Source organism: Paenibacillus etheri, assembly GCF_001012825.1.
GTDB classification, from domain to species: Bacteria; Bacillota; Bacilli; order Paenibacillales; family Paenibacillaceae; genus Paenibacillus_AQ; species Paenibacillus_AQ etheri.
Map to the genome: position 1 here is coordinate 115343 of NZ_LCZJ02000023.1, position 46958 is coordinate 162300.

Here is a 46958-nt window from a genome sequence, read left to right on the forward strand (position 1 = left end):
ATCGATATGGTTAATCAAATAATTGCGTGCATGTGCAAGTGATGCCGGCTTCTGTACATATTGTTGAAATAACTTATATACACTTGTGGATTCTTTCGATGTTGCGGCAGCTACAGTGTTTGTATGTATGCTCCCAAAACCACCCACAGAACCTAGTACTATAGCAGCGCTTAATAATCCAACTTTTTTCCAGTTCATTGTAAGATCTCCTTACGTCATTTTTTTATGTAATTGTACTAAATAATTCGAAATTACGAGTATCAATAGTGTAACTTAATCGACATCTACCCTTCACATAAATTAAACCCACAAGCAAAATAAAAATCCCCTCCGATCAACAGTGTTAAGTCCATAAGCTCATGAACTTTAACCACTGTCTACCGTAAGGGGATAATACAAAATGTTACCTTATAGTAATCTTTTTTTGTACGATAATCTTATTTATTAGTGCATTGGTGTATTCATTTTATGATTAACAACTACTCTTTTCACGAAGAAAGCAAGGATTAGACCCACTATCGCCATACTCATTCCGAAAATAAATGCATTTTGTACACCTTGCGTGAACGCAGGCAACATATTAGCTGGATCGGCAGGATCGGCCACAGTCTTCATATAACTCTTAGAGCCTGCGGACATAATGCTGACAGCTAATGCAGTACCGATCGCACCAGCAACCTGCTGCAATGTATTCATGATCGCTGTACCATCTGGATATAATTCTAGCGGCAGCTGGTTAATTCCGTTGGTTTGTGCAGGCATAAATACCATCGACACACCAATCATAAGCGTACTGTGAAGTACGATTACGAATACGACCGTAGAAGCTACAGTAATACTGGAGAAGAACCATAAAGCAGTAGCTGCAATAATCAGACCCGGAATAACGAGCCATTTTGGACCATATTTATCGAACAGACGACCCATGATTGGGGACATCAATCCGTTAATAATCCCCCCTGGAAGTAGCAGCAAGCCTGCCTTAAACGCTGTATATCCTTGACCCTGTTGAAGATACATTGGAAGAATCAACATGGAGGATAGGATAACCATCATACAAATAAATACCATCGCCACACCAATGGAGAACATTGGATATTTAAAAGCACGCAGATTAATCATAGGCTGCTTCATCTTCATTTGGCGCAAACCGAACAACAAGAGTGATACCACACCTACTACTATAGCTATGATTACTTTTGGACTTCCCCAACCAGCTTCTTCACCGGCGCTACTGAAACCAAACACGATACCACCAAACCCGATTGATGATAACACTATGGAGAGGATGTCGATCTTCGGCTTCGTAACCTTCGTTACATTTTGCATGAAGAGGATCCCGAATATCAATGCGATCACCAAGAATGGAAGTGACAGCCAGAAGATCCAGTGCCAGCTAAGGCTTTCAATTAGAAGACCAGCAACAGTAGGACCGATCGCTGGCGCTACCATGATAACCAAACCGATCATCCCCATCGCAGCCCCACGTTTTTCAGGAGCAATGATGATAAGGATGGTATTGAACATTAGTGGTAATAGGAGCGCAGTACCCATTGCTTGTACCACACGAGCTGTTAATAGGAACTCAAAACTAGGTGATACTGCAGCTAGAAACGTTCCAAGTATTGAAAAACATAATGCAGCAACAAACAACTGTCTAGTCGAGAACCACTGAAGCAACATACCCGAAATCGGTACTAGAATTCCCAGTGTAAGCAGATAAGCCGTCGTCAACCATTGTGCTGTCGCTGGAGTAATTTGAAGGACATTCATAAGATCACTTAAAGCTACATTTAGTGCGGTTTCACTGAACATTCCGATAAATCCTGCAAGTAGTAAAGAGACTAGAATCGGAATGGTTTTAAACTTCTTTACTTCCTTTTGTTGCTTTCCTTGCATAGTCGCTTCCACTCTTAATCCCCCTGATGTTCTTATCTATTTCTATCTCTAACCAAGTATTGCTGGGATAATCTTCGCCGCCGCGAGAAGCGGCTGTTCATCCCGTAAAGTCAGCGTCTGAAGAAGCGCTCCTTCAAATAATGAGACTATTACTGAAGCCTTATCGGCTGCAGTGTTGCTCTCCACACCTTCTTCCAGAAGGCGTTTCTTAATCACATCCTGCAAGTCCACAAACACAGATTTACATGCAGTCCGCAGCTCCTCACTAATACAAGAGGTCTCCGCCGCTAACCAAAAACTAAATGGAACAATCCCCTCAAATGAAGATTCTACTGCATCCATAGCCATGCCGAGAATGAAATCCTCCATTGCTTCAGCCGCACTATTGCTGCTCTCCATATGACAGTTCAGCTTCTGTGCGACTGTTAGACTAGTCCGGTTAATGCATGTTAAAGCCAGCTCTTCTTTACCGTGGGGGAAGTAATAATAAAGAGATCCCTTCGGTGAATCGCTATCTTTAATAATCTGATTCAGTCCTGTTGCATGATATCCCTGAGAAAAAAATAATTTCGAAGCGGTGTCCAGAATCGCCTCACGCGTATTCGGCTTGTTCGACAAGCTGACACTTCCTTTGCATTATAACAATTGGTCTACATAATAAAACCATATTTTAAAGAGATATGTCAACATATAAATTACTTAAATTCAAAGTAATCTACTTCCCATTCCCTCAACCTCAGCGTATACTATAATTATTCCAATGAGAAAGGTGTGAATAATATGCAGAATATGTCCAAAGGAATTCCTCGGCCACTAGTAAAGACTAATCAGGCGTTCATCATCATTTCAGTTATATTAACATGGCTAACAGGACAGCACTGGATACTTGCGCTGCCCTTGATCGCCGGATTACTCGGACTCTTATTCGGTTATAATCCCATAATTAAGCTAGCAGCTAATTTTCTTACAAAAGAACGTTCGCACTATGTACTCGAAGACTGGTCACAACAACAGTTTAACCAATCGATTGCTGTCTTCTGCCTAGCAGGTGGTCTGATCAGCTTCATCGCTGGCTGGACGATTGCTGCCTATATTTTCACTACACTCGTTGCAGTAGCGGCCACTGTTGCGATTCTTGGTTTTTGCATCGGATGTTTTATCCATTATCAGTGGAGAATGTACAATTACAAACGTAAACAGAGCACAAATTAAATCGGCAATCCCTTACCTTTAATCCCGTTCTTCTCCAACAACATCCCAGCGATGGCGAAATTTTAGTAGCCTTGGATGGAGTGATGAAGGGGCAGATGGCAACAATAACCGAATCTTTACAATCCACTCTTCAAAAGAAGAATATGACGCAAACTGATTCGCCACCTCAGGCGTTATATACAAAAAAATCGGCGAAGGATAGATTTCTGCAAGATGCCGAAGCGCAGAATCAAGCGGAGTATACTTCTTTCGCTTCCCCTCCAAACTCTCTACCGTGACAAAGCTACGTCCTTGCTCTCTTTTCCATTCATGCAGCCGGTCCTCACGCTTGTAATAAGCGCTCACCGGCTCTTTGGTCATCCGTCTCACCGTTTCTTCATGTAGTGGATATAGCACCAGCTTAGTGAAACGCCGATCTGATGCCGTCTTTGCCGCGACTTCAAGCTCCTGATCTGTTATATGTTCAAAAGAATCGTAAAACACTAACGTTCCTTTACGTTGTTCAACCGGTGGCTCATAGCCGTAGGGAACATGTTGAATGTCTCTTTTCAATAAAATCCCTCCTGCTTGTTCTATTTATTAATCATATCATGTGACAATAGCAGGGCTATCATTCTTATCTTGCATCTAAAGACAAACTGTTGATGAAATCCTGAACTTTTGAAATCAGAGTTGGATAAATCAAGGGATAAGTCAACTCTGTTGGTATCTCGGTATATCCTTTGATTTCTGCCATCTCATATGGAGGGAGCTCAGCAAATCGTTCCACATTAGCGAAATACAGCTTTCCAAAACTCCCGGGTGCATCATCAATAATGACCGTATATACAGCTATAGGAACGATAGAGAATTGCTCAGCTCCAGTTTCTTCATATAATTCTCTAGCAGCAGCCTGCTCCGGTGTTTCGCCAACCTCTATATGTCCTCCGGCAAACTCCCACGTCGAACGGTTCTGATGTCTAACCAAGATCCATTCTTCACCATGCTTAACCATAATAACAACGTACTCTAGATCAACTTCGTTTTCTTTTTCCAGATTAAACAAGTTTACCTGCAATTCTATCCCTCACTTCCCACATCCCTCAAACAATTCCTGCTCTATCCCAAGCTAATTTAAAATCGGCTACACTCTGATACCGATGCTTCCGATCCACGCTAACCGCTCGTAAAGCAACCTCGTAGTGTGCTTGGCTGGCTTCCCATTTTGCAAACGATCGGTCGGAAGCGCCCCCTAAAAGAACAAATGCTGTTGCGCCCATGTTGAATACATTTGTAACTTCATCAATTGGTGCACCCAGCGCAAACTCTTCCGGTGACTTGAATCTGGATGAGCCCCAGAAGTTCTCTCCCAGATCATTTACAGTAGGCTTAGGTCTATAATAATCAATATCACAAATCCTTGTTTCATCGTTCTCAAAATTATAAAGAATACTTCCATCATAAAAATCAACAGCTACATAACCTTGCAACTCTACATGTTCATGGAACGAAAAGATTACGTCTAAGGACGCTAAACGTTGTTCAACAGTTAATTGCTTATAGCGGTAAAAAGGCGATTCCGGATGGCTCAGCTTAGCTTCACCCGCAAACAGCCAATGCGAATGCAAACATTCACCAGCAAACCATTCAAACACCGCTGCATATCCCGCTCCAACTTCAAAGTGTGAGACCAGATTTATCAGCGATTTAGATTCAAGTTCGTTATACAACGGGATAGCTTCAATTAAACAGCTAACAGCATCCAAGGGATTGCCATCGTAAGTTAAAGGCTTTGCCCCAGCAAATTTCACAAAATACTTTTGACCCTCCTTCTCCACACCAAAAGAAAGGTTTCCGGAGTCCTGCTGATCGAATACTTTGAACACCTTACCAAGTTTAGATAACCAAGCAAAATCACAAGGCGCTTGCAATTGAAAAGTAACAGCATCGATTTCATATGTAAAATATTTTCCGCTCAAATGTACCTCCACAATTCACTAACCTAAGTTAGCTCTATTTTTATAAAGATTCTTAACTTCATTCATGATCTTATTCGATATTTAATCACCAGAATAATAACCAGTAACACTACACATAAGGACATCGTATTCGTAATTAAAAAAGCTAAACCTACTCCCGTAACCGCTAAACTGATCGCGTAAGCTTCCATTAGACTAATTCCGAGCAGCATAAGAAAATACGACTTCAAATTTAAATCGGCTACGGATTTTGATTTAAGGATTTGAATAATTTGAGGAATCCATCCCAAAGACAGGATCACCCCACCTATTAATTGCATGATTGCAAACATATGAGCACCTCCACGGATTTTATTACTGTTGTATTCCGGGCGGCTCCGTCTGGTTCCAATCTATATTAAAATAACATAAGAACCTCCAGAATTAGAAATAACTTCACCTTTCATTATGAATGCCTGAAGGCCGAAACTATAGAGGGATCCTGCAAGTTATATGATAAAGTTCCAACTTTACTATTACAAATGACTTCTACTAACTGTCGCTTCTGTTTCGGCTAACATCAGTCTGTTCACACCCATCTTAATCTGATTCTCAGAGAGATTAGAATAGCCGAGTAGAAACACTGGCCCCTTAGGTTTACTCCCCAGAAAATAAGAAGATGCAGGATAAACGCGAACTCCGTAACGGAGCGCCACTTCAGCAATACGATTCTCTTCGGCATCCGACTCCAGCTCAATCAATAAATGTAGTCCCGCTTCCTCGCCATAATATCGCACACGACTCCCAAATTCAGTATTCAAGCTGTTTACAAGACAGGCTCTACGAGAGGCATACAGCTTTCCCATTTGTGTAACATGCCTTGCATAGTGACCATTCTGAATAAATTCTGCTAACGCTTCCTGATCCAAAGCAGAAGACATGCGATCTGTGATCCATTTAACAGCCAAAAAAGGTTGAAGCAAAGCCGGAGGCAACACAACATAACCTATCCGCAGAGAAGGAAATAATACTTTACTAAAGCTACCCACATATATCACTCTGCCTTCTACATCTAGACCAGCAAGCGCGGATATTTTCGGACCCTCATACCTATATTCACTGTCATAATCGTCCTCAATAATAAAAGCTTGATTAGCTTTGGTCCAATCCAACAGCTGAACCCTTCGTTTCAAGGACAGTGTCGTCCCAAAAGGGAACTGATGAGAGGGCGTAACATAGACTAGCTTTGGAGATTTTATAAGATTGGCTTCTTTATCGTTATCACTGTTGGTTTGGAGTTCTTCCACACAGATGCCATCTTGATCTACCTTAACAGGGATGACCTCTGCCCCAGCAAAAGAAAAAATTTCACGTACAACGCTATGTGATGGATCTTCGACAATGACATGATCACCTTTAAATAAGAAAATCCTCGATAAAATATCGAGTGCTTGCGTAGCTCCAGAAGTAATCACGATTTGTTCCGGAACAACGGGCATAGATCGTGTGGAACGTAGTAACCGTGCAATCTCACGGCGCAGTCCCAATGAACCTTCCGCGGGACCATAACCTAAAGTATCCGGTGAGGCGCGGCGGCAAGCATTCATTAGAGCTTTTTGCCACTGATCCATAGGAAACGCGTCCCAAGCAGGCACACCATGCCGAAAATCACAGAATACCGGGTTCAAATGATCAACTTCACTAGTCAGAGGAGGATTAAGCGTAAGGAAATCAGGTCCCTTTGTTATAAAATTGTAAGGGCTCTCATAATCTTTTGTAACTTTCTCTTCCAACGTCAACTCCGCAATAAACGTTCCCGCCCCTTTTCTCATCTCTAGATACCCTTCTGCCTGTAGTAGCTCATAGGATTGAAGGATCACACTTCTGGATACTCCAAGCTGATTGGCCAAAGTTCTAGACGGAGGCAGGGGGTCACCCCCAGTTAAAGCTCCAGAATGGATAGCATATCGAACTTGCTCGTAAATTTGACGGCTAAACGGGATCTGTCGTTCTTTATCGAGTGTGATCAGCAAATCATGCTTCATATGAGGTCCTCCCCTTCTGTTCCGACTTTTGATTTAAAAATAAAGGGTTAGCATTTTTACGAGTATTGCTGCGGAAACAGAGCCTAGAATCACGAGGAGCAGCGGAATTTTTCTAATTAATACCAGTATAACAGCGACAGTCCCTGCTGCGATACCCACAAGATTAACATCTGGGTCTACCTGAATGATTCCAGGTACCGTAAACGCACTAAGAACCGCTATAGGCAAATACTCCAGCAACGCTTCGACTTTGGAAGAACCATTCGTATGATTCGTAAGCAGCAAAGGCACAAAACGAAATAAAAATGTAATAACAGCCATACCTATGATGATTAATATAGTCATACGGATACCCCCTTCTCCGCTTTGACTTGCCCTTTAATTAAGGAACCCACTGCCATGCCGATCAACATAGCTATAAGGATCGAAGAGTTTCCCAGCAATGGGTTCAGTAGCCAAGATGATCCTGCAGCTGATAAACAAATAGCCATATTCCGTAAGCTGCCTTTCAATTGAGGTACAACAAGTGCAATCAGCAAGGCATATAATGAAGTGTTTAGTGCCGGTAAATATAAAGCTGGGATATAGGAAGCAAGAGTTATCCCCGAAGCCGTTGCTATCAGGTTAGCGACATATGGAGGGATTTGTAGGCCCAACAGATAAGGAAGTCCTAAGAGCTGGTTCATTTTTTCATTCTCCGTTTTACGATTTGCTTCTTCTCGAGGGATCATACTAACTGCATACACCTCTTCTGTTAGACTGAAGCCAATCCAAGTTCTCGCTAGTACACTGATATTACGATTTAGCTGCCCTCCAAAGGATAAGCTGATAAACAGATATCTTAAGTTAATGATCAGGGTAAGCAGTAAAATCACTGGAGCGGCTGCTCCTGCGGCAAGCATTTTCACACCGATAAATTGACTAGCCCCCGCAAATACGAGCGCTGACAATAAGAATACTTCCAGACTTCCTAGACCTAACCCCTTACCGACCAATCCAAACGTAAAGCAAGCTGGGATAAATCCTGCAACAATTGCGACAGAATCTTTAAGCCCTGTTCTAAACATCTCTTTCTGATCATTCATAAGTTTCTCTCTCCCTTATCGTTGTTACTAGAGAGAGCATACTTGGATACAGATCCAGTGGAAATAACCGCATTGGTGCGTATGTACCATACCAATTTCTTTTCTCGCAAAAAAGGCCGCCCTCTAGAGAGCGATCTTAAATGAAGGATTAAACCTCCAGTGGACTTTCAACAATCTCGTTGATTTCGTCTAAAATCTGCGATTTAATCTGGTCTACACGATCAAAATCCACGGTTGAAGTATAGATTTGCTTTAACGCGACTAGGAATACTTTTGCGTCTGTCAGATGTTGTGTGGATTGTTTCATGGTGCTCGAATACCGCTCTTTAATGCCGGCTATAGCTTCGGAATATTCTTCATCTGTACCGGGCTGTATACAGCGGGAATACATATCGACGATCTCGTCGGTGTCTCGATCTGGATAGTATTCATGTGGAGCCGTGCTATCAAAAATAGCAAATCGAAGCTCACGCACTATAATCATATCAAGGCTATTTGGATCGAAGCCACAGTGGTAAATTTCAACATCGAAACCACGCTTGATGCCTTCAGCCGCTATTTTCTTCAACAGTGTAGATTTTCCGGAGCCCGCACGTCCTTTAACCAGATATCTTTTTAGTCCTGAGGTTAGATTAGGAACAAAATCCACTGCCCCCTTAGGCGTCGCCGCACCTAAAAAACGATGATCTACCCGGCTGGATTTTTCAGATGTCTGATCATCATACAGATGCTGAATATACTCCTGTGTCAGCTCATCGGCTGCTTGAAAATTCATTTTCGCGATATAAATCGCTTCCCATTCGTCATGAATGCGAAGAGCTTCAGCAAAGCCAGCATAAGCCAATTCATGTTCTTGTTTAATGGCTCCGACTAAATTATCGATTTCCAACTTCTGCTGGCTCAACTGGAACTGATCAGCGACCTGCTCCAAATCTACGAATACGATGGACTCTTCAGGCAGTTCAGGGTTTATTACACGCGGAGCTGTTCCATCCACAATTCCTATATTTAATTTGGGAATAATCACACCGTCGAATGAATCGTTATCTGATGCAGTGTGGATGAACCAGATCTCATAGCCTTGTTGATTCAGCTGCTCTCCGATTTCTCTAATCAGTTTGGTCTGCTCCGTACCTGGGCCTCCTTTTAAAACATACAGACGAGTTAAACTTTGCAATGACGACTCATAGAGGCTGTAAAAGCCGTGAGCCGTATTGCCGCCAGCAAAGAAATTGAGGATTGTTCCGTTCATAATCGCACACCTTTCCGGGCTAATGTCATGGTTCATATTTCATCGTATTATGGTTCGCTGGGAAAGGTGACACTTTAAGTAAGATGTGGTCTTACTTCACAAAACGATCCATAAATCTCTTAATGACTGGAACATCAGGAGGTGATAACTCACTAGGCAATTCTCCATAATTAAAAAAACGGACTTCTTGCACTTCAATCCCATCTTCTTTAAGCACACCGTCAAATTCTGTACATAGGTAAGCGGCTACAACATTATATACTTCATCACCGTTTGGATATTTGTAATAAAGTTCTTGTCCAGAGAACATGTCGAACAATTCAAGTCCTCTGGCTTGTAAACCTGTCTCCTCAAAAAGCTCCCTTCTAGCAACCTCTTCCAAAGTCTCTCCAAGCTCCATCGATCCACCTGGCAACCCCCAGCAACCGTTGTCCGTTCTACGTTGTAATAGTAATTGTTGCTCGCTACACAACAAAACACAGGCTCCTGCCATAATAAGCGGCCTCGAACCTACTAGTTTTCTTAGCCCCATGATATAGTCGCTCAATTGAAACAACACCCTTCTACTTTTAACTATTCTCTTTAAAAAAGATATGCATGTTTACTATATTCCACTATATAGAAATGATACTGTATACTATACCATTTTATCTCAAGGTAAAAAGATGTGGAGTCATCTACAATGAAAAATCAAAACACAATAACCAGCAACCAGAATGGGTGAGTTTGATATATAAATTAATTAGCTAATTAAAATAACTAGTCAGTATAATCATGAGGCACATTTCTACAATTGTACTATATCCTCATCGTCAGATGAGTAACAAAAAACACAAGTTCGCACATGTTAATAATGAGTTTTTTATTAGTGTTCAATCGTGATACTGCCTCCGATAGGTACATTCAATTCTTCAAGTTGATTAATAATAGTAATTCTGTTTACCTTATTGCCAAAACAGTCCTTAACTATAACATTGTAATTAGTGGGAACTGTATTATTAATAATAATAGTATCACGGTAACTACCATTGAATACTACGACGTCATTTCCTACAATATCTACAATATTAATAGGCGGGAGAAGAAAAACAAATCTCTTATCAGTTCCTTCAACAAGCATTGAGGTGTTGGCGGGATTTAACGGAATACGAAAATTTTTGAATGTCTCCAGATTTTCTTTGTAAAAAGAATTATAGTACTTTATCACTTTTTTGATTTCTTCAGACAACTTAGAGAAATTCACTCCATACGCAGGAACACCGGCCGCAAGCATCTTTATAATTGTACAAGCAACGTCTTCTTTTGTGTCATTAACTGTAAAAGATTGATAATCATTTAATGCAAAGGGGGTGTATGACTGGATATGAAGGGTTCTTTGATAATTAGTTTCTAAATCAAATGGCGCATCCCCAGCTCTCATAAGATTGCCATACCTCATATTAAAAAGAGTTCCGTAATTTTGTTTTAACTCAACAATATAGTCTAGTTTTTTTGATTTGGTTTTTTCTTCAATGCGCGCAAAAGTTTTTTCAAGTCCTTGAATCATGGAATGAGTATCATGATTGTGATTAGGGTTTTGACATTCAATATCGGGTACCCAATTAAATAAATCATACTTCGCACCATCAAAACCCCATTTATCCATCAGCTTTAAACAAATTTCAGCCATAATTTCACGGCCTTCAGGGCTTTGAAAGCAATAGGAATAATATTGCGGATCATTAAGATAAGGCTCTCCATTAGCATCGGCAATAAGATAATTTTTGTTTTCCAGGTATGCTTTTGATTTAAGAGCTACCGCGTGAGGTGCACACCAAATAATAAGTCTGGCTCCAATGTCATGGGCTCTAGCAACTAATAGATTCATATCTGGTATTTTTTGCGGATCGGGCTCCCAATCGCCAATGTTCATATCAATAGAATAGTCACTATCCAACCCATTACCGTACCATCCGTCATCAATAATAAAATTATTTATACCTAGTTCTATGCCTGATTTTATGTTTGATAAGAGCATTTCCGTATTAATATCCTTGCTGTCCCAATCGACCCATGAACACCACATAGGTTCCAGTGCCTTCTCCAGATATTGCTCTTTAATCGTATACTTTTGACGTTGCTGATCGGAAAAGTCGCGTTGAACAAGTAACCAAGGTCTGCTTTCTCCAACATTTGAAGTATAATGAAACACCTTTTCGCTATAAACAGAGGATTTAATAGGATATTTATCATTTCCTCTTACAATGTCAAGTATAATATTCCCTGTATGCACATTGAGCGCCCGGTTAGATTCGGGTTCTATGATTATAAATTGGGTTTCAATATTATTTCCGATCACGCCTACTGCATTTCCCACGCTTCCATCATTTTTCAAAAACATAAAAAGCGGAATTTTTATGTCTCCTATATTTGAAGTGAACTGGCGGCTATTTCTCCAAAAATCGATTAAGCTCATATAACGAAGGAACCATCGACCACTGTCAGGTGCTATAACCTTGGAATAATTACGCATCTCAAGGGTAAAACGATAGCGTATTTTCTTTATCCAATCAAAATTATCTTTAGTTGAAACCACAATATCATTCTCTTCATTTTTTCCTATGCTCATATTCAAGTATTCATTGTCAAAATCGTATGTTTCACCAAATGATAAATTATCAAATTTAATTTCCTTACCGGATCCTAATGAAACTGTGATAGCATAGCTTTCTTTCATGATTTAAACCTCCTTATTATACTTGCTTTGGTCACTAATATTGAATATGGATTCAACTTGGTTAATAATTGATGAATAGTTACCATCTGACTTAACACTATTTTGGATGATATTAAATTTAAGAGGTTGATCATAAAAAATAAAAATATTGTCGCCTAATGTGATCGCTTCAAGCATGTCATGAGTTACAACCAATGCAGTGAATTTACGTTCCTTATGCAGCTCTAAAAATAAATTTTGCATTTCAAGTCTATTTTGGTAGTCTAAAGCTCCGAATGCTTCATCCAATATAATCAAATCAGGGCTAGTTAATAGTATCCTTAACAAGGCGATACGCTGGTTCATCCCGCCAGATAATTCATTTGGATAACAGTTTTCCACCTCACTAAGTCCTACTTTTGCAAGGTATTCCCGAATTACAGCTTTTGGATCATCAAAATAATTCCTACAGGCAAATAATATATTTTGCATGATTGTTTTCCATGGGAACAGAACATTATTCTGAAACAAAATACCAATTTTACAATTGGGGGCTAGATAGATTTCTCCATCATCATAATTTTCAAAACCAGCAATCATATTTAGCAGCGTGGTTTTCCCACAACCAGAGCTACCAATAATACTGCTAATTTTCCCCTTCTCAATGTACAAATTTAAATTCTCGCAAATATTGACCTTTTCTCCATTAGGACGTATAAACGTTTTTGATAAGTTTTTTATTTCTACGCAGTTTTTACTATCATTAAACATTTTCATTTTCTGTCACATCCGGATTGAAAAGTAATTAATTTTTCTGAGTAGCCACGTAGAGAATGCTCCCAACCCTCCGATTATAAACATACACATCACCACACCGGACATATTTAAAAGTGTATAATTCACCCATGTAAGATACCCGATGCCGGATTGCCCGCTGATCATCTCTGCTACAACTACACCTAACCAAGAACCACTCATCCCAAGTAATAACCCTGTAAAGATATTAGGAAAGGTGGCAGGGATCATAACTTCAGTAATATAGACCCATCTGGTAACATGAAATGATTTTGCAATCTTTTTGTAGTTTTCGTTTATATTCCCTAATCCTTCAACGGAATTAATAAGTATCGGAAAGAAAGCTCCAATAAATGTGATAAAAAGCATACTGGAATTGATAGACTGGAAAAGCACAATTGATATTGGAACCCAAGCAACGTTTGGTATTGGTCGGATAAATTCAAAAACCGGATAGATATAATGACGCACAAGTCGGTTTTCGGTAATCAATATCGCGAAAGGAATGGCTAAAATAACAGCACAGATAAATCCGGAGTATACTCTTCCTAATGTGATTAATATATTTCCGTAAATCTCTAAATCAGAGAATACGGATACGCATTCATAAATGATATCTTGAATACTAGGTATATAGGAAAAGGTTATAAGGAACTTCCAATCAATGATTTTTAGGATTGATATGATAAGAAGAAAAATTGCGAATGATGCCAAAATTCTAAATAATTTGACTATGAAGCTAACATTTCTTTCACTTCTATAATTCATATCAATTTTTCTCCTTCACGGTATTCAAATAGGCTTCAACCGGGAAATCTTTTAGTAATCCTAATTCATATAAAAATTGATAATTTTTTTTTAGCGTATCTCTATTTGAAGAGGTCATCTCCATCTCCCAGTCAATATTTTTTAAAACGTTAGCAATGACTTCGGGTGGAAAACCGCTTTCTTGACTGATGATTTTAACGCTTTCATCTGGATAGTTTCGTAAAAACTCATGTGATTCTTTGATACTACTTAAAAATATTGAAGTATACTCACTGTTTGTTTTCGCCCAGTCGTCATCAATCATAATACCTGCCAAATAATCATTTCCTGTCACTTCTCCATCAATCAATTTAATCATTTGGTCATTTTGCATCAAATAAGATGGATATGGCTCCCATGCGGCCAATGCCTGAATTTTACCTGTTGTGATCATATTGTAAGCCGTTGGTATATCTTGATTGATGATCTCTACTTTATCTAGCAAATCATTTTGAGAGAGTATATCTAATAGCATTTTATGAGTACTTGACGCTATCGGTACTGATACGGTTCTACCCACCAAGTCATGAATATCGTTTATTCCTGAATCTTGACTGACAAGTATACTTTGGTTTTTTCCACCTAACCCCTTTCCATCTATAGCGAGCAGTCTGGAGTTATACTCTTCGTGTAAGTAGCCATTATATAGATTTATGATGCTGGGCATGTCACCCATATATCCGATTTGGTATTTATGAGCCAACATGTTGTTGTTAATAACAGAGCCTGAAACCTCGTCATGCCATTGTATATTAAAATCTATATATGGGTATCTGACCTTTAATTTTCTTTCAAATAATTGTTGCTGTTTAATAATTAGTGCCCCCCAGGTCTGAGCAGTTATACTTTGATACCCGATGTTTATAGTTACTTTTCCATTTGACGAGGGAGTTATAAAGACGGAAGCAGCCAAAGTAACCATAATTAAAATAGCGCATATTGAAATAAATTTATGTTTTCTTGCATGTTTCTCCCTCACACATCCACCTTCCCCCTTGACTGAAAAGTACTAATAAACCATTAATTCTTAGTTTTTTCAACATAAGTGCGCATCCTGTTACATTTAATAAGATAATAGAAGTAAACTAAAAAATAGAGTCTGCAGTTTGTAAGTCTGATTAATGTTCTTTCAACTGGTGAGAACTCGCTCTTCACGATATACTTTTTGTTTTTAAATAAGTATTTTTTCGACTTTAGTTTGTATACATTTTTCAACCCACCCCAAATGCCTGCTGGGTTTGTATAATGTGTTTCATTACGAATGGATCTAAAAAATTTGAGATACAAATAGGTTGTTAGTCTATCCATATATTCACTATCGTCAGTGAAAAAATTACAGGAAAACTCCCTTTTAGCTTCATACACATCAATAATATTTTCCCAGTAATTTTCCCAGTATATGGTCCGTTTGCTCAGCGAGTTAGGAGCTAACCGATTGTAGTTGTACAATGGATCGGCAATAACATATATAGATTTAGCCCGGGACAGTGCCTGTATGACGATAATTTCATCTTCATGCATGCAAATATCCTTATAAAATTTGATGTTTCTAAGTATGCTTCTTCTAAAAAAACTGCACCATACATAACCCGTTGTTATAAGAATATCTGTCTTCAAGTCTCCATATAACGGTAATATATAACAATCATGTATATCATTTTTTGTATATAAACCTTCATCAATTGGCAAATTGCAAATTCTGGCTATACCATCATTTCTGTGACGATAGGCGGAACAAAATACGATATCAGCATTGTTCTTCGTGGCTGCATTATACAATAATTCCATCATATTTGGTTCGCACCAGTCATCAGCATCAATGTAATTAAGAAACTCTCCGCTCGCTACATTCAAACCTGCCAGCCTAGACATAGGCAATCCGCTATTTTTCTGATGAATAACGCGTATGCGAGTATCTTCCCTTGCGTACTTATCACATATTTTCCCGGAAGAATCTATAGATCCGTCATCAACTAGAATGATCTCTATTTGTTTTAACGTTTGGCAGATTAGGGATTGAATACATTTGTCTAAGGTGTCCTGCATATTATAAACAGCCACAACAACGCTAACTAACGGTTTGGTTACCATACACTTATACTCCTTTTGTATTCACACATCGATTCGGAGGACATTAATACAACGCTAGTGTTATATAGTACCTAGTACTTGTTTTATCTTTCTCTTAAATATGAAACCGGCTGTAATTGCGGAAATGATATCAGATATAGGTTCTGCTAAAAATATGCCTATTACACCCAAAAAACTTGGTAGTATTATTGCTAGTGGTATCAAAAGTATGATCTTTCTCAAACAGGCCAAAAAAAGGGATGTTTTTGCTTGACCGAGTCCTACAAGAGTACATTGAACGCCTGACTGAATGCCAAAAATCCCCCACCCACAAACAAATATGGGCATCATATATGTAACAATATTTATCATTTCAAAATTATCTGTAAAAAGTGATGCGAAAAAAGATGGAAATAACATTATGATAGCTACAATTAAAGATCCAATAATAATATGCAAAGCAAACCCTAGCCGATATGCTGTTTTGACCCTAATATAATTTTTCGCTCCGTAATTATAACTGATAACAGGTTGGACTCCTTGTGTGATTCCGTTGCAAAAAATATATATCAATTGCATTACACTTGTAATAATCGTCATTGCTCCTACATAATAATCACCTCCATATTTTTGTAGCCCTGAATTAAAAATGATATTAATAAGGCATTCAGTAAGTTGCATAATAAAAGGGGAAACACCTAGCGCCAAAATGGGAAGAATCACTTTTTTATCAAACTTGATATACTTCTTTTTCAAACGAACAGCACTTTTGTGAGATAAAAGATAACGAATAATCCATAGAGCACTTGCTGCTTGAGAAATAACCGTTGCAAGAGCCGCACCCTTAACACCTAAATTTAGTGTAAATATAAAAATAGGGTCTAAAATAATATTGAGGATTGCCCCAATTAAAACAGATAACATTGCTATTTTGATTTTCCCTTGTGAAGAAATAAAACTATTTAGGCCTAATGAAAATTGAACGAATATGGTGCCTAGAAGATATATAAATAGATATTGGTCAGCATATTCAATTGTTATCTCACTTGCACCGAAGAGCATGAGTATCGGGTTCTTAGTTGTTTGCAAAACTATGGAGAGGAGAATTGATATCATAAATAAAGAGGCAGCACTACTTCCAAGAATAGCTTCAGCACGATCTTTACTTCCTTTACCAAGCTCTATGGATGCCAGAGGCGCACCGCCAGAACCTATTAATTGTGCAAATGCAGATACGAGAATAATAATGGGGAAGCTAACACCTACTCCTGTCATAGCCATATCGCCTACTCCAGGTATCATACCGATATATATTCGGTCTACAATGTTATATAATGCATTAATAATTTGAGCTGCAATAGCTGGTATAGCCAATGAAACGATTAACCTAGGCACAGGCGTTGTGCCTAGGTTAGAGCTTCCAGATTTATTTTCATCTATCGTGATTTTACGATCCGTTGATGATTTAAGTAAGTTCACTAGTAATTATCTGCTCTCATTAAACCAGTGATTTTCACAGCTCCATAAGGACGAATGGTAATGGAATAGGTTGAATTTTCTAAGAAATTAGCCTCTATATATTCAATGTAGTCTTTGGTGTTTTCTTTTGGAATTATCGCCATAATAACACCGGCAAACCCCCCACCATGAACCCTTGTTGCACCTTTTCCTATCTTCGAAATAAATTGTTGGGTAAGTTCTAACGCAATGGGTATAACTTGCTCTGTGATATTGGACATTGAATAACAATTTTGGAGTAATTTCCAAGAGGAATTTCCAGAGGCTGATACTAGAGTTAAAAATTCATTGAAATTACCACTTTCCAGAGATTCTATCTGTTTTTCGACCACTGTATTTTCATTGAAAAAATGTATTGCCCGAAGAATAGCACGATCGCTTACTTGATTACGCAGAGATTTAAGGTTAGAAATGATATCCTCTAACTTCAGCTCTGCAAGCACACTCTTTCCAAAATAAGTAGCTACTTGTTTCATTTCTTTTGGTACAGAAGAGTATTCTTCACTTAGATCAGCATGGCCTTTACCTGTATTTACAATAATAATTTCATAACCAACTTTATTAAAATCAAAATTTATATTCTTAATTGCTGGATTATCTTCATTTTGAAAATCAATATTGATAATCCCGCCAACTGCACAAGCCATCTGATCTAACAGACCAGAATCTTTATTCCAGAAATGATTTTCGGCATATTTGCCGACCATTGCATATTCAGTTTTACTCAACCGGTTTTCATTAAAAAAGTGATCTAATATTGAACAAATCAGCATTTCAAATGAAGCGGATGAGCTAACGCCAGCGGCAGAAAGAACATTGCTGGTAACATATACATCGAAACCACCCAAGTTTTTACCAGTTTCTTTAAATCCAGCTAAAAGGCCTTTAAGCAAATCAATGGTACTACCTTCATGCTCACTACTCAGATCATCAATATTAATTGAGAAGTCTAGCTGATAATTTTCACTGACAATAGATACATAATTTTGTTTTGTTTTTGTGGCAATACCGATACAATCAAGATTAATGCTGCCTGCCAGTATTTTTCCACCGTTATGATCTGTGTGATTGCCACCAATCTCTACACGACCAGGAGCGCTAAAGACTTCGAAATCCTCATGATGGAATCTTTTTGTGAATTTTTCGATAGCTGTTACATAACGTTGTTTGTTTTTCTCTACAATATTTTCACCATAGAGATCAACCCATAATTTAGCGTTTTGCGTCAAATTTAAAGCTTTTTCAAATTCAATTTTATTCATTACTGCACCTCACCTTTAAATGTATCACTCAACTTTTGCAACATAAAAATCGCATAAGTATTGATATATCTGGCTAAAGCAGAAATCAATTGCTGGGTTAAACGTTTCGTCAGTCATAATGCTCTTAGTGGTCTCTACATCGGCGACCTTGACGTACTCTCCGACACGTCGCATTTACTGCAATCGCTTACCAGAATATCTGATAACATTGTAGCACTCGATCATTTGCTATCTTTAGTACTTTCTTTGTGCAGATTTGTCATTTTATTGCTTTTATGAATAAAGCATTACCTAGATATTGTATATTTTTTTGATTTTTGTAATTTTTTTGTCATTTTACTCGATTTCGATCAGCGGCAGCGTAATTTTCATCCGTGTCCCTCCCTAACTCACTAGTGATCGTCACGCCGTATTCATCGCCATACAGCAGTCGAATTCTATCATGCACATTGGTAACGCCTCCCCCGAGAACAAATGTCGAATCAACCGAAGATAAATAGAATAGTATATATTTCGTGTTAGGTATTTCTATCTATTGTTAAACCTTTAGGTAAGAAGGATAATGTTCTAATAAACATCATAATATTCCTAAAATCCACTAACGACTTAAACGCTCTGTAGACTGATCACATAAGCAAGGGATCTATCAAGCCCATTATCATACGTATGATAGAGCTGGAGGACATTCTTTCTTTTAAAGGTCTCCCTGAACTTAATTTCATTTCTAAATTAGTTAAATTAAAAAAATACCCCGTCGACCAGTTAAGGTTAACGGGATATTTTTTATACATGCTTATACCAAAACCATCCAAAATTCAAATTCACTTCTGTAATTCCTTATACATATACTAACCATCAGTTAGTGTGTTCTTGCTTGTATATGTTTACCTTCTAAGAAATCTATTAACGTACTGGCTTAGGAGCTGCTGAAGACTTAGGAACATGAAACCCTTTGTCTTGTGCGTAATTTTCAATACTCCAGATGCCGATGCCCTGCTCTCTTGCCTTATCTTGAATAGCTCTAAATTGATCTACGTACTTTGTGTTAGGTGCAAATACATAGGCTACACGTGCATAACCCTGCTCAAGAAGTATCTCATTAAACATCTTTCCATCAATATAGAGGTAACAGAGTAGGCGACCATATTTATCCCGTTCTGATACATCAAGTTCAATTTGCACATCTTTATCTGTAAGCATCTTTTTGGCGAAGTTAGAGGCTTCTATAGCAAATGGTTGTGGTTCAGGGATGTTCGGATTTACTGATTCTGGAGTATCGACTAGTAGCAGGCGCACCGTTTCTTTTTTACCGTCGATAGTCAGCTTCATGGTGTCTCCATCAACTACCCGTGTTACCTTAGCATCTAATAATCTTCTGTTGTCCTCTTCTGTATTCTTTGTGTTTGCATCAGATTTAGGAGTAGAACTCGTTGTTATTGATGGAACTTGATCTGGAGTAGACTGCTCGGCAATGGTGCAGCCGGTAGCCGTTCCTAGTAGAAGGATGATAGCTAAGCAGATTTTTAATAGATACTTTTCATTCATGGATAAACCTCTTTCTTATACCTATGTAATAGCTTCATGGGGTCTAATTAAAATAAATCAAAACACTTAAAAACACAAGTCTGTCGTCCTCAATAATAGAAAAAAGCGACAGCTTTGTACCGGAGAAATAGATACTTGGCTATCGCTATTTTAATAAATTCAATCTCCGTTAACCATTCAGCTTAGCATCTGCTACGTTTAATTTAGAGATTTTTATTTTGACTATGATCATTAAGAAAGCAAGCAGAGAAAACATAATTCCAATCCAAATGAGTTCATGTATACCTGAGCGAGAAATAAACCAACCACCGATAGAAGTCCCTATAGTTATCCCAAGATTAGAGAATGAAATAAACAAGCTGTTACCAAATTCGGGAGCCTCTTTCGCCTCAGTCGTTAACCATGCTTGACTGACAATGAGCCCGCCTGAATGCACTACTCCCCAAATGAGGATGATAACAACCATCGGAATGAAATAAGAACCAAGATAATAAACGAATAAGTAAGTTACCGCATATAGCAGAGGAAACATGATCACGGTCTTTGTAATCCCTTTATGCAAAAGGCTCCCAAATAAAAAATTCCCAAAAATCATGATTATACCAAAGGCCATCAACATGATGCTAATCCATGATCCATTCATATTTGTTACTTGACCAAGATACTCAGCAAAGTAACTATACACAGAAAACATAGCTGCAAAGATAAAAATAACTGTCACAATATTTAACCATAAATGAGGTTTGCGTAATATACCAAGTTGCTTACCGTAAGACATTTTTTCTTTAACAGGCATGGAAGGGAGCCAAGCGAGTATCCCTAAAAAAGCAATTATACTTACAGCAGCCCCAAACAGAAAAGCGACTTCTAATGATATTTTGTCCGCGAGAAATGAAGTCAACGGCACACCAAAGGCAAACCCGACTGTGATTCCGGCGAAAACCTTTGTAACTGCTTTGGTGCTCTTTTCTGGTGGGACAAGTTGGGCAGCGGTCACAAGAGCAACTGAAAAAAAGACGGGATGAAAAATAGCTGGAATAATACGGAAAATCAGCATTACTTCAAACATGGTCGTATAAGCATAAACAACATTTGAAATTGCAAAAATAAGCACAGCGGTTAATAAAATTATTTTACGATTAATTCCAGAAGCCAGTAATGTCAGAAATGGACCTGAAATGGCAACGACTAATGCAAATATACTTACAAGCCATCCCGTCTGAGAAGTCGAGATATTAAATTTCTGAGTTATCTGCGGTAGAACACCTATAATCCCCATTTCCGTAGTGATAATACCAAATACACCTAAAGCCAGAATAATAATAAGCAACGGGTTAACCTTTTTCATTTTTAAAATAATCCTCCACTCATAATTACATATTTAGATTTGTAGATATGTTCTCTCAAAAAAAATCTTCCCTCCTCTCTTCTAAAGTTTCTGTTTGATATACTCGGAAAATTCCTGAATTGTCTTTTCGTTCCGACGATAGTACGTCCACTTCCCAATTCGCTCAGATTCCAACAAACCAGCTTTTTGCATTGTCAACAAATAACTCGAGATAACAGACTGTGCAAGTCCCGCTTTAGCTTGAATATCTCCCACGCATATACCAGTTCGAAAACTTAGGCCTTGTTGTAAATAAGGCTTCTCATCAAAAAATTCCTCCGGAGTTTTTAACCACATCATAATCTGACTACGTGTCTCGTTAGACAAAGCTTTAAATATAACTAAAGGTTCCATGCATTTTATTATATCTACTTTTATAGATTTGTAAATGTAAAATTTATTTAGTGCATGAGATATTTCCAAATTAACCAGCAAATCAGTACGGATACCCACGAAATGAAACCGAATATGATCACGATTTTGTTTTCGCTCCATCCATATTTTAAGCTGAAATGGTAATGGATCGGAGCCATCCGGAACAGCCGCAGCTTAGTCCGTTTATAGTACCAAACTTGCAAAATAACCGACAACTGCTCCGCAAAATAGACGAAAAACAAAATCGGAATCAAAAGCTCGACCTTCTCAATGACAGCCAAAATGGAAAGGGAGCCACCGATCGCCAGTGATCCTGTATCGCCCATAAACGCTCTTGCCGGATAAATATTGTAAAGGAAAAGCCCAAGCAGACAGCCGATCATGACAAGTGAAAATGTCTGCACTTCAGGTTTGTCCGAAATCATAAAAAAGAAAAAATATGTTGGAATGGCCACATTAATCAGTAGCCCATCAAGACCGTCGGTAAAATTAATGGCATTTGCGGAGCCGACCACAAACAGCAAAATGATTCCGACATAAAGGTACATAGGCAATTGCAAATAGTATCCTTGAAATAACTCGATATCGCTCGTCAGACCGAACGATTGGAACAACACATACAAAATGATTCCAGTAAAAATAAATTGAAGCACTAACTTTGAACGACCGGTTATGCCGGACGGATTTTGCCAGAAGGCCTTTTTGAAATCATCCAGAAACCCGACCGAGCTGAACATCAAAAACGTAAAGCATAAGACCAACATAAGAGGTCCGGGATGAAACTGCATCGAAATCGCTATGCCAATTAGCAGGATCAATCCTGCCATAAGCGGTGTACCACGTTTGGCCTGATGATCCGCTGGTAGCTCGGAGCGAATCGGCTGCGTTAGTCTCAGCCTGTGCAGCGTCCAGATCAACAGCGGCGTAAACATCGCCACTAGAAGAAAAGACAGGGCGGAAATTGCCATGATTCCAAACATAAAACGAACTCCCCTCTTTGAAAAACATCATTCATTAAACTCCCACTCACAAAATAGTTTTGAAAGTTATTAAGATCGTTTGAATTATGTACAGATTTCATCCCTCATATCTTAGTAAAATAATATATGTAAATAAAACTTCGATAAAGAGAAATTATTCTTTTTTTATTTCCTATTTTCGCTCCTTATTAAGAAATACTTCCGTTCAATAAATAAAGGGCTGCCTATAGGCAGCCCTTTATTTATTGAACGATCTTCACCCGCCTATAATCGGAATGTAATCTGATTAAAAATAGAATGGTTCAATATCAAGCCTCAATTTTAATCATAATAATAAATTCCGTACTTCCTTTAACAAATTCAGCTTCCCGGCTAAATCCCATTTTTTCATACAAGCGTATTGCTCTATCATTAAACTTTGCCACTGTCAGACGTTTTGAGATTATCCCAAACATTTTATCGTTTTGGCTTAGAACAGCTGTGAAAAATCGAGTCCCATTTCCCTGCCCTGTAAACTCTGCAAGCATTTCACTTATGGCTTCGGGAGTTTGTTCATTGTTGTAAAAATCATAAGGTTGATCCTATCGCCAGCTTAATATATCTATAGCAACATCAGTACTCACCTTATCCATGTGAAGCTCCATTAAGGGCCTCCTTTTGTTCAAAATTAATAATCACTTAGCAGTCTAATCCCTCTAACTCCTGAAGGATTTTCTCTACGTCACCATCAGGATTTAACGCTTTGATCATCTCTTTTGTAATGGCTGCACCCTCATAAACTTGTACAACAACCTCTAAGGGGAGTGTGAGTTCAAAATAACCTTCGGCAAACTCCACAAATTCCTCTGCTGTGCGGAAAATAGTTCCTAGCAAAAAGTCCGAACCATCTTCTGCCCCCGCTGGAATCTCTACCTTCCCCTTCTGCCACGTCAAGTCATTATTTTCACGCCAAAAACAAAAAGTAACATCATCCTTAACTATCGACTCATCTTCAAGAAAAGACAATAGTGAGGTTGGGACTTCTTCATAGATTCCTGGCCAAACTTCATGTTCGTCGCGCGCGTATGGACTTACTTCTGACTCATGATCAAATCCTTTAAGTATCGTTCCTTGAGGTGCAAAAATAATAAACAAATCATCACCTGATCCATTATCGATCGATGCTAAGGAAACATTCTTATCGAATTCAGAATCAAAACTATGATAGCGAAGCCATTCCTCTGGACATAGGATAATATTTAGAGAAGAAAGTATTTTCAAAAGTTTTTTTAAGTTTACGGGTTCTGGTAAAATATCTAACACATTCATCTATGAATCCCTCCCCATTGTAGTTATTAATGATTTTAGCATATTCATGAATTCCGAGTGAAAAAAAAGACTACCCGAAGGTAGCCTTTCCAACATAACAAGGCACTAGTTTAACTTAAGACCCTGCTCCCTTGTATCTTCTAACGCCATAGCTCCAAGCTAACAGACCAATCCCAAGGAATATCGCACCTACAACTGGTGTCATCAGCGCAAGGCTGGTCATCTCATCACGCTGCAGAAAGAGCGCTGCCGGATAGACTCCGACGAATGCAAACGGGATGATCCAAGTAAGTAGCACCTGAATAGCACGATTGTAGATCGTTACCGGATAACGGCCATAGGTCTGAATGTTGTACATTAGCGGAAGAATACCTGTTGGAGCATCTGAATAGAAAGACAATGAAGTCAATGTCGTATAAATCCCCGTATAAATAGCAACCGCACTTAACGTAAGAATAATTAGTGCCGGTATCGTCCACCATTCAAAGGGAAGACCCAAATTGCTGCCACTGATGGCCATAATAATAATACCTATGAATGAGCCCATAAGCGCTGGTGGATCAACATTTTCCAAAAAGATCTGGAACAGATTATGCGCCGGACGTGTCAAAATGCGGTCCATCTCACCTTTGACGATGTAACGCTCACTAAATCCCCACAGATTCACAAAACAACTAAACACCCCAAAAGGCACCATAAAGAATCCGTAGACGAACACTACTTCATTCTGATTCCAGCCGCCTAGGCTATCCGTATGCATGAAGATCACCAGAATAAAGATAAAGTTGGTAGCCTGGAAGAGTAAATCTGATATGACCTCTACCCAAAAATCTGCGCGATAGGTGAGCCGGGTCTTCATATAGTTCTTGATGTATTCAATTATTAATCCAAGGTAATACACGTTTCCTCAACCTCCCTGCACGAAGAGACGCTGCCGCGCCGCATGATATAACCAGACAATTGGAATCAATAATGCAAGGAACCAAACGATCTGTATCCCCAGTACATTCCAAATCCCAACCCCTTGCACCCGCCCCGTAAATACAGAACCTGGCAAGTAAGTAATCGCCTGAAACGGCAGCACCTTAAGTATAGAAGATAGCCAGTCAGGAAACAGACTGATCGGCACGATCAGACCGGAGAACAGATCAACAATTACCCGCTTCATACGCATCATGCCCTCATTATTCTCAACAAAGAAAGCCGAGAGCCCAGTAATAATATTGATCTGTGAATTAATCAAGAAGCTGAAAAAGAGCATTACAAGAAAACCCGCCCAAGCAGATGGTGCTGTTGGTAATTGAACTGGGAACAATAACATCGCAATAGCCATACCAGGAATCATAAATAAAAGGAAACGGAACATACCCTCTCCGAACCCTTGCATCATTTTGACTAAGACATAGTTATAGGGCCTTATAAACTGGATAGCGATACTTCCGTCTCTTATATCCGTAGAGATCTCACGATCTAGATTATTAAAATAAAACGCACGAGCCATCCAAGAAACAGCAACATAGGAAGTCATTTGCGTTGCGGTAAATCCACCCAGCGAATCCCCATTTCCATAGATCGCCATCCATGTGAAATAGTTAACTCCGATATTCAGTGAATAGATAAGAATACCTGAGTAATAGTTGATCCGATAAGCAAGCATGGTAAGGAACCGGATGCGTATAAAATCTAAGTACGCCCCAAATAGTAATCTACGACTATTCTCCGGAGGACCACCTGAAGACGACCCTCCTGAGGACGAAGACATAGCTGTTGCAGCATTAAGCTTATCAGACATGTAAAGCCTCTCTTTCATCCTTTAGAGCGGCAGCTTGTTTCTCTGGTTTATCCGCAGACCCGGATTGATAAATACTTCGAACAATATCGTCCGTATTCGTCTCAATGATTTTGATATCAGTAATATCTGCTTTTCCTACTACTCTTCCTAACACATCGGAGACATTTAATTCTAACGGAATCCAGACGGATGCCCCAAGATCATTCTCCGCAGACCAAGTAACTGACATCCCTTCTGTCCATAGCTCAAGTTGTTGACGTTTCGTTGCATTTCCGAATTGAAATTGAACTTCACGTCCGGTTCCCCAACGCTGCTTCAGATCTTCCAGTCCGCCGTCATAAATAATTCGGCCATCGTCAAGCATAATCACCCGCGAGCAAAGCGCCTCAATATCTTGCAGGTCATGTGTAGTCAGCAGTATGGTTGTCCCATGCTCACGGTTCATATCTTTAAGGAATTCACGAATCTCTGATTTCACCACAATATCTAAGCCAATGGTTGGCTCGTCCAGAAATACTATCGAAGGGTTGTGAAGTAATGCTGCGACTAATTCACAACGCATCCGCTGACCTAGACTGAGCTTACGGACAGGACGATTCAGAAGTTCTTGCAACTGCAATCGCTCGACCAATTCATCCAGCCGTTTCTTGAAGTCTTGTTCAGATACCCGGTATACCTTGCGCAGCAGCTGGAAGGATTCAATGACCCCGATGTCCCACCATAGCTGGCTGCGTTGCCCGAACACCACGCCGATATTTTTCACGAATTTCTCGCGCTCCAAATAAGGAACATAACCACCCACCGTAAGATTTCCTGAGGTTGGTACGAGAATACCCGTGAGCATTTTGATCGTAGTTGATTTCCCAGCACCGTTCTCGCCGATATAACCACAAATCTCACCTTCGGGAATGGAAAAGGAAATATCCTTCACAGCAGTTACTTCTGTATACTCCCTTTTAAACAAATCAGCGAAGGCCCCTTTGAGACCTTCGCGGTTTTTTTGTACTTTAAATGTTTTGCGTAAGTCTTGTACTTGAATAGCAGTCATATTGTACCTCACTAAGCATAAAGTTGGGTTCCAGTAACCCATTATAATAGAAGAAGTGTAAAAGCACTACCTCAATTTTTACTTAGCCAGTCTTCCTACAATTGGATTCGCCTCTTTCACTGCCTCTAAATGTCCTGAACGAGCCACTTTGGTGCGTAAGTATTTCTCGTTAAAAGAAGATACATCTCCCCACAGCGCTACTCTTTTTACAGCATTCATGCCTGCAGCCTTAAGAGCTTCCAATTTCTTCGGATTATTCGTAATCAACGTGACTGGTTTATGACGTAATTGCTGTAGTACGCTAATCGCTTCTTCATAATTTCTTGAATCATCAGTAAAACCCAGCTCTAAATTAGCCTCAACTGTATCGTATCCTTCTTCTTGTAAAAGATACGCTAAAGATTTGCTAAACAGTCCAATACCTCTACCTTCATGGTTAGCAAGATAGAATAATGCACCTGAACCATGTTCTACGATCATTTTCATGGACTGATGCAGTTGGAAGCCACAATCACAACGTTTGCTGCCAAAAATATCGCCGGTATGGCAAATGCTGTGCATCCGAATCAAGGCTTCATCTGAACCCTCGAAATCACCATATACTAACACACTGGATTGCTGTCCATCTGCAAGGCTCATGGATGGTAACTTGGAAATCAAAACGGCGGTTGCTTCACTGCTATCACCAAGAAGCTCTGCGTCCGTAGTGTTCAGCCAGTTGTACCATTTAAAAGTAATGGTCTCTCCGTCTAAATTCACGGGTAAAGTAATCGGTCCAACCAATATATTTGTACTGTTTTCTAAAGGAATCCGAGTAATTTTATTTTGTAGGATAGAAATAATATCTGGTTTAATCATGGGTACACCTTCCTCAATGTCCATCGATGCTTAGCTGTAGCTAAACTTAAGGATCGAATATTAGTTAAAATATAAGTAACTATTTGTAAGTAAGTTTATCATTGTAATATAACTTCGTCAAGTTATATTATATCTTTAAATATTTATAATTACTTTATGTAAGTTTATGATATAATGAATGTCGAGGTGATATTATGAATAATTTCAACATGTGTCCTCGCTTTGAAAAAGCGGTTGACTTGCTAAGTAAACGTTGGGTCGCGCTGATCGTTTTCGTGCTTATGCCAGGTCCGCGTCGTTTTGGCGAAATTGAAAGCTGTTTATCCAATCTAAGCGGTAAAGTGTTATCTGACCGATTGAAGGAAATGGAAATCGAAGGCATTATTGAACGAACCGTATACCCAGAAATGCCAGTACGCATCGAGTACTCCCTTACTCCAAAAGGCACAGCCTTGGCTCCTATACTTGGTGAAATTGGAAATTGGTCTACGGACTGGATTGAGCTTGGTGTTACAAATTAATCCAGCTTACGCTAACTTGAAGAGCCCTTTTTGTTCCGTATCCGGTAACAAAAAGGGCATTTTAAGTTGTTCGATATATTGAGAATGTCTATAAATCCTTCCGTTGAAAACGATATAATCCGATTAAGAACGCCAATAGCGTATAGAAGATTGCATATATGATAAATGTATTGGATGGGACTGAGTTGAAGTTAACTAACTCAAATAAATTATTGGAAGCATTAAACATCCCATTCATTTCGTTAATGCTAAACAGTTCAGCAGTCATTCTGCGCTGTAACCCATCTACAGGCATAAGTAACGACATTATACCCGTCATATTATTTAGAGTTTTGAGCGCTTCAGTACCAGATAGCAAAGAGCTACTTACCTTGTCAATCATTCCTCCTAGCCACCCAGCTCCATATAACATCGTCATAAAGACCCCATTCCCAAGAGCCGAGAAGAATCCTGAACCCAGCATAGAAATAGTTATTAGCAACGGAACGATGGAAGAAAAGAGCAGGAATGATTTGAATAACGCTAATCCATCTCTTGGGATTGCGGCATGGGCTTGCGTAATTAGCAATATAGAAATAAATAAAATCAGAGCATAACCTATTCCCAGTGTTACATAACCAAGCCAGCGACCGGTATACCATTTCCAGCGTGGAATTGGCCTTGGGAGCAAGGCTTGCATCACTCCCTGCTCTGCCTCACCTGAAATGGCGGAGAATGAACTGAAAATAGCTAAAAAAGCAATTACAAAGGCTCCGAAGAAAAATCCAAACGTTAAAATAAATACACCATTAGCAAAACGAATAAGGAGTTCTTCTCCGCTAGAAATACTTGATCCATGAGACGTATTTTGGCCAATCGTACCCGCAATAAACCAAAACCCAATAAGAAAGACCGCTGTCATAATTAATGTCAGCACCATTACTCTTTTTCGCAGCAATTCCTTCCAGGTCATCCCCATTATAATTCTCATTCCTGTTCACCCCTGTGGTTTAGTCCTGATACAGCATTCATAAACCACTCTTCCAAGCGTTCTTGCTGACGCGAAACCTCATACAAGGTCATTCCCTGTTCTACCATTAACGTATTAAGCCAACCCACCTGCTCTTCACTTTCCAGCTCCGCTTCCAGCCAAACCGTACTACTGTCTATGGACTCTTCGGTATGGGAAGACACCCGGATCTGCAAGCCTGTCTGATCATTTAGCCACGACAATAAAATAGGCGCATAGCCGCCTACTTTAAAACGCCAGCTCATACGCTTGTTTAATACCTCGGACACTTTACCATGCCGGAGAATAACTCCGTTATTCAGTAGCGCCATTCGGTCGCAAAGCACTTCAACATCCTCTAACAAATGAGAATTTAGAAATATCGTAACCCCTTTTTCTTTTAGTTTCTGTAATATACGCCGGACTTCCTGACGTCCGATTGGATCTAGTGCCGATGAAGGCTCATCCAAAAACATGATAGCCGGTTCATTTAGAAGTGCACAAGCCAATCCCAGTCTTTGCTGCATTCCCTTAGAATAATGCTTCACTCGGTCACGACCACGCTTACCAATTCCAACTTCATCAAGTAGTTGTGGAATTCGCTGATCTGCTACAGAACACTGCATTCCGCATAGTCGTGCATGTAGTCTTACAACTTCCTCACCCGTCAGCCATTCCTGATATCGATACAATTCGGGTAAATAACCGATTAGCGATTTAGCTTCTAGCGAACCAATCTTATGCCCGAACAGAGTTCCAGTGCCACTTGATGGATGAATAAGACCTACAAGCATTTTTACAAAGGTGCTTTTACCTGCACCGTTAGGGCCGAGGAAGCCAAAGGCTTCCCCTTTCCCTACAGTAATACTTACATCTCGACAACCGCGCCCGTTATCATATTCTTTAGTTAGGGACTTGGCTTCTATTGCTGCAGTACTCATGATTCAATCAGCTCCTGAACCTTGGTCATAAGCTTCTCTTTACTCGAATAGAGCTCACCTGACAAATTGAATAGCTGTCCATTCTGAATCCACGTAGCTTGATATACAGTACCGCGGCTGTATTCATAATTATCAACAATAACTAACGTGTCGCCTACAGTTATTTGTTCCGTATTTTCTCCAGCGATTAACGGCATTGGGATTTCTCCGGATAAGACCCGGCTTTGCATTAAGCTAGTCTTCAAATAATCTGGCAGCAGCGGAAAATTAACTACAGCTTCCAAAGCTTCTTCCACTTTAATAGAAGGATCAATGTTAAGTACTGGTGTATTCATCTGTGACAGACTTGCCCAGTGCGTTTCGTCTGATGAGAGATTGTAATTCACCATTTCTGGGATATGAAGCGTAATCGGTTTACCGTCAATCGATTCGGGCAGCAAATGCTCTGCTCCCATTTTTTTCAGAGCTTTATTCACTTCATCCACTTTCAAATTAAGTGTGATATCTTGTGAAGCGCTCACCGTCACTGTATCCTGTCCTTCCTCTAAAGCAGCGATTTTCGCTGGATACCCAAGGGTAGTCTTCAGTTGATCCGCAGGCAACTCACCAATGTAAGCACCGTTAGTGTTCGTAAATTCACCAAATTGATTAATTGATCGATTAAGTTCACCGTCTTCAGCTACTTGTGAGAAAATATTACGAAGATCACTCTCGTGAACAACCGTAACCTGTTCCATCCTGAACTGATTCAGAATAGATGCCATTGCTGTGTTTCCTATTGGAGTTGCGAGTATGACTGCAAAGACAGCTACACTTGCGGCTATCACTCCCAGCTTCCGGCCACGACTCATACGTACACCCCGCGGACGTTGTACTTTCTTATCATGGGTAGTAACAAGAATGTCCTGTACTACAGTTGGTGTTGACTCTGATTCAACGTTCTCTACATTTACTGGCTGACTTAAGTTAACATAATCCTCAGTATGGACCTCCGTATTTTGATCCCATTTTGCCCATTGAGGATTATAAGGCTCATTCTCTAACTTACTCTGCAGCTTGGCCCAGGCTTCGTCTGTACTTTGCTTATCTTTATCTTGCTTTCCTGAATAGTTATTCATTATTGTACCTCCTGATTTTAAAGATTACTTTTTAACTTCTCCTCGAAAGAAGTCTACTTAGTCTGGGGTATCGCCTTCGTTGCATTTTGTCTTAATTTCTCTGTCGCTCGGTGGAGCAAGGTTCCTACTACTGGAGGTCTTACTCCAAGCTCTCCCGCGATTTCCACATAACTGTACCCTGAGTAGCGAAGAAGAAGCGCTTGTCTGTCTCTTTCAGGCAATTCATTCAACCAGATGTGCACATCTTCCTGATCTAGCTTACTGATTATGATTTCTTCACCTGAAGGGGGAGATTCACTAGCATCATAAAGCTGCTCTTGTTTATTCTGCAGTCGCCGTTCCCTCGCTTTTTTGTCCAAATAATCATATCCAATACGAGTAAGGACTCTATGAAGCCAGGCACCCAGCGCTGCTGGATCATCTGGTGGATTACGGTACAATCTCAGAAAAACTTCTTGAGCTAAATCATCCGCTGCCGATTCATCGCGTACCAAAGCGGCAAGCTTTCGGCGGACAACAGGATAATGTTCATAAAATATTGTTTTAAAAATTTCAGATTCCGGAATTTCCATCGTGTAAATCCTCCTTATCAGCTGCAGCTATAAGTAAGACGACTGTCAGCACATTTTTGTATCAGGATTCTTCATAATTATCATAACCCATCGTAAAACATACAAAAAGACAGCTCCTAATTAACAAGGTAACTGTCTTCATTATTTGTATTACCTATCTATTTTGATCCAATCATCGAATTCGAATATATCGGTTAAGAATCTTCTTGGACAAAATACTCCGCTCCAATTTAAGCTCCAGCAGCTGTTCTTTCCAATGTAAAACTTCATCTGATTCTTCATTTTTACGCAACTTCTCAAACAACTTCATGATCAATATGTTAATGGAATCAAACTGTGACCATAATTCTATCACACTTTCCTCTTGAACCTTAGGTTCTTCCGATACAGTGTTAAGATTCTTTAAGCTCTCTATGATGTCAGCCTGCCACTGTCCATCGTTAATTGCTTTGGCATAATTTAAAAGGTCCAGATAATCGTCGACTGACAAATGTACCGACTCCTTTGTATGGTTATACCAAGTATTATACTAGGCATTGTATATATTGCAACACTTTATCCCTCTGATAACACAAAAAAAACAAGGGCTAGTATGCGGACTAGCCCTTGCTAATAAATTTAACGGAGTACGTAAAGTTATAGTAACTTCTCGATTTCCTCTTTGTATTGCTCCGATTTCGGACCAAATACGATCTGTACAGCGCCTTGACCAAGTCTCATCACACCTGAAGCGCCGAGTTGCTTCAGTGCGGAATCTTTAACAGCTTTGTCGTCTTTAACGATAAGACGTAGGCGTGTAATACAAGCATCGATATTTTCGATGTTTGAAGGTCCGCCGATGTGCTCAAGAATTTGAGCAGCTTTGGAAGAAACAGCTGAACCTGTTCCGTTACCTCCAGTTGGTGCTACAAGCGCATCATCATCATCATCTTCACGACCTGGGGTCTTAAGCTTGAACTTCGTAATGATAAAGCGGAATAACACGTAGTACAGAACGAAGAAGCACAGACCTACAGGGATAAGAATCCATGCATTGGTGGATAGCTTCATGTTCACTAGGTAGTCAATTAAACCAGCGGAGAAGCCGAAACCAAGCTTAACATCTAGAATGTACATTAACGCCATAGAGAAACCAGTAAGTAAAGCATGCACTAAGTACAACACTGGTGCCAAGAACATAAAGGAGAACTCAAGGGGTTCTGTGATCCCTGTTAAGAAAGAAGCGATGGCAGAACCGATGAAGATGGAAGCAACCAATTTACGTTTTTCGGGTTTAGCTGTATGAATAAATGCAAGTGCTGCACCTGGAAGCGCAAACATCATGATTGGGAAGAAGCCTGTCATAAACATCCCAGCAGTTTTGTCTCCAGCGAAGAAACGATACAAGTCACCGTGTACCAATTCACCAGCTGCATTCGTAAAGTCACCAATTTGGAACCAAGCAATCGTATTAAGCACGTGGTGAAGCCCAATCGGAATCAATAAGCGGTTAGCTGTACCAAAGATGAACGCTCCAACCGCACCTAGGGATACAACCCAGTTTCCGAAATCACTAATCACATCTTGTACAGGACTCCAGATCATCCCAATTAATACTGCAAGGACCATCGTGGAAGCTGCGGTAATGATTGGAACAAAACGTTTACCTGCGAAGAACCCAAGCCAATCTGGCATCTTTATATTGTGATATTTCTTATATAGAAATGCTGCCCAAGCACCGGCAAATATCCCCCCAAGCACACCCATATTCAACTTTACAGCATCATCAATAAAAGAGAACTGAAGGGGTACGGCAATCAGAATCTTATCCAGTACCAAGTATGCAATTACTGCTGACAAGGCTGCTACGGCGTCCTTGGCAAATCCAATGGCAACCCCTACTGCAAAGATCAAGGCAAGGTTTCCGAAGATAGCACCCGCACCAGCGTTTAGAAATGGAGCAAAATATTGGTTCAGGAACCCTCCGACTGCTGATCCTAGATGCAAATCTTTTTCATAGTCAAGCAATCCAAACCCTTGAAGAATAGCTGCCGCTGGCATAGTAGCAACTGGAAGCATAAGCGACTTACCTAATTTTTGTAGAAAAGCCAACATAACAATATCATCCTTTCGATTCAATAGTAGTAATGCTGTATCAGCCTATTACTTTGAAGCCACTGTTAGAATCAGATCCTGCCCTGCTGTAACCTGACCATAATGTCCGTTCACTTGAGGTGGTGTTTCCTCCGTACTAGTCACGATTACAGGTGAAATTGTGTCACAGCCTGCTGCGCGGATAACATCCAGATCAAATTCGATTAAGGTTTGACCTGCCTTCACTTGATCTCCAGAGGCAATATGACTAACAAATCCGTTGCCCTTAAGACTGACAGTATCGATTCCGATATGTAACAGCAATTGCACACCGGAGGAATGTTCCAGAATAACTGCATGACTCGATTTCACGATATGAGCAACCGTGCCATCAAAAGGAGCTTTTAGGATCCCCTCGGAAGGTCTGATTGCAACTCCGCTACCCATATGACCACCAGCAAAGGTTTCATCCGGAACCTCTGTTAATGAAACTGCCTCTCCGCTGATTGGTGCCATGATTTCGATTGTATGTCCAGTATGTTTCTCTTCTTTTTTTGATTTCCATTTGGAAAACATATGCTCCACTCCTCTAAAGATGTTAGTTTTGTTTCACTAAAGTCTGAAATAATCGGTGTAAATGCATCGCCAGGAAACACAGCTCTTCTTCCGGGATTTCTACACCAAGTGATCTTTGCATCACTTTGCCAAGCTTTTGAGATAACTTGTATTCCTCTTTGTATTCCTTCTTAATATGTTTCACAAAAGGATTATCTATTAGTGATCCCTTCAAAATACGTTCCAGCGAAAACCGTAAATGGATCATTAATCGAATATGATTCATACTGCCATGCTCAAAAGTTATATTCCGTTCTTGCTGTATCATGTCCAGAAGTTCACTTACAATATTAGATGCTTTTACTAACTGACCCACCGATACATTGTTAACTGCGGAGTACACATGATAAGTTAGAAATCCAACCTCGTCTTCGGGAATTTGCACCTGAAATTCAGCATTGATCTTCTCTGATGCTTTGTAAGCGATATCAAATTCCTTCGGAAAAGACATCTTAGTTTCTTGTAAAAAAGGATTAATAATATCCATCCCGTTGCGCAGACGGTAAATGGTGAATTGAATGTGGCTCGGGAGTGCCAAATAAATCTTGTCGTTTAATTTGTCAGGAAATTGACTTTGGATATCAGCAATTATTTCATCAGTTATCTTCATCACTTTGGGATCTATGTCTTCCAGCAAAATTTGATACTGACTCCAGGATTCGCGGTCTTCTAGACGAAACAATTTCTCAATACGAGGATCGTTTCCTTCAATCACACCTGAACCTTTCACAGCAAAACCAATGCCTTTACCGATGATGACATATTCCTTGCCGTTCTTGCTTCCCTGAACCATTACAACGTTGTTCCCAATCACACGTTGTACTTGAAATTGCTCGATCTCCCGCGACAAGCTCATCACTCCTTTCCCATATTATCGTCAATTAGGAACAAAAAAAGCCAAGAAATGTCTCATCGAGATGAAGACAATCCTTGGCTCATGCCCTTAACGGTAACACGCCACTAAAATATAAATGATCATTTATGAACATATCATAAATCATGAACTGCTAACTCGTCAATGGTAAATTTATAAATGTCAAGCGCAGCTCTTGAACTCAAAATTCAGGAGTTATAAATAGCTTTCGATTTGGGGAAGCTTTTCTTTAAGCTGACGAACATTGGTCTCCAGTTTTAGAATGACCTCTTCTAATTCCTTTGGATCGATGCCTCGAAGTACTGGGACCTGAATAACCTCTGTGGCTTTGGTCTCTGACTTTAATTCTCGCATCTCTAGCTGCTGTTCTTGCCATTTATCCATCAGATCAGCGATCGTCGCATAAAAACGCTCGTAATCCTTGATTACGCTATCTAAAAATGTATCCACTTCCTCTGCATCGTAACCACGAAGCTTCATACTGAATTCTTTTTCATGTATGGTTAGAGCATCTAATGTGATGCCTAGTTGGCTGAATAGCTTACGTTGTTTGTCCAATCGACGTTTCATATGTTCATCCATCATTTGTTACCTCCAAGTATATACTGCAATTATCCGGCAGTAACCATTATAACAGGGTGAGAGCATCCTGAAAATATAACTAAAGTTCCAGTTCTAGAAGTTATCCGTAACTGCTTTGTTTAAAATACCTAAGCAGCGATCAAGATCAGTCTTCACCTGCTTCTTATATAGCTTCGCTTTCTCTTCTCCATCGGAAGTAAAATGATATAAGACGATTTCTTGAAAATCTACCTTCGGGTCATTCCCTTTTAGCTGTTTAGTACGATATAAAATCCCTTGCTGTACCAGCTCATGCAAGGCGCGATAGATTTCGCTCTGTGGAGGGGAATATCCATGTGCCTTGAAATCTCGACGTAAATCCTCAAGCATTTGGTATCCATACCCGCGATGTTGTTCTACCATCGTTATAAGATACACCTTGATAAAAGCCCGTTGAGCAATCATAAACGCCATTTAAACCCTCCTCATGTTGTATTCTTATTGGTTAATCTTACCTTCTATAACTCTAGTATAAGCACTATTTTCTAACTTTCACAACCTGAAATATGGTAGGGGTTCACTTTTTCTGATTTGTGTAGAAATTTAATAGAGATCGATGATGAACTCAACGAAAGTTACTAGATAGAGTTGCTTTTTTGTGTTTTTCTATTGTGAATTTTTCATATGATGAAAGTTGGTTTTCTTGAGTAATAATAACAGCCATCGAGAACTTAACCATAAAGTTCTCGATGGCCGCTGAATAATGAGTGAACAATACCTTAGCGTTTATTCGCCGTGTGACATTTAGCGAGTAATTCCTCTCGGTTCGCAGCAGCGATATCGAACCGATACGTAATCATTAATTTTTCTAGCTTAACAGAAGACAATAGCGGATGGATCTTAATATTCGGCATCACAGGAAAGGAAAATGCGGATTTCATATAATCGGTCTGAGCATCTGTTGACAGTACAAATCTACCAGGTGCTTAGCAGCAGTCACGTTGTTTCCACCTTTCAAGATAGACACTGCACCTATCTCCCATCCTGCTTGTGGAGGAATAAAAGATTGTATAGCATATCCCGAATTCGCAAATCGAAGTTGGTCACCCATAAAGCTGATAACAGCAGCAACTTCACCTACTGCAAGCCGCTGCGCAGAGCTAATTCCTGAGAATGTAGTTGATGAACTCTGCTTTTTAAGAGCACTCACCAATCATTCAATACGAAAACGTTTTCCAAATATCTACAATTAAAAATACAACTCAAATAATTGAATATAAACTTACAATTTATATATTTAATATAGTAAGGAAAACCAAAAAAACTCCCATACAATGGGAGGATTAACTCTGTTCTATATTTACTAATTAATTCTTCTCCATAAATTCATCCTTCGTCAATCCGAACAATATCAAATCATAATATCGCCCATTCGTGTAGATGACTTTGCGCCGAATGCCCTCTTGCACACAGCCGACTTTCTTTAACATCGCTATAGAACCTTCGTTACCTTCAAGCGCACATTCATTGAATTTATTTAGTCGTCGCTCGAAAAAAGCATACTTTAAGAGGATAGTTATAGCTCTCGTTCCATATCCTTTACCTCGATGATCTTTATCCACTTGCACGCCTATACTGAACGTACCGTTTTTCTCGTCAATGCTATTCAGATTTACGCCTCCAACGTTTTCACCATGCAAATCTTCGATCGTAAACATTAGTCTATTCGATGAGAACTCAGCGTAAGTCTCCGCAAAATTTTTGGCTTCGGCAATGGTGGGTGGCAGTTCAACTGCACATTGTAAGAGTCTCCGTGCTGGAGTATCGAAACGATTCGTGTAATAGCCTTCCCAATCCCCTTCTTGTATAGATCGCAATTTGATTTTCTCGTCCTTCCAGTAATAATTACTATAATCTATTTCTCTCATATTCTAGCCTCCAAATAATATCGGTAATGTTTATTTTAAATGAACATTACTTTATAACGGTGTAGTAAGATATAACCATTAAACGTAACTATGAAAAAATACATTGTAAATGAGGCTTACTAATGAGTGATTACCAATTGATCAGCGACTATAAACATCTCCCAAAATATAGAGAGAGCTTCAATACTCTAGCCAAAATGATCTTTGGAATTGATTTCACACCTTGGATTGAACAAGGGGGCTGGAATGACAAGTATATTTGTTATTCCTATATCGACGAGGACCATGTGATCGCAAATGCGTCCATAAACAAAATGAACATTGTTTTAAATCAAAAAGAGTATAATGCCATTCAAATTGGCACCGTAATGACACATCCTGATTATCGCATGCAAGGATTATCCCGAAGGTTAATAGATCATATTATCACTAAGTACGAGCATGAATGTGACTTCATCTACTTATTTGCAAACGACAGTGCTTTAGACTTTTATCCTAAATTCGGATTTGAACGCATGCAAGAAAGCAGCTTTTCGCTTAACGCTTCTCATCTTAGAACTCAAACATCTAAAACCTACTCAGTGCGGCCCTTATCTATGAATAACTCCGTTGATTTCACCATGATAAAGAAATTCGCTGAAGAAAGATTACCGGTGTCCTCTATACTCAGCGTTGTAAACAATGAACATCAGCTGCTGTTTTATTTCATCCTTCCTTTCCGGGATTCCTTTTATTATATAGAAGAAGCTGACGTTGTTATTATCTTTAAACATGAAGATCATCAGCTTCATATTTTCGATATTATTAGTGCTACAAGCATGGATATCGACGCGATATTGAACAGCATTATTTCTCCTGAAACGGAGGCTATACATTTTTATTTCACACCAGATTTTGCAATAGATCACATGGAGGCAGAATTAGTTCCCCAGAGTGAGGATACGTTATTTATGCGTCCACTTTTAAAAGAACTACCTAAACATTTCGTGTTTCCCATAACCTCACATGCCTAGATAGGTTGAAAAAGGCTGCCATCCGGCAGCCTTTTTTTAATTTGCTCTTTCATTCCTTGAGAGCTTCATTTCATACCAGATTTATTCATTAAACAAGTGGAGCTTGAATCAATGTTGCGAAATTGAATCGATGGACATGACCATCATTTAATGTAGTTTGGCCAGATACAAAATGTACGTGCTTGCCATTTCCTACTGAAATAGCCGGGCCTGTTCTTATCTTTTTAAGATTATGAAAATGGTTAACGAAATCAGTTCTACTAAGATCAATTTCATGAATATGGCTATTACCTACTCTAATCGCCTGCCCAGTAACACCTGCAAAGCGATGGTTATGTCGATCTGCACCTTCTTCAGCCAATTTCGTACTACCTTCAAATTCATGTACATGTCTCTGCGCATATTGAGAATATAATGTTTTCTTCTTAAGAGTAGCTTTTTTCTTTACCATCTGTTGTGAACCTCCCTATAAACATGGACTTCACAACATTCTATTAAGAAAACACATTTTAAGTTCTAGGCAAGTGTCTAAGTAACCATTATGATTTGTTCGCTAATCCATTACAGGAATATACATGCTCTGTATCTCTTGTACTCCTGGAACAAATCCTAGATTGGTATAAACAGACTCCGCGTCATTACCTTCCATGACATATAATCTTAGGAATGGATACTTATCTTTAAGGAGATGAAGTCCTCTTTTCAACATCAGCGTCGCTATCCCTTTACCTCTATAAGAAGGGATTACACCGATACTGTAAACTGCTGCGTAATCACCTTGTAAACCCAAGAGACAATTCGCAATTAACTGTCCCGATTTCCTATCATATACAAGCGTTGACGCCGTAAGTAATGCTTCATTCGTATAATTCGGTTCGTCCTTTGGAATAAAATCTTCATAAGAGAATTTTTTTCTTCTAGTCGCCTCTAGACTTCCATTAAAGCTAGCATAGCTACATTCGGCGATCTGATCTTCAAGAATAAAGCGTTTAGCTCCTTTTCCATCATCTTCGATCTGTGGACTTTCAATTGTAAATTCTTCGTTCCATTCCACCTCGAAATGATCTGTAGGACGCTGCATCCAGCGACATCTGAACTCATCAGGCCAAAATCCTGCCCGTGCAAATAAATGAACTTGATCCGGCAGAACCTCGAAAGTTTTTATAGGCTCTGTTCGATCAGACCAATATATCAAAAGCTTTTTTAGTAGTTTCAGCACCATAAATGTATCGTTATACGGAGGAATAACAAATAAATGATAGATCCGATTAGGCGACATCCTTACTCCACCTATTTTAGACTCCCCTTTATAGATCCAAAAAGCATTCTTTTGGGCAGAATTGAACCCATCTTCTCTAAAAAAGCCAATATATTGAATATTATAATAAATGGAGCAATACACTCCCCACTCTTCCGATTCAGCCTTACGAATTGAATAATCATTACTTAACTCATAAGATATTTCATCCTCAGACCATCCCATTAATTGCATGTACAATTCCTCCTCGCTGCTACTTCATCTTCTATCTTCCATAATATCACTTCTTAAAGTAAATGATTGGTAATAAACACTTATAATGATTATTTACTAAACTACAGCAATTGTTGTTCTCTGATCCAATAAATAGCGTTGCAGCAATCGGATGAGAGGCATGCCTTCGTCAAGAAAGATACGGATATAACCCTCTAGCTCAGCAAGCTAAAGAGCCTGTTCTAAAGCCTCAAATGTCTGGCTATCCTTACGTAGAATTTTCGATTGTAAATAACCCCAGGCACCCATCCGCTCACTTGATCCGAGGGAGAATTCATGAAATCCTTCCTTTGTATGTGTCTTAGTTATTCCTAAAGTAAGAGGCAGCTTCAACGTTTTAAATGTTAACCATTGGTAAGTATTAACATAACATCTAGCAAGCTGACGTCCAATCTATAAAAAAAACTGCCTGTTGGCAGCTTTCTCATTAATATATTCTGAAACATAGCCATAAGGCAGTTCCCACAGCTATTATAGCTGCCAAGGTTACAAATAGGACATACCCTCTCTTTGTTGTAGTAACCGCGTGATTATCATAGAACTCAGGTTTTCGTACAATTCCAAACCATAGATCCGCGATTAAACTAACAACCACTAGAGAAAAATTTTTTATAACTCCCATGTCATCACTCCTTTTCTACTTTATCTAACCAAGTTTATTGTTTATTTCACTTAGCGTCTCATTCATTTCGTCCATTTTCTTGATCATCGCATATTGATTGCTAATCATCATAATTAAACCAATAAAGAACAAAATCACAAGAAGTAAACCCATAGTGCACTTCCTTTCGACAGCTGAATTCATTCGATCTGAACATTCAATCTTCGAGCAAACCCAGACCTCTTATGACGGGTACAGTGGACTCCATTCGTAATCCATTCGAGCTTTCGTATTGGAGGCTCCACGTTCCCATCCTTCTCAGCACTCTTGAACCACTAGTATCATACCAAGTCCCTTGGCCGTACAACATTCCATACCGCAGAATTACATGATTAGGGATCTCAGCAACTGCCTTTTCTAATGAACTTCCGTAGCTGGCTCCTCTCCAGCTTCATAAGCCTAAGAAATACTTTGTGCAATGATTTGTTCCACGCCAGTTGCAAGGGAAGCATCCACAATATTTCTTGTTCCTTCTATTCTTATCCTAGAATTATCTGAGAAATTCCGCTGACTTAGTGAAGTTAACTGATGGATAACCACTTCTGGCTGTGCTTTGTGAATGGACGCAAATATGGCCTCTCGATCGAAGACATCCGCGATTACCGCTTGTGCTCCACACTTCTCAATAAATGCTCTATTTTCTTCCTTATGGGTCATTGTTCATTTTCCGTTACCTATTAAATCCCTAATAATAATTTGGACTATTATCCATATGATACCACATTTACAATAAAGACTGCACCTCATAGCTTTACGCTAGGAGGTGCAGTCTTGAGTGGATTGTTTATAGTAAAAGTCGATCAATTAATATTTTTAGATTTTATCGCGGTTGTAGACTTCAGCCGTCCGGTCTGCTCGATTAGCCATCGAATTCCCTAGTCTAGTGTCCTCGTTATAACTTCCTTCGTAACGCTGTGCATTCAGAGAACGATTGCCACGGAATACATCATGCACTTGAACTCCGCGTCCGTTATCATCTACAAGCACTAGAATCTTGCCGCTTTCTACGTATCCTTCGTACTCTTTTGCCTCATCCTCAGGAATGCCAAGACCGATCAAGCCGCCAACTAAGCCGCCTGCACCTGCACCAACAGCTACACCTGTTAATGTTGCCACAATAGGTCCCGCTGCCAGAATTGGACCAATTCCAGGGATGGCGAGCGCTCCGATACCTGCTAGCAGTCCAGTAACACCACCTAATACGCCTCCTGTAGCTGCCCCTGTTGCAACACCTTCGGGAGCTTTTGTGCCTGTATCATCCGAAATATGTCTTAGCTCATCACGATCTCGTGTGATCACTGATATTTCATCATTACTAAATCCTTGATTTTGAAGTCCTTCAATTGCTCTGGTTGCTTCTTGTTCGGTTTCAAAGATACCTACGATTTTTTTAGTCACTTGAAGCCCTCCTTAGTAATTGTCTTCGCTAGTTAATTACCCTGTAAGCTGAAGTCAAAACATCTAAGGATCAATTACAAGTGCACGAGTAGCCATAATTATTTCTTGGGACGTGTTCGATGGGTCGGAATAGCTTGCAAGGGGTCGTCTGGCCAATAGTGTTTTGGGTAACGTCCCTTTAGATCTTTTTTGACCTCAAAATAAGTACCACGCCAAAAGCTGGCGAGATCAGAAGTCACTTGCATCGGTCTTCTAGCTGGTGACAAAAGATGAAGCAAAACAGGTACCTTCCCCCCTCCGATTCTAGGCGTGTCTAACTGTCCAAACATCTCTTGCAAACGCACAGCCAGGACAGGAGCAGCTGGATTAGCATAGCCCACAGGCACACGCGAACCACTAGGAACCGTTATATGTGTCGGTGCTTCCTGCTCAAGAGTCTGTCGCTGATTCCAGTCCAGCAACCCCTCAAGTGCTCGAGCTAAAGGAATCCGCTGAAGATCGCGCAAATTACGCATTCCGTGAATGTATGGTAATAGCCATTCATCTAGTGTCTCAATTAATGCGGCATCTGAGACATCCGGCCAATCCGAACGTAATGCGTGCATAAACATTAGCCGCTCACGAAGCTGCAGAGTTCCCTTTTCCCACGGTAAGATACCAATCCCATCTTCTGCGATTACACTTAGCAGTACTTTCGCTGTTTCTTCTGCGGAGGGTCTTTCATGTGATGTTTCTTTTAAGACAAGTGCGCCAAGCATCGTTCGGCGGCGGTTCTTCACACTTCGACTTTCTTTATCCCAATACACGTCAGAATCCTCAGTGATGCGATCTGCATGATATTTAAGCAGTTGTCCTTCTTCTAGCTCTGCTGCCAGCAGGATCGCACCTTGTGTGGCCCGATCGTCAACGGAAGCAGCCACAATATAAGCGGAACGGGCCAGCGGCTGCCCTTCCCGCATGGACACGCCGCGACCGGCGGAGAGCAGAAACGCGCCATCGCCGCGTTTCTGGCCGATACGGTCGGGATAGGCGAACGACATCAGCAGCCCGCAGAGGCTGATGTCGTTCACGGTCCCGCCCGGCGCTGCTTGCAGCTGCGCCAGGAAATTGCGGCTCTCGCGCACCACCGCGCGCAGAGCCGCAGGGTCCGCTCCGCCCGTATCGGCGGAGCGCTCGAACCGGAGCAGCGCCTCGACGCGGAGCGTGAGGTCGCAATCCAGTGCTGCGGGACCCTTGAAAAGGTCCCGCTCTTGCAGCAGCGCCGCCAGCCGGCAGGCAAGCGGTGCTGCGCCAAGCTCTGCCGCGCGCAGCAGCATATGCGCGGCACGCGGGTGCGCGCCAAGCGCGGCCATGCTGCGGCCGTGCGGCGTGATGGCGCCGTCGGCGTCCAGCGCGCCGAGCTGGCGCAGCAGCGCGGTGCCCTGCGCATAAGGCGCAGCCGGCGGCGCGTCAAGCCAAGCTAGCGCGGCAGGATCGCGCACGCCCCACAGCGCCAGCTCCAAAGCGAGCTGCGCAAGATCCGTCTCCATAATCTCCGGCACATTGTCATCCGGAAGTCGATTATGTTCTTCCTGACTCCACAGCCTATAGCAAATACCCGGGGCTGTCCGCCCAGCCCGCCCTCGCCGCTGATCGGCAGAGGCTTTCGATACCGGAACCGTCGTAAGACTCGGCAGTCCTGTACGCGGTGAGAAGATCTGCGTACGACGCAGTCCTGTATCAATTACCGTTCGCACACCTTCGATCGTCAAGCTTGTCTCCGCAATGGAGGTCGCTAGTACGACTTTACGTTCGCCGTTTATGGATGGAGCCACTGCAGCATCCTGCATAGCCTGTGGTAATTGTCCGTATAAAGGACGAAGCACTATCCCGTCAGGCAGTTTTCCATGTTCCAACTCATTTTGGGTTCTGCGAATCTCCCGTTCACCCGGCAAAAATACAAGTACATCTCCCGTCTGTTCAGCAAGCGCACGTCTCACTGCTGCCGTGGCCGATTTTTCAATCGGAAGATCCCCTGTTGTTGGGGTATAGACGGTTTCTACCGGATAGGTTCGTCCGGGACAATCAATTACCGGGGCACCGCCCAATAATGCTGAGACCCGTTCGCTATCTAAAGTAGCAGACATAATCAGAATCCGAAGATCATCACGCAGCACAGCCTGTGCTTCCAGCGCCAGAGCAAGTCCCAGATCCGCATGCAGACTACGCTCATGGAACTCATCAAAAATAATCAGACCCACATTCTCTAGTGATGGATCGCTCTGAAGCATTCTTGTTAAGACACCTTCTGTCACTACAACAATTCGTGTATTCTTACCTACCTTAGTGTCGTTCCGCATGCGATAACCTACCGTCTGTCCAACACTTTCCCCAAGACAGAACGCCATGTAGGTTGCAGCAGATCTAGCAGCAAGTCTTCTGGGCTCTAGCATAAGGATGCTTTTACCAGCCATCCATGACTCGTCTAGAAATGCTGGAGGCGTTCCTGTTGTTTTGCCCGCACCGGGTTCAGCGATCAGAACGGCCGCTCGCGTTGAACTTAGTATGTTTTTCAGGTCTGGAAGCACCTGTATAATTGGAAGCTGTTTCATTGTATCTCTCCATCGTTTGTAATAATATGTTATGATTTCCTTTGAAGTGGTCTAAACCTTATTCATCATGTGCGAAAAAACTTCAAAGATCAAGACAAACCATATATACCATGTTACCATTTCATGCATAAGGATAATGTATAGCGTGAAACTTCTACTTTTATATATTTTTTAAAAAGGAGACTTCCTAAGATGCTCGTAACTAAAGCCACTATTTCAGATTTATCTAAGCTCAGCAAGATCGATGGTATGGTCATTGGTAGTGAAATTCGTAAACCTAAGATCGAACAATATATTCTAAATGAGCAATGTGTTGTAGCATCCATTAACACTGAGCCTGTCGGTTTTGCTTGTTATGATAGCACTTTTTTCGAATGCTGTTTTATTCAGCTAGTAATTGTGAATCCTAATTTTAGACGGCTTGGCATAGCTGGTGCACTTATGCGTTACATTGAAGAACATTCTCCAACGCCCAAGCTATTTACCTCTACCAATGAATCCAATACGATCATGCAGCAGGTCTGTCTTTCTTTAGACTTTGTAAGAAGTGGAATCATTGAGAATTTAGATGATGGCGATCCAGAATGGGTATTTTTCAAGCAAGTAAGATAAAAGTACACTTATCATGCGCAGCACGCAAAAAGGCAGCTCTTTCGTCTAAATCGACTAAGAGATGCCTTTTTATATTACACTATTTATCCTTATATCCAAATGACGGGCACTTAATTGGTTTTATTCTTCTTCCCTAATCATCTGTTCGTGTATTTGAACACTATATTGCATATAAGCAGGGTTAATATCTAAGCCGCGTTCACGCAGCAACTCTTGCAGCCGTAGTCTTTTCATAGACAATTTTGCCCGAAGGGCCTTGCCTTCACTACTCTCAGGTCCTCCGCTATTGTGGCAGGCCGCAAGCAGCCCTTCGAGGGTAACACATTCCGCACGCAAAGATATTTCCTCGGGCACCAGCCCGGAATTCTTCATGATTTTGAAAGACATCCGCAATTCTTCTGGCACACCTGATAAATCCTCAAGCTCCAGCGGCTTACCATGCCCAGGTAAATCTCGAAATTCCCCATTACGCATAGACTCCTGAATCCGCTGCTCAACCAGCCAGGACATCATCCCCATTACGCAGCCTCCTTCACCAATACCACTACTATGATTTATCCCGCCTAAGCAAAAGTATGGTAAGCAGAATTGCGTCTATTTTAGCATAAAAAACTGTAGATTTACATCAAACTGCCGCAATGCATTCTTATAAAAGGCGATCCTTCTCCCTTCTATGAATCTTCCTCGTCATCGCAGATCGTTCGGACTAAGTAGCCCTTATTTCGCAAAATAAATTCATTCTGCTACACCATCATTCTCTGCACCCTGTCAGCAACATATTACAAACGCCTAACCAAACCGTACAAAAGTTTTTTTTCATGCGAACAATTGTTATACTCGTTCTAATAAGCCTCAACTCAACAAGAAGAACGCCTGACGTCGTCCTTGGAAGTAGAGTTACAAGCTGAGTACAGGTAATTCCATACTCGTATCCATTTACATCTTCGTAGTAAGGTTCCGCTTGCGGACCGAATGGCTTTATTTCGATGAAATGAGCACATATATTAGGGACGGATCGTATTGCACTTATTCCCTAATAACAATCCCCTTCCCGGGTGATCTGGGGCGAATAACAGCGCTGGCTCGTTTAC

53 protein-coding genes and 1 pseudogene (1 of these 54 cut by a window edge) are annotated in these 46958 nt (G+C 40.4%); 4 read left to right on the forward strand and 50 right to left on the reverse strand.

Annotated elements, in window-relative coordinates; all coding sequences use genetic code 11:
* From UQ64_RS13735 to UQ64_RS13745, 3 genes are all read right to left on the reverse strand, one after another.
* A protein-coding gene (locus UQ64_RS13735; protein WP_060624025.1) for a hypothetical protein crosses the window boundary here: on the reverse strand, window positions 1-198 show its beginning. The gene continues 711 nt to the left of window position 1, outside the view; only the first 198 of its 909 coding nucleotides appear in the window; it begins with the start codon at window positions 196-198; its stop codon lies beyond the left edge, outside the window.
* Window positions 199-444: 246 nt separating this feature from the next.
* On the reverse strand, window positions 445-1899 hold the full coding sequence (locus UQ64_RS13740) for a DHA2 family efflux MFS transporter permease subunit (RefSeq protein WP_060624144.1): 1455 nt from the start codon (window positions 1897-1899) through the stop codon (window positions 445-447).
* Between the two features lie 48 nt (window positions 1900-1947).
* Entirely contained in the window at window positions 1948-2517 is a 570-nt protein-coding gene (locus UQ64_RS13745) for a TetR/AcrR family transcriptional regulator (protein ID WP_060624026.1), read from the reverse strand.
* A gap of 162 nt (window positions 2518-2679) precedes the next feature.
* Between UQ64_RS13745 and UQ64_RS13750 the strand changes: the two genes are divergently transcribed.
* Complete coding sequence (locus UQ64_RS13750; RefSeq protein WP_060624027.1) at window positions 2680-3111, forward strand: DUF4395 domain-containing protein; 432 nt, start codon at window positions 2680-2682, stop codon at window positions 3109-3111.
* Window positions 3112-3129: 18 nt separating this feature from the next.
* Here UQ64_RS13750 and UQ64_RS13755 read toward each other — a convergent pair whose 3' ends face one another.
* The 27 genes and pseudogenes from UQ64_RS13755 to UQ64_RS13880 form a co-directional block, all read right to left on the reverse strand.
* Window positions 3130-3663 (reverse strand): hypothetical protein, encoded by a 534-nt coding sequence (locus UQ64_RS13755; protein ID WP_060624028.1) that lies wholly within the window; start codon window positions 3661-3663, stop codon window positions 3130-3132.
* Between the two features lie 64 nt (window positions 3664-3727).
* Complete coding sequence (locus UQ64_RS13760) at window positions 3728-4168, reverse strand: NUDIX hydrolase (protein ID WP_082651123.1); 441 nt, start codon at window positions 4166-4168, stop codon at window positions 3728-3730.
* A 25-nt stretch (window positions 4169-4193) separates the two neighbouring features.
* Window positions 4194-5069, reverse strand: coding sequence for a serine/threonine protein kinase (locus UQ64_RS13765; RefSeq protein WP_060624029.1), 876 nt, complete (start codon window positions 5067-5069; stop codon window positions 4194-4196).
* A 62-nt stretch (window positions 5070-5131) separates the two neighbouring features.
* A complete protein-coding gene (locus UQ64_RS13770; protein WP_060624030.1) occupies window positions 5132-5401 on the reverse strand; it encodes a PQ-loop domain-containing transporter in 270 nt (89 codons plus the stop codon).
* A 183-nt stretch (window positions 5402-5584) separates the two neighbouring features.
* Window positions 5585-7093, reverse strand: coding sequence for a MocR-like pyridoxine biosynthesis transcription factor PdxR (pdxR, locus tag UQ64_RS13775; RefSeq protein ID WP_060624031.1), 1509 nt, complete (start codon window positions 7091-7093; stop codon window positions 5585-5587).
* A gap of 33 nt (window positions 7094-7126) precedes the next feature.
* Window positions 7127-7438 (reverse strand): AzlD domain-containing protein, encoded by a 312-nt coding sequence (locus UQ64_RS13780; protein WP_060624032.1) that lies wholly within the window; start codon window positions 7436-7438, stop codon window positions 7127-7129.
* Window positions 7435-8178: an AzlC family ABC transporter permease gene (locus UQ64_RS13785; protein ID WP_060624033.1), complete on the reverse strand. Its 744-nt coding sequence runs from the start codon at window positions 8176-8178 to the stop codon at window positions 7435-7437. The genes UQ64_RS13780 and UQ64_RS13785 overlap by 4 nt, the downstream gene beginning before the upstream one ends.
* A gap of 148 nt (window positions 8179-8326) precedes the next feature.
* Window positions 8327-9430 (reverse strand): PRK06851 family protein, encoded by a 1104-nt coding sequence (locus UQ64_RS13790; protein ID WP_060624034.1) that lies wholly within the window; start codon window positions 9428-9430, stop codon window positions 8327-8329.
* 91 nt (window positions 9431-9521) lie between these two features.
* On the reverse strand, window positions 9522-9962 hold the full coding sequence (locus UQ64_RS13795; protein WP_060624145.1) for an NUDIX hydrolase: 441 nt from the start codon (window positions 9960-9962) through the stop codon (window positions 9522-9524).
* Window positions 9963-10295: 333 nt separating this feature from the next.
* Window positions 10296-12146, reverse strand: coding sequence for an alpha-galactosidase (locus UQ64_RS13800; protein ID WP_060624035.1), 1851 nt, complete (start codon window positions 12144-12146; stop codon window positions 10296-10298).
* 3 nt (window positions 12147-12149) lie between these two features.
* A complete protein-coding gene (locus UQ64_RS13805) occupies window positions 12150-12902 on the reverse strand; it encodes an ABC transporter ATP-binding protein (protein ID WP_060624036.1) in 753 nt (250 codons plus the stop codon).
* Window positions 12903-12908: 6 nt separating this feature from the next.
* Entirely contained in the window at window positions 12909-13688 is a 780-nt protein-coding gene (locus UQ64_RS13810; protein WP_060624037.1) for an ABC transporter permease, read from the reverse strand.
* 1 nt (window position 13689) lies between these two features.
* Entirely contained in the window at window positions 13690-14706 is a 1017-nt protein-coding gene (locus tag UQ64_RS13815; RefSeq protein WP_060624038.1) for an ABC transporter substrate-binding protein, read from the reverse strand.
* 41 nt (window positions 14707-14747) lie between these two features.
* Window positions 14748-15818: a glycosyltransferase family 2 protein gene (locus UQ64_RS13820; protein ID WP_060624039.1), complete on the reverse strand. Its 1071-nt coding sequence runs from the start codon at window positions 15816-15818 to the stop codon at window positions 14748-14750.
* A gap of 60 nt (window positions 15819-15878) precedes the next feature.
* Complete coding sequence (locus UQ64_RS13825) at window positions 15879-17276, reverse strand: MATE family efflux transporter (protein WP_082651124.1); 1398 nt, start codon at window positions 17274-17276, stop codon at window positions 15879-15881.
* A complete protein-coding gene (locus UQ64_RS13830; protein WP_060624040.1) occupies window positions 17276-18577 on the reverse strand; it encodes a galactokinase in 1302 nt (433 codons plus the stop codon). Before UQ64_RS13830 ends, UQ64_RS13825 begins: the two co-directional genes overlap by 1 nt.
* A gap of 336 nt (window positions 18578-18913) precedes the next feature.
* Window positions 18914-19043: pseudogene (locus tag UQ64_RS32880) on the reverse strand (sensor histidine kinase); the annotation flags it as partial.
* Window positions 19044-19480: 437 nt separating this feature from the next.
* Window positions 19481-20122 carry a thermonuclease family protein gene (locus tag UQ64_RS13835; RefSeq protein WP_060624041.1) on the reverse strand — a complete coding sequence of 214 codons (642 nt, stop codon included), beginning with the start codon at window positions 20120-20122 and terminating at the stop codon, window positions 19481-19483.
* A gap of 169 nt (window positions 20123-20291) precedes the next feature.
* On the reverse strand, window positions 20292-21470 hold the full coding sequence (locus UQ64_RS13840; RefSeq protein ID WP_060624042.1) for an MFS transporter: 1179 nt from the start codon (window positions 21468-21470) through the stop codon (window positions 20292-20294).
* 81 nt (window positions 21471-21551) lie between these two features.
* A complete protein-coding gene (locus UQ64_RS31680) occupies window positions 21552-21863 on the reverse strand; it encodes an ArsR/SmtB family transcription factor (RefSeq protein WP_060624147.1) in 312 nt (103 codons plus the stop codon).
* A 47-nt stretch (window positions 21864-21910) separates the two neighbouring features.
* Entirely contained in the window at window positions 21911-22864 is a 954-nt protein-coding gene (mraY, locus tag UQ64_RS13850; RefSeq protein WP_060624043.1) for a phospho-N-acetylmuramoyl-pentapeptide-transferase, read from the reverse strand.
* A gap of 308 nt (window positions 22865-23172) precedes the next feature.
* The gene (locus UQ64_RS13855) at window positions 23173-23391 is read right to left on the reverse strand and encodes a GNAT family N-acetyltransferase (RefSeq protein WP_060624044.1); all 219 of its coding nucleotides are present in this window, start codon (window positions 23389-23391) and stop codon (window positions 23173-23175) included.
* A gap of 151 nt (window positions 23392-23542) precedes the next feature.
* Window positions 23543-24172, reverse strand: coding sequence for a hypothetical protein (locus tag UQ64_RS13860; RefSeq protein WP_060624045.1), 630 nt, complete (start codon window positions 24170-24172; stop codon window positions 23543-23545).
* Between the two features lie 115 nt (window positions 24173-24287).
* A complete protein-coding gene (locus UQ64_RS13865; RefSeq protein WP_209445801.1) occupies window positions 24288-25031 on the reverse strand; it encodes an ABC transporter permease in 744 nt (247 codons plus the stop codon).
* A gap of 48 nt (window positions 25032-25079) precedes the next feature.
* Window positions 25080-25829, reverse strand: a complete 750-nt coding sequence (locus tag UQ64_RS13870) for an ABC transporter permease (protein ID WP_060624148.1) — start codon at window positions 25827-25829, stop codon at window positions 25080-25082.
* Between the two features lie 127 nt (window positions 25830-25956).
* Window positions 25957-27012 (reverse strand): ABC transporter ATP-binding protein, encoded by a 1056-nt coding sequence (locus UQ64_RS13875; RefSeq protein ID WP_060624047.1) that lies wholly within the window; start codon window positions 27010-27012, stop codon window positions 25957-25959.
* Window positions 27013-27090: 78 nt separating this feature from the next.
* Window positions 27091-27870, reverse strand: coding sequence for a GTP cyclohydrolase II (locus UQ64_RS13880; RefSeq protein WP_060624048.1), 780 nt, complete (start codon window positions 27868-27870; stop codon window positions 27091-27093).
* Between the two features lie 194 nt (window positions 27871-28064).
* Here UQ64_RS13880 and catR point away from each other — a divergent pair, with 194 nt between their 5' ends.
* Entirely contained in the window at window positions 28065-28391 is a 327-nt protein-coding gene (catR, locus tag UQ64_RS13885) for a catDE operon transcriptional regulator CatR (RefSeq protein ID WP_060624049.1), read from the forward strand.
* An 88-nt stretch (window positions 28392-28479) separates the two neighbouring features.
* Here the strand turns inward: catR and UQ64_RS13890 are convergent, their stop codons facing one another.
* From UQ64_RS13890 to UQ64_RS13945, 13 genes are all read right to left on the reverse strand, one after another.
* Window positions 28480-29361 carry an ABC transporter permease subunit gene (locus UQ64_RS13890; RefSeq protein ID WP_060624050.1) on the reverse strand — a complete coding sequence of 294 codons (882 nt, stop codon included), beginning with the start codon at window positions 29359-29361 and terminating at the stop codon, window positions 28480-28482.
* On the reverse strand, window positions 29358-30320 hold the full coding sequence (locus UQ64_RS13895) for an ABC transporter ATP-binding protein (RefSeq protein WP_060624051.1): 963 nt from the start codon (window positions 30318-30320) through the stop codon (window positions 29358-29360). The genes UQ64_RS13890 and UQ64_RS13895 overlap by 4 nt, the downstream gene beginning before the upstream one ends.
* Window positions 30317-31438, reverse strand: a complete 1122-nt coding sequence (locus UQ64_RS13900) for a hypothetical protein (protein WP_060624052.1) — start codon at window positions 31436-31438, stop codon at window positions 30317-30319. Before UQ64_RS13900 ends, UQ64_RS13895 begins: the two co-directional genes overlap by 4 nt.
* 53 nt (window positions 31439-31491) lie before the next feature.
* Complete coding sequence (locus tag UQ64_RS13905) at window positions 31492-32010, reverse strand: sigma-70 family RNA polymerase sigma factor (protein ID WP_060624053.1); 519 nt, start codon at window positions 32008-32010, stop codon at window positions 31492-31494.
* A 172-nt stretch (window positions 32011-32182) separates the two neighbouring features.
* Window positions 32183-32500 carry a hypothetical protein gene (locus tag UQ64_RS13910; RefSeq protein WP_060624054.1) on the reverse strand — a complete coding sequence of 106 codons (318 nt, stop codon included), beginning with the start codon at window positions 32498-32500 and terminating at the stop codon, window positions 32183-32185.
* A 146-nt stretch (window positions 32501-32646) separates the two neighbouring features.
* Window positions 32647-34104 carry an N-acetylglucosamine-specific PTS transporter subunit IIBC gene (nagE, locus tag UQ64_RS13915; RefSeq protein WP_060624055.1) on the reverse strand — a complete coding sequence of 486 codons (1458 nt, stop codon included), beginning with the start codon at window positions 34102-34104 and terminating at the stop codon, window positions 32647-32649.
* A 48-nt stretch (window positions 34105-34152) separates the two neighbouring features.
* Window positions 34153-34659 (reverse strand): PTS sugar transporter subunit IIA, encoded by a 507-nt coding sequence (locus tag UQ64_RS13920; protein WP_042187759.1) that lies wholly within the window; start codon window positions 34657-34659, stop codon window positions 34153-34155.
* A 22-nt stretch (window positions 34660-34681) separates the two neighbouring features.
* Window positions 34682-35548 carry a PRD domain-containing protein gene (locus UQ64_RS13925; protein WP_425339595.1) on the reverse strand — a complete coding sequence of 289 codons (867 nt, stop codon included), beginning with the start codon at window positions 35546-35548 and terminating at the stop codon, window positions 34682-34684.
* Between the two features lie 219 nt (window positions 35549-35767).
* Window positions 35768-36154, reverse strand: coding sequence for a DivIVA domain-containing protein (locus UQ64_RS13930; protein ID WP_042187755.1), 387 nt, complete (start codon window positions 36152-36154; stop codon window positions 35768-35770).
* 93 nt (window positions 36155-36247) lie between these two features.
* On the reverse strand, window positions 36248-36607 hold the full coding sequence (locus tag UQ64_RS13935; protein ID WP_060624057.1) for a replication termination protein: 360 nt from the start codon (window positions 36605-36607) through the stop codon (window positions 36248-36250).
* Window positions 36608-36912: 305 nt separating this feature from the next.
* Entirely contained in the window at window positions 36913-37074 is a 162-nt protein-coding gene (locus UQ64_RS31685; RefSeq protein ID WP_209445794.1) for a hypothetical protein, read from the reverse strand.
* A complete protein-coding gene (locus UQ64_RS13940; RefSeq protein ID WP_156417551.1) occupies window positions 37071-37343 on the reverse strand; it encodes a type 2 periplasmic-binding domain-containing protein in 273 nt (90 codons plus the stop codon). Before UQ64_RS13940 ends, UQ64_RS31685 begins: the two co-directional genes overlap by 4 nt.
* A 157-nt stretch (window positions 37344-37500) precedes the next feature.
* Window positions 37501-38061 carry a GNAT family N-acetyltransferase gene (locus UQ64_RS13945; RefSeq protein ID WP_060624059.1) on the reverse strand — a complete coding sequence of 187 codons (561 nt, stop codon included), beginning with the start codon at window positions 38059-38061 and terminating at the stop codon, window positions 37501-37503.
* Between the two features lie 122 nt (window positions 38062-38183).
* Here UQ64_RS13945 and UQ64_RS13950 point away from each other — a divergent pair, with 122 nt between their 5' ends.
* The gene (locus UQ64_RS13950) at window positions 38184-39074 is read left to right on the forward strand and encodes a GNAT family N-acetyltransferase (protein WP_060624060.1); all 891 of its coding nucleotides are present in this window, start codon (window positions 38184-38186) and stop codon (window positions 39072-39074) included.
* An 88-nt stretch (window positions 39075-39162) separates the two neighbouring features.
* Here UQ64_RS13950 and UQ64_RS13955 read toward each other — a convergent pair whose 3' ends face one another.
* The 6 genes from UQ64_RS13955 to hrpB all read right to left on the reverse strand — a co-directional run bounded on the left by UQ64_RS13955 (window position 39163) and on the right by hrpB (window position 45255).
* Window positions 39163-39525 (reverse strand): YmaF family protein, encoded by a 363-nt coding sequence (locus UQ64_RS13955; RefSeq protein ID WP_060624061.1) that lies wholly within the window; start codon window positions 39523-39525, stop codon window positions 39163-39165.
* A gap of 102 nt (window positions 39526-39627) precedes the next feature.
* Window positions 39628-40566 carry a GNAT family N-acetyltransferase gene (locus UQ64_RS13960; protein ID WP_060624062.1) on the reverse strand — a complete coding sequence of 313 codons (939 nt, stop codon included), beginning with the start codon at window positions 40564-40566 and terminating at the stop codon, window positions 39628-39630.
* A gap of 685 nt (window positions 40567-41251) precedes the next feature.
* Window positions 41252-41380: a hypothetical protein gene (locus tag UQ64_RS32565; RefSeq protein ID WP_280818195.1), complete on the reverse strand. Its 129-nt coding sequence runs from the start codon at window positions 41378-41380 to the stop codon at window positions 41252-41254.
* Window positions 41381-41665: 285 nt separating this feature from the next.
* Window positions 41666-41923 (reverse strand): polysaccharide biosynthesis protein, encoded by a 258-nt coding sequence (locus UQ64_RS32125; RefSeq protein WP_060624064.1) that lies wholly within the window; start codon window positions 41921-41923, stop codon window positions 41666-41668.
* A 156-nt stretch (window positions 41924-42079) separates the two neighbouring features.
* The gene (locus tag UQ64_RS13975; RefSeq protein WP_060624065.1) at window positions 42080-42664 is read right to left on the reverse strand and encodes a general stress protein; all 585 of its coding nucleotides are present in this window, start codon (window positions 42662-42664) and stop codon (window positions 42080-42082) included.
* A 98-nt stretch (window positions 42665-42762) separates the two neighbouring features.
* The gene (gene hrpB, locus UQ64_RS13980) at window positions 42763-45255 is read right to left on the reverse strand and encodes an ATP-dependent helicase HrpB (protein ID WP_060624066.1); all 2493 of its coding nucleotides are present in this window, start codon (window positions 45253-45255) and stop codon (window positions 42763-42765) included.
* A 192-nt stretch (window positions 45256-45447) separates the two neighbouring features.
* On the opposite strand from hrpB, the gene UQ64_RS13985 reads away from it, so the two are divergent.
* Window positions 45448-45867 carry a GNAT family N-acetyltransferase gene (locus tag UQ64_RS13985; RefSeq protein ID WP_060624067.1) on the forward strand — a complete coding sequence of 140 codons (420 nt, stop codon included), beginning with the start codon at window positions 45448-45450 and terminating at the stop codon, window positions 45865-45867.
* A gap of 120 nt (window positions 45868-45987) precedes the next feature.
* Here the strand turns inward: UQ64_RS13985 and UQ64_RS13990 are convergent, their stop codons facing one another.
* A complete protein-coding gene (locus UQ64_RS13990; protein ID WP_060624068.1) occupies window positions 45988-46386 on the reverse strand; it encodes a DnaJ family domain-containing protein in 399 nt (132 codons plus the stop codon).
* Between the last annotated feature and the right edge of the window lie 572 nt (window positions 46387-46958).

Bases quoted from the DNA above. Each gene is read 5' to 3' on its own strand.
- UQ64_RS13740 (WP_060624144.1), bottom strand. From the start codon at position 1,899: ATGCAAGGAAAGCAACAAAAGGAAGTAAAGAAGTTTAAAACCATTCCG.
- UQ64_RS13750 (WP_060624027.1), top strand. From the start codon at position 2,680: ATGCAGAATATGTCCAAAGGAATTCCTCGGCCACTAGTAAAGACTAAT.
- UQ64_RS13770 (WP_060624030.1), bottom strand. From the start codon at position 5,401: ATGTTTGCAATCATGCAATTAATAGGTGGGGTGATCCTGTCTTTGGGA.
- pdxR (WP_060624031.1), bottom strand. From the start codon at position 7,093: ATGAAGCATGATTTGCTGATCACACTCGATAAAGAACGACAGATCCCG.
- UQ64_RS13780 (WP_060624032.1), bottom strand. From the start codon at position 7,438: ATGACTATATTAATCATCATAGGTATGGCTGTTATTACATTTTTATTT.
- UQ64_RS13785 (WP_060624033.1), bottom strand. From the start codon at position 8,178: ATGAATGATCAGAAAGAGATGTTTAGAACAGGGCTTAAAGATTCTGTC.
- UQ64_RS13790 (WP_060624034.1), bottom strand. From the start codon at position 9,430: ATGAACGGAACAATCCTCAATTTCTTTGCTGGCGGCAATACGGCTCAC.
- UQ64_RS13795 (WP_060624145.1), bottom strand. From the start codon at position 9,962: ATGGGGCTAAGAAAACTAGTAGGTTCGAGGCCGCTTATTATGGCAGGA.
- UQ64_RS13800 (WP_060624035.1), bottom strand. From the start codon at position 12,146: ATGAAAGAAAGCTATGCTATCACAGTTTCATTAGGATCCGGTAAGGAA.
- UQ64_RS13805 (WP_060624036.1), bottom strand. From the start codon at position 12,902: ATGAAAATGTTTAATGATAGTAAAAACTGCGTAGAAATAAAAAACTTA.
- UQ64_RS13810 (WP_060624037.1), bottom strand. From the start codon at position 13,688: ATGAATTATAGAAGTGAAAGAAATGTTAGCTTCATAGTCAAATTATTT.
- UQ64_RS13820 (WP_060624039.1), bottom strand. From the start codon at position 15,818: ATGGTAACCAAACCGTTAGTTAGCGTTGTTGTGGCTGTTTATAATATG.
- UQ64_RS13830 (WP_060624040.1), bottom strand. From the start codon at position 18,577: ATGAATAAAATTGAATTTGAAAAAGCTTTAAATTTGACGCAAAACGCT.
- UQ64_RS13835 (WP_060624041.1), bottom strand. From the start codon at position 20,122: ATGAATGAAAAGTATCTATTAAAAATCTGCTTAGCTATCATCCTTCTA.
- UQ64_RS13840 (WP_060624042.1), bottom strand. From the start codon at position 21,470: ATGAAAAAGGTTAACCCGTTGCTTATTATTATTCTGGCTTTAGGTGTA.
- UQ64_RS31680 (WP_060624147.1), bottom strand. From the start codon at position 21,863: ATGGAACCTTTAGTTATATTTAAAGCTTTGTCTAACGAGACACGTAGT.
- mraY (WP_060624043.1), bottom strand. From the start codon at position 22,864: ATGTTTGGAATCATGGCAATTTCCGCCCTGTCTTTTCTTCTAGTGGCG.
- UQ64_RS13855 (WP_060624044.1), bottom strand. From the start codon at position 23,391: ATGCTTGCAGAGTTTACAGGGCAGGGAAATGGGACTCGATTTTTCACA.
- UQ64_RS13860 (WP_060624045.1), bottom strand. From the start codon at position 24,172: ATGAATGTGTTAGATATTTTACCAGAACCCGTAAACTTAAAAAAACTT.
- UQ64_RS13865 (WP_209445801.1), bottom strand. From the start codon at position 25,031: ATGAAGACCCGGCTCACCTATCGCGCAGATTTTTGGGTAGAGGTCATA.
- UQ64_RS13870 (WP_060624148.1), bottom strand. From the start codon at position 25,829: ATGCTTGCTTATCGGATCAACTATTACTCAGGTATTCTTATCTATTCA.
- UQ64_RS13875 (WP_060624047.1), bottom strand. From the start codon at position 27,012: ATGACTGCTATTCAAGTACAAGACTTACGCAAAACATTTAAAGTACAA.
- UQ64_RS13880 (WP_060624048.1), bottom strand. From the start codon at position 27,870: ATGATTAAACCAGATATTATTTCTATCCTACAAAATAAAATTACTCGG.
- catR (WP_060624049.1), top strand. From the start codon at position 28,065: ATGAATAATTTCAACATGTGTCCTCGCTTTGAAAAAGCGGTTGACTTG.
- UQ64_RS13890 (WP_060624050.1), bottom strand. From the start codon at position 29,361: ATGAGAATTATAATGGGGATGACCTGGAAGGAATTGCTGCGAAAAAGA.
- UQ64_RS13895 (WP_060624051.1), bottom strand. From the start codon at position 30,320: ATGAGTACTGCAGCAATAGAAGCCAAGTCCCTAACTAAAGAATATGAT.
- UQ64_RS13900 (WP_060624052.1), bottom strand. From the start codon at position 31,438: ATGAATAACTATTCAGGAAAGCAAGATAAAGATAAGCAAAGTACAGAC.
- UQ64_RS13905 (WP_060624053.1), bottom strand. From the start codon at position 32,010: ATGGAAATTCCGGAATCTGAAATTTTTAAAACAATATTTTATGAACAT.
- nagE (WP_060624055.1), bottom strand. From the start codon at position 34,104: ATGTTGGCTTTTCTACAAAAATTAGGTAAGTCGCTTATGCTTCCAGTT.
- UQ64_RS13920 (WP_042187759.1), bottom strand. From the start codon at position 34,659: ATGTTTTCCAAATGGAAATCAAAAAAAGAAGAGAAACATACTGGACAT.
- UQ64_RS13930 (WP_042187755.1), bottom strand. From the start codon at position 36,154: ATGGATGAACATATGAAACGTCGATTGGACAAACAACGTAAGCTATTC.
- UQ64_RS13935 (WP_060624057.1), bottom strand. From the start codon at position 36,607: ATGGCGTTTATGATTGCTCAACGGGCTTTTATCAAGGTGTATCTTATA.
- UQ64_RS31685 (WP_209445794.1), bottom strand. From the start codon at position 37,074: ATGAAATCCGCATTTTCCTTTCCTGTGATGCCGAATATTAAGATCCAT.
- UQ64_RS13945 (WP_060624059.1), bottom strand. From the start codon at position 38,061: ATGAGAGAAATAGATTATAGTAATTATTACTGGAAGGACGAGAAAATC.
- UQ64_RS13950 (WP_060624060.1), top strand. From the start codon at position 38,184: ATGAGTGATTACCAATTGATCAGCGACTATAAACATCTCCCAAAATAT.
- UQ64_RS13955 (WP_060624061.1), bottom strand. From the start codon at position 39,525: ATGGTAAAGAAAAAAGCTACTCTTAAGAAGAAAACATTATATTCTCAA.
- UQ64_RS13960 (WP_060624062.1), bottom strand. From the start codon at position 40,566: ATGCAATTAATGGGATGGTCTGAGGATGAAATATCTTATGAGTTAAGT.
- UQ64_RS32565 (WP_280818195.1), bottom strand. From the start codon at position 41,380: ATGGGTTTACTTCTTGTGATTTTGTTCTTTATTGGTTTAATTATGATG.
- UQ64_RS32125 (WP_060624064.1), bottom strand. From the start codon at position 41,923: ATGACCCATAAGGAAGAAAATAGAGCATTTATTGAGAAGTGTGGAGCA.
- hrpB (WP_060624066.1), bottom strand. From the start codon at position 45,255: ATGAAACAGCTTCCAATTATACAGGTGCTTCCAGACCTGAAAAACATA.
- UQ64_RS13985 (WP_060624067.1), top strand. From the start codon at position 45,448: ATGCTCGTAACTAAAGCCACTATTTCAGATTTATCTAAGCTCAGCAAG.
- UQ64_RS13990 (WP_060624068.1), bottom strand. From the start codon at position 46,386: ATGGGGATGATGTCCTGGCTGGTTGAGCAGCGGATTCAGGAGTCTATG.